This is a genomic window from Moorena sp. SIO3E8, from assembly GCF_010692445.1.
GTDB lineage: Bacteria > Cyanobacteriota > Cyanobacteriia > Cyanobacteriales > Coleofasciculaceae > Moorena > Moorena bouillonii.
In genome coordinates, this window is record NZ_JAAHHM010000020.1 from 115,343 (window position 1) to 173,013 (window position 57,671).

The window sequence follows — 57,671 nt, forward strand, 5'->3', positions numbered from 1 at the left end:
GTTGCTCCTGTGGATCGTCTGCCATGCCATCAAGAACCAACTTCAGAAACCCAATCATGCCATTGAGAGGGGTGCGTAACTCATGGGAAGTATTAGCCAGAAAATCACTTTTGTGGCGAGAGGCCTCTTCAGCCCTTTCACTAGCTATTTCTAACTCCTTGTAAAGAGTGCCATGAGCGATCGCTGTGCCGACTTGTTCAGCCAATTCCCCCACTAACTTGATTTCTGCGGCACTCCATTGACGGCGATGATCACACTGCTGTAGGCAAATCAAACCATTAGGTTCATCTTTATAGGAGGTTGAAACCACCAACACAGACAACTGTTCCCATTCACCAGGAACAATGTGTTCTACCAGCAGTGGCTCCTGACTAGTGAGGGCTTGTTCCAGGTAAGGCTCAGAATCTAAGGGTAGCAGTTGTTTGGCCATTGACCGCAACGGCTGTTGGCAATATTCTGCCTGCACCTTGGTTACCCGTGCGTCTGGTTTGTAATAGCACACGAGGCAACGGCTGACCTGGAGTGCCTCCCCTAGACTTTGGGCAGTTTGTTGCCAAATGGTATCTAGATCGAGGGTACGACGAATTTGCCGGGAAATTTTGGTGAGTAATTGTTGATGGGGGTCTACACTTAGGCTTGTAGGAGATTCCCGCCATTCCAATATTGATGATTCCGGCAAAAAGCGACCCATAACTAGAACAGTGGTTGCTTCGCCATCCGCTGGCAAAATGGGGCTAATGACCAACTCAAAGGCAAAGGATTTGTCCTGGTAACAAAACGATTGAACACAACGTTCAGGGGTTCGCTGGCTCAAAATTCTCTGAAGCCTATCTTGGTAGGCTTCGGCTTCAGTCGGGCAGAATGCATCTTCTAGGGGAAGTCCCACCACTTGTGTCAAACTCAGACCATATTGCTCAGCAGCTTGCCAGTGAAAAGAAAGGCATTTGCCCGATGCCTCTTGAGTATAAACCAGCTCACACCCTAAACCCTGCAAAAAGTTAGAATCACCTTGTGCACTAGCGGATTGCCTATTTATATATCCAGTTTGAAAACATTTAAAATTCACAGGTGCAGCCATTAAAAGAAACCTGGAAACTACAAGCAACACCGGGAGCCTCAGTTCCCGTTTCAACACGTAAATGCAACCAACCAAGCCCTTAGCAGGAGCCAATGGCAACCTCTCAAAGTAGATGCCTTTACCTCTTGTCTATCAATCGTTCCACTCACCTCGGGGCGGTAGGGGTGGATTTCGGTCAAAGGTACGGGCTAATTCCTGATCTGCTCCCCTTTCACCCCTGAGCCATTGACGAATTGCCGTTTCTATTACTTTACTCGGATCATTAGTCAAGTGTTTGATTTGATCCAAGAGTTCGGTATCCAAATGAATAGAAATTTCTTCTTTGTCAGCTGAACGTGATAGATCTACGTTAGTAGCTTTGGTAGACTCAAGGTGGTTTTCAAGCAAACCCTCTTGATGCAAGGCATGATCATTCATAATCAATGGGCTAATAACACTACTAATATAACTTTACGATAACTGACAATTAGCCTGGCTCACTTATAACCATTCCAGGGATAGTACCCTTACCTCTGACGGAAAACATTAAAATACATTAAGTTGATCATGAACTCAATAGACCAGTTATTGACTGGGTTTATACCAATAGCTTATGACTGATGCCCCTGTCTCTCATATTCGTAATTTTTCGATTATCGCCCACATTGATCATGGGAAATCGACCTTAGCTGATCGCCTACTGCAAGCTACTGGTACCGTAAGCGACCGCCAGATGAAAGAACAGTTCCTGGACAATATGGATTTGGAACGGGAGCGGGGAATTACGATTAAGCTCCAAGCGGCTCGGATGAACTATACTGCTAGCGATGGTCACGAGTACGTTCTCAATTTAATTGACACTCCCGGTCATGTGGATTTCTCCTATGAAGTGTCGCGCTCACTAGTGGCTTGTGAAGGAGCACTGTTGGTAGTCGATGCATCCCAGGGTGTAGAGGCTCAAACTCTAGCAAATGTTTACCTAGCCCTTGAACACGATCTAGAAATTATTCCCGTTCTAAATAAAATAGACTTGCCTGGAGCTGAACCGGAAAGGGTGAGTACCGAAATCGAAGATATCATTGGTCTTGATTGTAGCCAAGCAATTCGAGCATCAGCCAAGGAAGGTATCGGTATCGACGAAATCCTGGAATCCATTGTACATCTAATTCCACCTCCAATCGATACCGTAGAGCAACCCCTAAGGGCGTTGATTTTTGACAGTTACTATGATGCTTATCGTGGCGTAATCGTTTATTTTAGAGTGGTCGATGGCACTCTAAAAAAAGGCGATCGCATTCGCTTGATGGCATCTGGCAAGGAGTACGAAATTGATGAGCTAGGGGTGCTTTCCCCTAACCAAGTCCAAGTCGATGAACTCCACGCTGGTGAAGTTGGTTACCTAGCTGCTGCCATTAAGGCGGTAGCCGATGCCCGTGTGGGTGACACCATTACTTTAGCAAAAGCAGCAGCTATTGACCCTTTACCGGGATACACTGAAGCCAAACCGATGGTTTTTTGTGGCTTGTTTCCCACTGATGCTGACCAGTACAAGGATTTAAAGGAAGCATTAGATAAGCTCAAACTCAATGATGCTGCCCTGAACTACGAACCAGAAACTTCCTCTGCCATGGGATTTGGCTTCCGCTGTGGTTTCTTAGGCTTGCTGCACATGGAAATTGTTCAAGAGCGCCTGGAAAGGGAATATGATTTGGAGCTAATCACCACCGCCCCTTCAGTGGTCTATCAAGTGACCACCAATCAGGGAGAAGTCCTTGAAATTGATAATCCGAGTACTCTGCCATCCCCCCAAGAACGGGAAAAAATTGCCGAACCCTATGTCCGGGTAGAAATGATTACTCCAGAAACCTATGTTGGGACTCTGATGGAACTCTGTCAAAGCCGCCGTGGGGATTTTAAGGATATGACTTATCTTGCCCAAGGACGGACTACTTTAATTTATGAATTACCCCTAGCAGAAGTGGTTACTGACTTTTTTGATCAAATGAAGTCTCGCTCTCGGGGTTATGCCAGTATGGAGTACCAGCTCATTGGTTACCGAGATAATCCCTTAGTCAAGCTGGATCTACTGATTAATGCGGAACCTGTGGACTCGCTGGCCGTAATTGTTCACCGAGACAAAGCTTACTATGTGGGTCGTACCTTGGTGGAGAAACTTAAGGAACTTATTCCCCGCCACCAATTTAAAATTCCTCTTCAAGCGGCTATTGGTAGTCGAGTCATTGCTAGTGAACATATTCCGGCTTTGAGAAAAGATGTATTGGCTAAATGCTACGGTGGTGACATTTCCCGGAAGAAAAAACTTCTCCAAAAGCAGGCAAAAGGGAAAAAGCGGATGAAGGCTGTAGGCACTGTTGATGTTCCCCAGGAAGCGTTTATGGCAGTATTACGTCTTGACCAAGGTTAGAGGGGTGATTGAGTCATTAAACGTCCAGAGCTGAAAGCCGAGTACTAATCTCGTAATGCTTAGTACCAACCTAGTAATACGAACTAGCGTAATTTTCAACCAGTCAGCCAAGAAAATTTGATGATAACCTTCGGTAATTACTGAATCGGTTTTCAAGGTAGGTGAACAACTATATGGGGAGATATATATCCGGAATTTTTGCCATCAATTAAAAAAAAAATTGTCTAACTGGACACAGTTAAACTCAGAGGTTAGTTTAGGATTGATTTCACATGATAAAAGTTCAGTGGCATGAGAATCCTAGTTACTGGTGGGGCTGGTTTTATCGGCTCCCATCTAATTGATCGTTTGATGGCAGAAGGTCATGAAGTTATTTGTCTGGATAACTTCTATACTGGCCACAAACGGAATATCCTCAAATGGCTGTCACACCCCTACTTTGAGTTGGTCCGTCACGACATCACTGAACCGATTCGGTTAGAAGTTGATCAAATATACCACCTTGCTTGTCCAGCATCCCCAGTTCACTACCAGTACAATCCCGTCAAGACTATCAAAACCAATGTCATGGGTACCCTATACATGCTAGGGTTAGCCAAACGGGTGAAGGCGAGATTCTTATTAGCGTCCACGTCTGAGGTATATGGGGATCCTGACGTCCATCCCCAGTCAGAAGATTATCGGGGTAATGTCAATCCCATTGGGATCCGCAGTTGTTACGATGAAGGGAAGCGAGTGGCAGAAACCCTCGCATTTGACTACCATCGACAAAATGGTGTAGACATTCGTGTAGCTCGCATTTTTAACACCTACGGTCCTCGAATGCTGGAAAATGATGGGCGAGTCGTTAGCAATTTTGTGGTGCAAGCTCTGAAGGGGGAACCCTTAACGGTTTATGGGGATGGTTCACAGACCCGAAGTTTCTGCTATGTCTCCGACTTAGTAGAAGGACTAATTCGACTTATGAATAATGACCATACCGGACCGATTAATCTCGGAAATCCTGGAGAATACACTATATTAGAACTCGCTCAGGCAATTCAGAAAATGGTGAATCCTGATACAGAAATTATCTTTAAGCCTCTACCTCAGGATGACCCCCGACGTCGTCAACCAGACATTAGTAAAGCTAAAACTTTACTAGGTTGGGAACCTACTATTCCTTTGTCAGAAGGGTTAGATTTGACAGTATCCGATTTCCGTAAGCGTTTAACTCCTCAAGAGTAAAACAATCAGATTTAATTAAATCAATCAACCTCGGGTCAGGGGGCCAATACTATCTTTGGCTCCAACCGTGAGACTTCCCTAACCTTTACTAACCATTGAAGTTTATATTAATTGAGGCATAGGTCCATGCGCGTTTGTGTGATTGGTACAGGATATGTGGGCTTAGTAACTGGCGCTTGCTTAGCCCATATCGGTCATAATGTAATCTGTGTAGACAACAACGAAGAAAAAGTTAAGCTGATGAAATCTGGACAGTCTCCCATCTATGAACCGGGACTGTCGGAAATAATGCAGGAGTCAGCTAATGCAGGTAGACTTGAGTTTACCACAGATTTGGCGGCTGGGGTAGAGCATGGGGAAATTTTATTCATTGCAGTGGGAACTCCCCCCCTACCTACCGGAGAAAGTGACACTCGTTATGTGGAAGCGGTTGCCAGAGGGATTGGCTCCCATCTCAAGGATGGTTACAAAGTAATTGTTAACAAATCAACGGTACCCATTGGTTCTGGAGATTGGGTACGCATGATTGTCCTAGATGGGGTAGCTGAACGCCAGAAATCTTTGGTAACTGCAGGAGGGCAAGCTGAAACTGAAGCAGCAGAAGACATTACAGCGGATTTTGATGTGGTCAGTAATCCAGAGTTTCTCCGAGAAGGGTCAGCAGTTTACGATACCTTTAATCCAGACCGTATTGTCCTAGGAGGCAATAGCGAACAAGCGATCGCAATGATGAAGGAACTGTATCAACCAATTGTCGAACGCCAGTTTGCCGAAGACAAATCCCTTCCCCCAGTTTCTGTACTAGCTACAGACCTCAGCTCAGCTGAAATGATTAAATATGCGGCTAATGCCTTTTTGGCTACTAAAATTAGCTTTATTAATGAAATTGCCAATATTTGCGATCGCGTCGGTGCTGATGTTACCCAAGTTGCTCAAGGAATTGGTTTAGATTCCCGCATTGGCAACAAGTTTTTACAAGCAGGAATTGGCTGGGGTGGTTCTTGCTTCCCCAAAGATGTCTTAGCACTACTCCATACCGCTGAAGATTACGGTTATGAAGCAGATTTGCTTAAAGCCACTGTCAGTGTCAACAAACGCCAACGTCTACTTGCGGTTGAAAAACTCCAGAAAGAGCTTAAAATCCTCAAAGGTAAAACAGTGGGCCTGTTGGGTTTGACCTTTAAGCCCAATACTGATGATATGCGGGATGCTCCTGCTCTAAATCTGGTGGAAGAACTAAACCGACTCGGAGCCAAGGTCAAAGCCTATGACCCAATTATTTCCCAAACTGGCATGCGTCATGGTCTATCTAACGTGATTGTCGAAACCGATCCAGAACGGTTGGCTGATAGCTGTGATGCTTTAGTGTTAGTTACAGATTGGGATCAGTTCCAGAAGCTGGACTATGGTAAAATGGCCCAGCTGATGAACCATCCGGTGATCATTGATGGCCGCAACTTCCTAGATCGGAACCAGCTAGAACGTGCTGGTTTCTCGTATTTGGGAATTGGTCGTTGAACTCTATCTCCTCCTCATGGAGCGAGGATTGACAATCAAGTTGTGTTGTTACTTCCTCCTCCAGGGATCAGCACTTTCCTGGAGCCCTTTGATCAAGAAATTACCGGCATCTTTTAGGTGTGCGCCCGTTCGCGCCCCGCGTCGGCGAAAGCCGATAGGTGCGACCCAAGGGCAATTTACTAGCCCTAGGAGGCGCGCACCTCTTTGGTGCGCGCCTGAAGCGAATTTAATTTTTAATGGGTCAAGCGCACCTTTAGAATTTTTGTGGTAGTCGGTTTAGCATACTACTTACATGTAAATTGCCATAAGTGAAATCCTGTACTAGAATAACTGAGGGGTCTGACCCCTCAGTTATTTTTGTCAATACTAGCTAAATACCCAAACCCCATCCCCAAAGGTAAAAATCGTAGTTGTTGGGATTTGCAAACAACTTTGTGTTAAGACTATTGTTGGTGTTGAACAAGAACAAAACCCCAATCAGCACCCAGCAAGGTTGGTACGGGGGCATCAAGCATCTAAATTGAGTTAACTGACCAGTAATTGCCATTAACATTGGCTAGGTGATCGGCAAGTGTTAAAGTCCTACCAAGAAATCGGCACTACCCCAACAGGGTAGGTCAGGTAACTGATTTGCTGGTCAACTATGGGGGGATTAAATATCTGTGTTAATGGTTTAATGGCTTCATGGATGCCAACAACCATTGACTATCAGCAAACCTGATCAGTAACCTAAGCGTGATCTAGTTGGCGACAAATCGAGCTAAGCACTAAACTCTAGTAATGGTAATTTTGGTGATAGTTTTGGCTTAGATCACTAACAGTCCAAGTAAATCCTAGGGATCTGAGCTAATTTTGGTTCAGTTTTCAACAAATCTGAGCCAAAATAATCTAGAACTGGGTGTGCCCTAAAATTGTGACCATAACTGGTCGTCAGGCAAGATCAATGAGAGTGGAGGTAGTATGAGTCGCCAAAAACCAAGCCCTTTCCTAGAGCGGCGACAGGGTTTACAGAAAGGATTGATTAGGCAAAAAACCCCGACAATCCATCAAACAACTAGTCAATGTCTGAGATGGATAGTCAAGAATGTCCTTCTATGGATGCAACTGCTTAGTACTGGGTCATTCGTCGTAGTGTGGATGCTGTCCTTCAGTGCCATTGAACCAGCCCAGGCAACTACCCTATCTAAACATACTAAGTTTTTAGAGCAGCTCCGGACAAATCAGAGCAAGGATTCAGAGCAATCCATTAGTGAAGAAAGTGAACAAGTAACCCAAACCAAAATCTTAGCACTAGGAAAGCTTGAAAGTCAACAGGAGACAATCCCTGAGCCAATTAAGACCCAAAGATCTTCTGCCCTAAGGAGCAACTCCACCAGGAAACTGACTTCAGCTGTGCCGCCGCACGTCTTACCCCAGACTGAACAATCAGCTAAACCAGCAGCTAAGCGTAAGTTAGGCTCACCCCAGTCAAGGGCTACCCCTGAGGCTCTCCCTGCATTGCTGAAAACCAAGGAATCTGCTCAGCCCAGTTCTTCTGTTACCAGGAGGAAGTTACCATTATCTCGGTTGCAGCAGCAGCAAAAATTAGCCAAACGGGAGTCTACAGCTAAAGCTGTTTCTGCACCGCTGAAAACCCAAAGCTCAGCTACCTCAAGGACTGCCTCCCAAAAAACCGTCCAAAAAACTGTAGCTGCTCCAATCCAGCCGACGGCTAAGGCCCAGCCAGAGCAGATAGCCAAAGTTATTCCAGCACGGCCCAAAGGCAAAAAGTCGGCTTTACTAAGCAGTAACGGTAGAGAAAACGGTAGAGAAAACAGAACTACCCTAGCCCAGCCGACAGGTAACCACCAGCAAAGACAATCAACTAAACCCAAGTTCAGATCACCCTATGCCAGGTCTAGAGCTAGGGCAATGCCACCCTTTGGAAAAGCCAAAACGTCGGCTTCCCTAAACATCACCACTAGCCAACCTAACCTCACCACTAGCAAAAAGGTGGGTTCGGAAATCCCTGAGTTATCTCAACAGCCTCAAAAACCAGGGAAACTGGAGCTAAAACCAGGACACAGGGATGGGTTACCAAAGTCATCCCGGCTCAATAAAACTACTAAAGTCTCTCATCGACCTAACCCTGAGGCTACCTCGAAACTAGGCTCACCAGTCCCAGAGTCGTCGGAACTAAAACACAGCAAAGCAGCTAACTCTAAGCTAGTCACCCAGAAGAAATCTGCTGACACTAAAGCTGACACTAAAGTAGACCAGTTAGCGTTAACGCCATCACATCAAAAGCCTCTAGTGTCATCATCGACGCTAAACCTAGAGCAAATAGACTTAACGTTCACGGAGTTCAAGCTAAGCCAACTGTTGCCCTATGGCAGCAGTTCGAGTGTAGATTTGGAAGGAGTACTCCCAGCTAACTGGAGCAACTGTCAAACAAACACAGCCTGTAATCAGCTCCTGCCATCCCTAATTCCGAAGTTAGTTCCGAATAGTCCCAACTCTAGCTCCAACCAGCAGACAACCTCCCAAGCAAAAACCCAACCTTTGGCAGTACCAACAGACCCAATTCCGTCTAATGCTGGTAAACTTCCCAACAAGTTCAAGCAACTGCCTCCTTCCCCACCAAGCCTGCCGGAGCAGCTAGGCCAAGGAACGGTCACACCCCTATTTCTGAATAACTACCAAAACCAAGCGGTAGGACAACTGCCTGTCTTCCCACAAAGCAAGACACCAGCGTCATTGCCAGCACTTCCTAACTCGATGCCGTTGGGAAGCAATACTCCTAACCCAAATTGGGGCTATTTCCCTTACGTGCCACAAACGGTACTCTTGATGCCGATGATGCCAGGAGTAACTGGGACGATGCCCTTGGGTACGACTATGGGTACGAATAATGTTAATCCTGGTCAATTGCCATATTTCCCACAAACTGTACTATTGATGCCGACGGCAGGGTTCGGCATGTCTACCCCCCAGGGGATAAATAGCTATAACCCTAGCTATAACCCTGGCTTGGGTCAGCTACCTTATTTGAGAACTACACCAGCTCCTCTGCCAGCCCGAGTCAATCCCATTCCGATGGGGGGTACTACCTATAACCCTGGCTTCGGTCAGTTGCCCTACCCGAGACCCATGCCCGCTCCTCTGCCAGCCCCAGTGAATCCTATGCCCATGAGGGGTAGTCCTTACAATTCGGGTTTAGGTCAGCTGCCCTATCTGAGAACTGCCCCAGCCCCCCAGTCAGTAGTCCCGATCAATCCCATTCCGATAGGGGGCAGTAGTTATGGCTTGGGCTTAGGTCAGCTACAGTATTTAAATACCATTCCAGGGCAGGTACCAGGGCAAGTCATGGCGATCCCAGTGGTGCCAAATCCCAACATCCCTGGCTTGAGTCAGTCTCCTTTCCCGGCCACCCCCCCAGGGCAGGTACCAGGGCAAGTCACTCCCATCCCAGTGGTGCCAAATCCCAACACCCCTGGCTTTGGCCAGTCTCCTTTCCCAGCCACCCCCCCAGGGCAGGTACCAGGGCAAGTCACTCCCATCCCAGTGGTGCCAAATCCCAATACCCCTGGCTTTGGTCAAGTACCCTTCTTGCAACCAGCACTACAACCCTGGCCACCGGCTCCTAACTCAAACCTGAATCGACCAACCTCTCCCCCAACTGCCCAATCCACCGGTCGCCCCTTGCTGCCTACTACCGCTCTCACCCCAGCATCATTGCGTTTCCAGGGTAGTTTCGTGACTCAAGGGGAAAATTCAGTAGCCAGAGCTCGCTTGGACGGAAACTATGTGCTAACGCCCCAATTCCTGTTTGGAGCTACCCTAGATCTGACTAGCGAAAATGACCAATTGGTAGACTCACCTAACGAAGGGGCAACTATCAATCAGTTGTTCTTTACGGCTGCTCCTGCTAGCACCTTACCCACTCTGCGCTTTTCTGTCGGTCAGTTGGATTTAACCTCCTACTTTGATCGCAATAGTTTTGCCAAGGATGGGGTAAGCCATTTCTTTAATCCAGTTTTTCAAACTAATCCAGCCTTGAGTGCTACTGCGATCGCATCTCGTCCAGGTTTATTGGTTAACTGGGCAGTGACAGACAATATAGAAGGCAAAGTTGCTCTGTTTTCATCAGCTGAAAGTCTGGAGCGATTTGACCTCAATGGCTTGGCTGGAGAAATTGGTCTGCGCTACGATAATGTGATCGTGCGAGGAACCTATGCCTCAGGCAGGGATGGTGGTGCCAATAGTGGCTTCCGGGAAATTTTCTCCATCGAACGGGGAAGGGATGACTTTGGCATCAACAAGAATGATGATGAAGAAGCATTTGGTGTCAATGGCGAAGTGTTTATTCCTGAACTGAATATGGGCATATTTGGTCGCTATGGGATTTACCGCAACCGGGATTTGGATGAAGAGGGAAACACCTTCAGTTTCGGAATCACCTTCTTGGATTTGTTTTCTAAGAATGACCGGGTAGGATTAGCCTATGGTCGGGATCTCTCCAATGAGGAATTGCGCCAGGAAAATGGGGATGATGTACCAGATGTCTTAGAGCTATACTACGATTTCCAATTTTTACCTAATGTGCGGCTTGGTTTTAGCCTTCAGCAACGCAATAGTTTAAAAGAAACCTTTGCCGGATTTCGATTGAAAACCGATTTTGATGTAACTCCTAGAGGTAGGTTGACTCAGTAAACAACTCACCGCTAAGTCTTTCGGCGTAGCCGACGCTGCGCGAACAGACTATAGCGGGAGCTTTCAAGCTCATAGTTTACCAGTCTAGGTTCTTACAGAACTACGTTATTTCTGAGAGTTAGTGTTCATACCTGGAGATGCGTAGCTAGTCCCCAGCTCTAGAACCCGGTCGTTAAACAGACCTAGTTGAGTTAAGTCAGTGCGATCGGGAAAGTACCGAGAAATAACTTTGACTAAGCTAACTTTACCCTAGTAATAGGAGAAAACACAATTATGCGTGTATTTGTACTTAACTCAAATCGACAACCTTTAGATCCATGCAAACCGGCGAGAGCTAGAATTCTACTTTCGACAGGAAAAGCTAAAGTCTATCGTCGTTACCCATTTACTATAATTTTAACGGAGGAAATACAAGAACCAATAACCCACGGGTCACAATTCAAAATAGACCCCGGATCAAAAACAAGTGGCTTAGCAATTGTTCAAGGTAACCGAATAGTTTGGGGCGGTGAACTTACTCACAGAGGTTTTCAAATTCGAGATGCCTTAACTTCTCGTAGGCAACTAAGGTGTGCTCGCCGTAACCGCAAAACTCGGTATCGCAAGCCTAGATTTCTTAACCGGTCTAGACCAGAAGGCTGGTTAGCTCCTAGCCTAATGTCTAGAGTTCATAACATCTTGACTTGGGTTAAAAAACTAACTCGTTTATGTCCCATTGCAGGAATCTCTCAAGAGTTGGTTAGATTTGACACTCAGAAGTTGCAAAATCCCGAAATATCTGGCATTGAGTATCAGCAAGGTACGCTCTACGGTTACGAGCTTCGAGAATATCTACTCGAAAAATGGAATCGAAAATGTGCCTATTGTGGGACAACGGGTACTCAGTTAGAGATTGAGCATATTAAGCCATTATCTAAAGGTGGTTCGAATAGAGTCTCTAATTTAGCTATTGCGTGTCATTCATGCAATCAGTCTAAGTCTGCTCAAGAAATCGAACAGTTCTTATCTGGAAAACCTGACGTGTTGAAACGGGTTTTGTCTCAAGCCAAAAGACCTTTAACTGATGCGGCTGCCGTTAACACAACTCGTTGGAAGTTGTACCATGAACTGAAATCAATCGGATTACCTGTTGAAGTCGGGAGTGGTGGTTTGACTAAATTCAACCGATGTCGTCAAAACCTACCTAAAACTCATTGGCTGGATGCCGCAAATGTTGGCAAAGTTGATACTTTAATTATTGAGGGTTATCAACCTTTACTTATTGCCGCTAAAGGTCACGGTACTCGTAAAATTTGTCGAACAAACAAGTATGGGTTTCCTATCCGTTACTGTTCAAGAACTAAGATTCATAAAGGTTTTCAAACAGGAGATATTGTTCGCGCCGTTGTAACTAAAGGCAAAAAAATCGGTACTTATGTGGGAAGAGTTGCGACCCGGAAATCCGGATCTTTTAATATTTCAACTAAATCAGGACTGGTGCAGGGTATCAGTCATAAATATTGTCAATTTATTCACAGGAAAGATGGTTATGCTTATAGGCATTAAACTCTGTCCTCCCTTTCCTCTCACCGCTAAATCAAAGATTATAGCGGGAGACGACCGGGAGGCGGAAAGATGATTCTAGAGGAAGGCAAAAGGAACAAGGGAAAAGGCTTACCCCCGATAAAGAGCGGAGAATCCTCGGGTCAGAGGCAAAAGGCAAAGGGACTGGATTCACCTTGCCATCCGTGCCGCCGTGTGGTAAAATATTTACCCATTTACCTCTTACCCTTGACCGTTTACCTCTTACCCTTAACTGTTTCCCTTTTCCCTCTTGCCTTTTGCCTTGAGGCAGCTCAAGCCCAAACTATTCCGGTGCCGATTATCAAAGCCTTTAATCTGCTCAGGGAAGGACGAGTGGAGGAGGCAATTAAAGAGTTTGAGCAAGCTGTCCAGCGTTATCCCCAATCCATTGATGCGAAGATTGGCCTAGCCATCGCCTACCGCCGACAGGGATTGATTGACCAAGCCTGGGATGCCTATCAACAGGTGATCGCTGAAGACCCTACCAATGAGTTAGCCCTAAGTGCAGTAGGTCTGTTCGGGACTTATAAACAAGAATGGCAGGCTCAGGGAATTGAAGCCCTTACGGTCTTGCTCGATATTAATCCCAATGATACAGAAGCTCGTGGCAGGCGAGCTCTGCTGTATGGTTATCAGCAACGATTTGGTGAAGCGATCGCAGACTATGAAATTGTGCTGCAAACGGACCCTAGTCCAGATGTGCTAATAGGGGCAGCAGAAGTTTACACCTACAACGGTAACCCTCAAAGGGGTCTGGAACTCTTTAATCAATACCTCGCGACAGGGAATGTGATTAGTGGCTATGCTGTCCTGGCTTATGCCCAATCCTTAAGGCAAACTGGCAATGCGGCTCAGGCGGTGCAGGTTCTGGAAAACGAGTTAGTGGGATTCGCCCTAATCGATCAGCTGGATGACCTAGGCATCCAAACCCGAGCCGCCCTCTCCCAAGCCTATAGCGAAAATGGACAAATCTCTGAAGCCTTGGCAGTATTAGAGCCTTTACAAGGTCTACCCCAAGCCACATTGCCCTTAGCGCGATCGCTAAATGAAATTCGCAATAAAAATCAAGATCCAGCCCTCGAAGCCCAAGTCTCGATGCTCTACCGTCAAGCATTGGCAGAGAATCCTAATGACCCTAACTTAATTCGGGAAATAGCTGATGTGTTCACAGGCATACCCAGCGAACGGGCAACCGCATTGCAGCTTTACCAACAACAGCTTGCGTTCGAGCCTGATAACCGTAGTCTCATGATTAAGATCGTGGGTCTAGAACGTCAGACCGGATTAATTTCTCAAGCGGAATTGAGCAACCGTCTAGCGACCATACTGATTCCCCTACCTACTGAACCCAGCGAATTGCAAGCGGTGGCAGACGCCTTGATCCCGATCGAGCCGCCGGGGCCACAATTTCTATCTATATACCAAAATATCCTGGCATCTGGGGTTAACGCCCCGTTTTTGTACTTTCGGATCGCTCAACTATATATTGAAGCCAATGACTTGATCTCAGCTAGAAATGCTTTGGCTACTTATACCGCGACACCCCAGGGAGCTAACGATCTGGCAGTACAGTTGCTAGCGGCAGATATTGAACGTCGTGAAGGTAATTGGATTGCTAGCCGTCAGCGTTACCAAGCCTTGATTGCCAGCAACCCACAACGAGATATTCTCAATGGTGCATTGCAAGGATTGTCATCTATACTTCTGCTACAAGATAGACCAGGGGAAGCTGTGGCACTTTATGACCAACTAGTGGCGCTCAATCCTAGTGATGTTAACCTACAGTTAGCACGAGCTACAATTGCCTACCAAGCGAATCTGATTCCAGAATCCCAAGCTGAGGCATTTGTATACTATTGGTTGCAGACACAACCTAATGTGCTTCCGCCCCAAGAACTCTTTGCTCTAGTTGGTGCTCTACCTGCCAATCCCACACGGGAACCCCTATACATTTCGCTCCTGCAATCTGAACCAGACAACATACCAGTAAACCGCCGTTTAATTCAGGTTATTGCTCAGCGTAGTCCAGAATTAGCCAGAGCTCAGGTGATTGAATTAGTCAATCGGGCTCCCTACTCCGTTCAGACATACTTGTTGCAGGGGCGATTGGCAGAAGCGATTGATGAGTTAGACATAGCAGAGCGCGCCTATCAGGTGATTTTGACCGCAGAACCAAGTAACACGGAGATTATTGCTGCTTTAGGTGGTGTTCGTTTCCAACAACGGCGCTTTGACTCGGCCAAGCAACTCTATTATAGGGGTCTTGCGATCCAACCCCTGGATTTTGGGGTACGTCGTGCCTTAGTTGGACTAAATCAGACTGAAGACTTCAAAGTCAAAGCCCTAGAACAGTTGGAACAGCTAAGACTGGAGGAATTCAGTCGAGGCTCTAGTACTGCTACTCTGTCCCGTCAGAGACAGCAAATCCAAGAAGGATTTCTGTTCCGCAGGGGTTTCCAACCGCCTTGGGAACGTTTTGATTAAGGATAAAGGATCAAGTCTAGATGAAGTGTGAAGTGTGAAGGATGAAGTCTAGATGAAGTATAAAGGATGAAGTGTCAAGGATGAAGGATTAAGGATTAAGGATGAAGTATAAAGGATTAAGGTATGAAAAGAGAAAATCCCAAATGGCAATGAACACTTAAAAATTGGCAATTAAAAATTGGCTATTTTATAATCACAAATCAATAATCCAGACTTTTAAAGCCGATATCAGCATTCAATAATTCTGAACTCTGATGTTTTTGGGCTAGGCTGATGTTCAGACTTCTTGCCTTAAAAGACCAGGTTGGATCAATCTAGAGGCTTGTATCCAACTATGTTTGAGGAGTAAATGTAAGAGCCGCAAATTTACGATGTCCTACAACAGCCGTCAACATTTATTTATGGGTCGCACTAAGAGCGTTTCTATCGTTACTGTCACCATTATGTTGAGTCAATTGGGTTGTGCTCCCCATCAATTGTCAAGACGATCTCCAACCCCAACACCCCCCCAGTCATCACCAACCAAAACGCCTTCAGTCTACCGTGAGTATCCTGAACCAGACCCTCCCCAGACTACTTTACCTATAGACGAAAGTAATATTATAGCAGAAAGTTGGAGTGTATACAAAGAGAAATTTATTCAAAAAGACGGGCGAGTCATCGACTACGAAGCTAGCGATCGCTCAACCTCTGAAGGGCAAGCCTATGGGATGCTGCGAGCGGTCATTGCCGATGACCCCACCACCTTTGCCCTAACCTTACAATGGTCTCAAAACAATCTCAAACGCTCAGGAACCAATGGTACTCTCGAAGATCAACTGTGGGTGTGGAAGTGGGGTCGTGATCAGAGCGGTAACTGGGGTGCGATTGACAGAAATTTTGCCAGCGATGCCGATATTGATGCAGCAACGGCATTAATTTTAGCTTACCGCCGCTGGAATCGTCCGGAATACCTAGACTTAGCTTTGACTAAGCTGGAAGATCTCTGGAACTTGTCCACCAAAGAGGTAAGGGGAAAGCGCTATCTTCTGCCAGGACCTGTAGCAGCCTTTGTCCCTTCTCCATCAACTCTATATCTCAACCCCTCATATCTTGCTCCTTTCTCCTTTCGTCTCTTTGCCCAAGTTGATTCCAACCATGACTGGTTAAGTTTGGTGGATAGTAGCTACCAGGTGTTAAAAGAATCTTCCCAGGTTTCTGCTGTAGGCTTACCCAGCGATTGGGTCGCCCTTGACACCCAAACTGGTCAATTCCAGCCATTGCCACCAGACAGTCCACTCAAAAGTTCTTATAGTTTTGATGCCTACCGAGTGTGGTGGAGGGTTGCTTGGGATGCAGCTTGGTTCAATACCCCAGAAGCATTTGCCTATCTCGGTACTGCCACCCAGCATTTGCAATCCCTGTGGCGTTCTTCTTCAAAGCTGCCCGCCAGGATTGACATCCAGGGAAAACCAACGGTGACTTACGAAGCAACTTCCCAATATGCCATGCTTTATTCTGCCCTACGTTTAATTGAACCAGCCATGGCTAGAGAATTGATAGAGCAGAAACTATTACCACAATATCAGGAAGGGATTTGGGATGATCAATCGGCCTACTATACCCAAAACTTAGCTTGGTTAGGGTTATTGCCTACCACAGCCATCGACCGCAACCTGTTAAATCCCAGTTAGGGAGGGGAATAGTTTAAACAGACCAATAACTATACCGATCAATCAGGTAATACAGGTGACAAAAATGGTCTCAATCGTTAAAGTTAAGCCTAAGCAATACAACTTTTCTTTATAAATTAAGGGTGATCTTACTATTCTCCTAGTATTCTCTATTGTTAAGATTATGAAATTCTTGTTTCGCCGCTCCCAAGCCCAAGATCGTACGACTAATCATCAACGACGTCCTTCTCTAGGTCCTAGATTATCCTTGTTGCTGCTATGTGCAAGCATGGTATTAACCCTCGGCATCGGTACTACCCTAACCAGAGCTCAAGGGGACGGTAACCTCAGAAAACAGGAAGACCAGTTCATCCAGAAGTACAGCTTACCCAAAACCCCCACTAAGGCTCCAGTCTACAAACCTAAACCTCGACCTCGGCCAGCGGCGCGACCTAGACCAAAAGCTGCTCCAGCAGCGCCACGACAAAGACGTTCTAATCCTGCGCCAGCAAGGGTTGCTCCCACCAGACCTCGACCAGCTGCCCGACCTCAGCCACGGACCAAACCCCGCTCCCAGTCCCAACCTCGTTCACAGCCCCAATCTACCCCAAATCCAATTGCTTCTACGCCGAATATCCCATTAAGTGAGTACATCTTGCAATTTAACCGCTCTCCGATTGTAGGCAATCGCCTCCGTATGCGGGGGGTTTATTCGGAAGCAAGACTGGGCTTTACCCGTCCGAGGGGTTGGAATATAAAAACCGCCAAAGCCTTAATCCGCTTCCAGCATTCACCAGCCTTGATTGCAAATCGCTCTAACCTGACCTTGCGGATTAATGGTACCAGTGTGGCCAGTGTCCCTCTCAACCGCAAGCAGTCTCAGGTGGCTAACGTCATGTTTGCTATCCCAACGACCCTGATCCAGGACTACAATGAACTTTCCCTAGTAGCCCAGCAACACAACACCACTGGCTGTACGGATGGAGGGGATGCCACGTTGTGGACTGAGGTTTTGCCGGATTCAAAATTAATCTTCCAATACCAAGTTGAACCTATTCCCCTAAACTTCAGTCGCTATCCTTATCCTTTCTTTGATCAACTCAGCTTAGATGCCAATCGCATTGCTTATATGCTGCCGCAGGGGAATGTCCAGACCCGATCCGTGGAGTCCTTAGAATCTTGGTTGACTGCTGCGCCTCGCTTACAGGCTTCCTTAGGCAGGTTGGCTGACTTCCGTCCCATTACCACCCGTTTGGTAGAGACTATCGACGAATTAGAGTGGGGCGATAGTTTAGTTGTGATGGGGACTCCTGGGGATCAACCAGTTTTGAAGTCTTTAGCACTGCCCTTTACCTTCTCCGGGAATCAGATTTTAGATGGGAATCAGATTCCCTTACCCGATGATGTCGGTGTGCTAGCACTTACCACAGTCAATGATGGCAGTAACCCGGTCTTGGTGGTGACTGGCAATGGCCCAGATGGCGTGAAAAAGGCTGCCCAGTTTTTAGTACAGCCAGATACCAGTAAACTTGGCACAGGTCAATTAATTTTCGTAGATCAGCTTCGGGATGTACCAATACCATCCCCCCGAAATTGGCCTGGTTATTTGCCAGAAGAAAATTCCTTTACTCTCGAAGACATCGCTACTCAGCCCAATGGTAAACCCTTTAAAGACGTCACGGTGCGAGGGACTTCAGCACCACCGGTAGAGTTTGATTTTCGTGCCTTACCGGATGATCGGTTTAAACGGGGCAGTTCCATGAATTTAGTATACAGCTATGGTCCCCAGGTCAATCCTCGCACCTCTGCTGTAGAAGTCTTACTAGATGATGTACTAATTGGTGGTAAACGCTTGACTAAGAGGGATGGCTCACAGCGAGAAACCCTCAAAGTGGATCTTCCTGCCAATCTGATTAAACCCACCTCTAAAATCAAAGTTGCTTTCCGGCTGAACCCCAGGGAACCAGAGGAGTGTGGTAAAATTACTGATCAACAACTAACCGGTACGGTTCATGCTGAAACCAGCTTCAAAGTTAATCGGGAGCCCTCAGTTCAACTACCTAATCTAGAACTGTTGCAAGTAGGTTACCCATTTGCAGCTCCTCAAGATTTGTCCAATACAGCGATCGTGTTGTCAGAGACACCATCTGATACCGATCTGCTCACCCTCCTTGCTATGAGTGAACGTTTAGGACGTCTGAGTAAGGCAGATTCAGTACAGCTGGATGTTTACACCATTGAACAATTGCCTGATCAGATCAGGAGGAAGCGCAATCTAGTCGGAATTGGCACCAGGGATGAATTTCCGTTTCCAGAGGTATTTGAGTCAAAAGGTTTGCGTTTGAGTAATGCTCTAGGACGTCAGTGGGGTGAAGCTAGTGTCCAAACTCTACCGGATAGTGAAGGGGTAATTAAACAAATCATGTCTCCCGATAACAATCAGCGGGTACTTTTGGCTTTGAGTGGTCAAACGGAAAATGGCTTAGACCGCGTGCGGCAGATTCTCACTAAAGATTCTTGGTTCTACCAGTTGCAGAAGGATACGGTTTTAGTTAGTAGTTATCAACAAGACCCTGCTGGTTATGACCCCGATGCCTATAAGCTAGAGTTTTTTGAACTAGCCCGTTCTAAAAAGCGCATTGAAAAAACCTCCGCCCTCAGTAAAGCAGCATTCTTCCTCCAACAAAACTGGTGGTTCCTAGCTTTAGGTATTCTGGGCGTAACCTTCCTGCTTTATGGCATTAGCCAGTTGTACCTCAAGCGTGTTACAGATCAAAAAAGTCATTAGTAATTAGTGATTAGTGATTAGTCTTTACTCTTGATTAGTATTTACTTTTGTCTGTCTATTAAATAGGATTAAATCAAAATTCCACTGTCAGCTATCAGCTGATAGCTGATAGCTGACGGCTGAATACTTACATCAATATTAGTTTCACATCTCAAATCAAAATGCTATAAATTGCTATGTCTTTTTCCTTATTCAAACAATCGAGAAATAGGCAAAATCGCCCTCGTCGCTCCCCTTTAATTACATTACTCGTTGATCGCCTACCTCGGTTTTTTGACCGAGTCCTAGCACGGCTAGGGTCGAATCACTTGTCGTGGCTGATTTTGCTGCTGGTGTTGCTATCCATACCCCTGATTACTACACCCCTAACAGTCAGGCAGCAGGGGATTGTAGCGATCGCACTAATATTGGTTGGTCAAGTGGTAGTGCGCACTGAAGCCAAACAATCTGATAAAACAGTCAGTGAGTATTTTCATCTGTTTTTAGTATGGCTGAGCCTGGTGACCACCATGCGCTACCTATACTATCGCTTTGCCTATACCCTAAATTTTGATACTTGGATCAACGGGTTTTTCTGTGTGCTGTTGTTGGGGGCGGAATTGTATGCAATTCTAACCCTAGTGCTAGCTTATTTTCAAACTCTCAAAATCAAAGACCGAGAAACCGTTGATCTGGCTAACTATCCTCAAGACCAATGGTTCAAGGTTGATATCTACATTCCAACCTACAACGAGCCTGTGGAAATTGTCCGCAATACAGCAGTAGCCGCTCTGGCTATGGACTATCCGGAGGATAAAAAACAAGTCTATGTCTTAGATGATGGCAGAAAGTATCCAGAGCGTCGCAAAAAGTTGAAGCAGATGTGCGAAGAAATCGGCTGTAAATTGTTGACTAGACCTAACAATGATCATGCCAAGGCAGGTAATATCAACACAGCGTTTAAGACTACCAAGGGCGATCTGGTATTGATTCTGGACTGCGATCACATTCCAGTGCGAAAATTGCTGATGCGCACAGTCGGGTTTTTCTACAACCCAAACGTATCCTTTGTGCAAACGCCCCACTGGTTCTTTAACCCCGACCCCTTTGAGCGAAATCTCTATACTAAGGGTGAGATTCCAGTGATGAATGAACTCTTTTATAAAGTACTGCAAAAGGGCAATGACTTCTGGAATGCTTCCTTTTTCTGTGGCTCAGCAGCGGTAATTCGCAAAACCCATGCGCTGGAGATTGGGGGAATTGCCGTTGAAACCGTTACAGAAGATTGTCACACGGCCTTCCGACTCCATTCCTTAGGTTATGAGTCAGTGTACTATGACCAGATTATGGTTGCTGGCTTAGCCCCTGAAACCTTTGCCTCCTATGTGGGTCAGCAAGTGCGTTGGGCAAGGGGAATGGCTCAGATTCTACGGCTAGAATTCCCCTTGTTGAACTGGAAGGCAAAACATCTCACCTTAGGCCAGCGGATTTGCTATTTTTCAGCCACCTCCCACTTCTTCTATGGCTTTCCCAGGCTGATTTACGCTGTCACTCCCACTCTATTCCTATTGTTTGGCATCAATCCCATTCAGGGTTTGGGGCTAGAAACCTTATTTTATGCCCTGCCCCATCTACTGATTAGCCTCAATGCTAACTATATCACCTACAAAGAAGTTCGCTTTTCCTTCTGGAACGAGGTGTTTGAATTTGTGATGTCATTCCAGACGGGGTATGTCACTCTGATGGCGGTGATTAACCCCAAGCTCGGTTCATTTAATGTAACTGACAAGGGGGTATCGGTTAGTCAGCGGAGTTTTGATTGGCAGTCAGTACAGGGTCTTTTGGTAGTAACAGCTATAGTGATTGCTGCCTTACTAGCTGTTCCGTTTTGGCTGCTGCTCCGCCCAGAAGATACAGAGGCGGTCTTGGTTAACGCCATGTGGTGCGTCTTTAACTCGGTTCTGCTGATAGCAGGTTTGCTGGTTGCCTTTGAACAACCCCAACAACGCCCCAAACACCGCCTGCTACGACGCCTTCCGGTGACAATTCACACCCCTGACCAGAGTTGGCCAGGGGAAACGGTTAATATCTCAGAAAGCGGAGTTTTAATTGCCTTAGATAGCTGGCCCAACCTACCTGATCAAGTAGACCTTGAAATTGTGGGAGATTACGGCAGACGAGCCTTTGTTGCTGGACAAATTATCCGCAAGACACCCATTAGTGACCATCAAGTTCACCTTGCGATTAATTTTATCAACCTCACTCAAGCTCAGCTAGATGATTTAGTCCTAGTAATTTATTCCGATGTCAGGGAGTGGTATTCCCAGAAGCGTGCGACCTTAGACCGACCCATGGGCTCCTTAGGTTTCTTAGCCACTGGTGTGTTCCGTGCCTTCCGAGAGTTGAACACCCAAACCAGTAGTACTAAGGTGCGGAAACAGATTAGGGCTACTGCTCAGCTTTATTGGGAAGGTAAGTTTTACAGTGGCAGGGCAACTGAAATGGGAGTGATGAGTTTACGGGTGGAATTAGACCGCAGCACTGAATTTTCTGACACCACCGAGCAAACTAGTCCATTGCTCACACCAGAAGATTTGCGGAGAATGGAGCAAGACCAACCTTTCGTTGGCTTGCTCTTGAGTCAGGAATCCACTAACCAGTTACCACAGCGATTGTTAGCTCAAATTGTAGATGTCGAAGATTTATCCGATCAAGTTGCCATTGAGTTGAAGTTCCCAGACCAATTAAAGCAGAAACAGGAGACCAAAATTAAACAGCTTTTGAAAGTACTCTAGTTTAAGGTTTAATCGGGTTGAAGGTTTAAGGTTTAATCGGGTTGAAGGTTTAAGGTTTAAGGTTTAAGGAGGTTGGAGGTTTAAGGCTTAAGGTTGAAAGCTCACCGGGTGATTGAGGAAGTAGTGCCAGCGCTTCGGGGTTCCCGTAGCGTGGCCGTAGGCCAATCGCATATCAACCTTCACTGGCCTGATGCCAACATTTGCTTCGGTTTGTAGTCAGACCCTAGCTTGTTGGCACAGAATCCTAAATGACGGCTTTGACCAGGTTCGATCAATCGTCCCCAATCCAGGGGGGTGACCACATAGTCTTTAGAGGATTGAGAGTTTTCCATGTTACGGGGTTGGAAATTACCATTCCAACTATTGTTAATCGCAGCTTGATTCATTTGGAATGTTAATTCCCAGTCTTCAACCTTAGTGCTGCCCTCATTGATAACCTGTATGCCGATGCAAAATCCTTCTTGCCAATCTGAATGCAGGTTAGGTACCACTTTTAAAGGGACACGGTTTCTAGTCTGTGACCTTGTAGAGAGATTAGGGTTAGGGAGATTAGGGCTAGTTTCAGGTGTTGGTCTTGGCTCCCTTAAAGCTTGGTTGGTATCAGGTGGCGATGAAGGTAAAGGTGCCCTGTCGCTAGGTTTGGCACTGGGGGATGGTAAAGGTAGTGGCTCCTTTAAACCTGGATTGGCAAGGGGTGACGGTAGGGGAAGGGGTGTAACTTGAGTTGGTGTGACACGCAGGTTAGGTGCAGGTAACGGTGGGATTACACCAGGGTTGGTACGCAGGTTAGGTGGGGGTAGTGGTGCAACCCTCCTGGGTGTGGGATTGGAGAGGGGTGGAGGTAGTGGTGCAACGCTTCTGGATGGCTGCCTACTTGTTGGTGTTGGTGTAGGCATTTGCCCGATTGACCTGGGTTGGGAATTCGGTAATGGCGTGGGCATTGGTTTGGTTCTGCCTGGTGGGAAACTTGGTCGCGGTATGGAAATTGAGGGGATAATCGGAGCAACTCCCACGTTCGGGGCGAAATTGTTGGCAATTAGCAGTCCCTGAAGCAGTTGTTGCTTAGGAGCCTCCACACTCTGCCAATCATCTTGCAGGATCCCGCCAGTATCCCCACTATTGGGATTCCAACTCCAGTAGGCAAAACTTAGATTGTTTCGATTAATGTAATCTACCAGCCGCCGCTTCCAAACTCCCTCTTTTGAGTTAGGGTCTACCTCCTTTCCACCGAATTCTCCGATCAAAATCGGCGCAATGCCTTGTCTAGCGATATAGTTCCAAGCAATTTCCCAGCGGTATTCCAAATTGTTAGGGAAACTCGGTTCTGAAAACCAAGAGTGATTGAACACTCCAGGGCCGTATTCATGGGGGGAATAGACCAGCTTATTCGGATTAGACAAACGTACTGGATATTCCCTAACCCCTTCCAGATTACCCCCATGCCAATGGGTCGCTAGTCGTTGACCTGGAACATTCTTTTCCACACCTTCAACAACTATCAGCCAATTGGGGTTGACTGCAAGAATGGCATTACCAGCCCTCTGTGCTGCCAGTCGCCAGTCAGTGGCTAGATCGTTTGTTCCCCAGCTGGCTCGACCATGGGGTTCATTTTTCAGGTCTGCACCAATGACATTAGGCTGATTGCGGTAACGAGTTGCCAGCATTTTCCAGGTTTCTATCCAATCAGTTTCCGTAAACCCATCCCCGTACCATAATGGAGGAATACGTTGGTCATTGAGTCGGTGACAGTCCAACAAAATTAATATGCCTTGCTGCTGGGCTTCCTTGATAATGGCATCCATGACCTCCAAGGGCGATTTACCGTAAAGCTCCCGATTGCTACCGATGTTGAAATCAATCCCACTGACCTCTGAGGCTCTTAGGGATTGGATAGAAAACGGCAGCCGAATCATGTTGTAGCCCAAGCTTTTGATCTGCGCCAACATATCCTTGTAGTCTCGTTTCCACAACCCATGAGGAGCATGCAACTCTGTCTCAATCCCAAACCAGTTCACCCCTCTGAGTAATATCGGGCGACCTAGGGAATCAAGTAGTTGTGATCCTTGGGTAGAAAGAGGTAGCTGCATGGTTCTTGCAGCATTGGCTGCATCAACAGGATGGTGAGAAGGCAAGGTTAATTCCATCAGGGATAAAAAGACTAACGCTAAGCCAAGACCAATGATTCGCCAAGGAAGTGTAAATTTGGTTCGCCGGTACTTAGGAAGCCTACTATGCCCAGGCTTGCGCCGTCGAGGCTGCCCGAAATGGCTGATGATTGTCAGCAGGATAGTTGATAGGATGCGGGCAACTCGGGATATGTGCCGGAAAAATCTAGACATCGGTTTCTACAACAAAAGAGGTAGAGTTGGTTACAACTAGAGGTGCGCGCCTGTTCGCGCCCCGCGTCGGCTTTGCCGAAAGGTGCGACCCTAGGCCGCGAGGGATTGCTCGCGGCCTTGGAGGCGCGCACCTAAGAAATTGATATTGAGCTTCCCTCACCCTGAGGTGCGACCCGTGATGGCGAGCAATCCCTTGCCATCACGGAAAGCGCACCTTGACTAACTCGAAAAACTAAATTAAGCAACTATATATATATAGGGCAATGGGTAGGTGACGATAGACAATTCCTTAATATCAATACCCAAAACTAGCGCTAATGTCAGTGTATCTCCTCAAAACCGAAACCATACAATTCCCCTGGTTAAAAATCATGTAATGCTTGATGGGTAAAGGCTAGATTCGAAATCAGCTAGGGATTTCTGGGAGGTTGTCACACAACCGTCACAAAGTATTTTGACAGATTCCAAAGACTAAGTCAGGGCAGGTATTTAAAAAACTTACCAACTTTTGGGGGGGCATACAGTCGAACGCTTATTGAACATGGGTTTTAGTTCCATAACCCTTTTTAGTTTCCCCCACATCCACCTTCAAAACCCTCGGTTTTTCAGGGAGTCTTCTGATTAATTGTAAAGTTCTCAGGTAATCACTAGGAACTGCAAGTTTCAATCTAGAAGGGGTTTATATACCTTCACTACTTATTTCTCTAAATATACCTTCACTACTTATTCATGTAAAATTCATAAACTTAGTAAATCGTTTCATGAAACTTTTATGAAACATGGGATTACTACGGATTAACTTAAAGAAAAGCCAAAGTATTAAAGGGTGCAGCTACAAAAAACTTCTGCCGCTGACCACCGATAAGGAGTGAGCGAAAGACTAAACAGATCACAACTTGATCAAAACTTGGCAAAGTCTGACGCGGCTCAGGTTAAATGGCTGATGCGGCAACTATCGAAGGAAACTACTGATTATGACATCTCCGATTAAGCAATTTGTCCTGAAACCAATTGTATTTTCAGCTGCACTCTTTACAGTCCTAACCATACCACTAGCTTGGTTTGGCTCTAGACCTTTAAATATCCAAGTACAAGAGGAGCCAGTGTTTGACGGTAAACTAATGGACGTAGCTCCACCTTACTTGGGCTTAGCAGCGCTACTAAGTCTGACTGTAGGAACTGCTACAGTGGCGATGACCGGATGGCGCTCCGCTGACCGCAACCGGTCTGATATAGAGGCACAGTTATCGGGTCTTGAGGAAAATCTCAAGAAAAAGGAGGAATTGTTAGAGACACTTCAGCTCTCAGACTCTAGGTTAGACGCTTCTGGACTGAAGGAGTTTACCTCAGAGAAAGACACTTCACTATCTTTGAACGACAACTACCAGCCCATTAGCAATGTTGAGCAAGTCACTTCTGAATCCTTGCCCAAAAACTACCATCCGATTGCCGAAACTGGGTCGGTAACTGAACCTGTAATAATTACCAATCAAACAGTGGATCATGAACCATCCACTCAATCCCCCACTAAACCCGACTTGGACGTGCGAGCAGCTACGGCTAGGTTTCCATCGGTGCAATCATTTCTAGCCTATGCTCCACCCAATGCTGCTCAGGAGCCACAGAAGAAACCAACTCCCCTTAATGGTGATGAGTTTGACCAACTCTACACTAAAGTTCAGCATCTTATGTCTCAGATGGTCACTGTAAAAAAGGCTATGAAAAGACGGTCACCGAAAACCTCACTCGAGTAGTCGTGATCAGATAGCTACCAAAAAAACTTGGTAATGGCTAATTCCTAGATATTGATAGTTAAGTCATATCAAGGGTTAGTCATTATCTTTTCTTACCAGTCAAACCGGAATCTTACCACGTAATGTTTTAATAAAAACCCTAATCACATCAGCTCGATTCTGTCTAGTCTGTTCATAATGTTCATGTGGATTGCTTCAATAATTCTATTGCTTCAATAATTCAAGGTCTAACTCCTAAAGAATCCTCGTCACAAACCATGCAAGCACTGTCAATATCAGTGCTAAATGCCTTGAATGCACCCTTACTATGGACTGACATCATATGCACTGACATCAATTCAGTTCAGAATTCGTCGAAAGCATCGCTACAATGCGGTCGAATCTTTTCCTATTTTGCCAACCTAGCCACAAGGGGAGAACTTGGGCTTCTGCTAATTCTAGTACCAAGGATTGAATTTCTTGGTCAGATGCCTGTCCATAAAGCAGTAGTACTAAGAACCCATTGAGTTGCCGTGCCATTGTTTTAGCTTGAGGTAAGGCATCTATAGCTTCAGTCCAATGGACAGGGAACATCAAATGAAGTGGCTTATCGTCTCCCATGTGGATTAGAGTCGGTTTGAGGAGATTGCAAGTGCCATGAGGTCCCTCGTACCAAGGGCGATGATTTTCTAGGTACGCAGCTTCTGACTTTACCCAAGTATTCATTTTGTACCTCTAAGTTTATTATAGCTCTTATTTTCTTTATGGTAATTGATTAAAAATGGATTCGCTCAAATTATTTGTAGTCTACAACGAACAAATGCTCTTAGGGTTAGCTTTTGAGAATTTATCCAATGGTTGATTCGTTAAAAAAAACATGGATTGGTAGTATTTACTCATTTATGCCATTTTATAATGCTTAAATTAATTTAAAAAAAATCCATAGTTTGCAATTGTTTTTTGAGTTATATATAAGTTATACTTTAGTTAACGAATAATTGAATTTATGGCCAATTTATAGTGATTTATATTCCCACACCGGTGAGGCTGGAATAACTTACTAGGAAGCGTGTTTTTTAAGTTATTGATCTGACCAATAGTCAAGATTTAGAGTGACAGTAACCTGGGATGAACGATAAAAATTTCCCTTTACCTTTATCCTTTGGTAAAACTTCATCCTTTCTTGATGCAAAGCGCTCATGGGGGTAACCACGGCAGTCGCTCATGGCCCATGGGTCTGTGTGCGGAACCTGCGTCCGCACCGCTGTTTGCCCCGTGGAACAGCAGTCGCTCATAGGGGAAACCCCCCCAGGTCGGCGCTGCCTTCCCAAGACCGCGCTGCCTCCCCAAGACCGTAATGGTGCGTTTGACCCGTAATTAAATTCGCCACGGGTCGCACCTCTGCATCGCTTTTACAATTACGAAAAAATTCGCGCGAAAATTGGCACATTTCCCGCGCCCGGGCCCCACACTTCCCACACTTCCCTTCTTTATTTACAAATATGAGATGCACCTGATAAGCAAAGGACAAGGGCTGATCGAAAAACTTGATCTCAAAAACCCTGGGTTAGGTGGTAACTTCTATTAGTTTTTATGGTTCCTTGAGGAGGAATAGTGGTTTTGCTTAACAAGTATAGCATTTTCACGTGAAATGAAAACGCTATATACGTTGAGAGCTCCTAATTTATATATAGCGCTAGATTTATGGAGTAATAAAGTGAGCAATGCGATCGCTTTTGGCGGGCTCTTCGAGCCATCGCGTATTTCCCAAGCCAGCAGTCCCTCACCAACATGAAATTCTGAAACTCTTAGGTTCAGCTACCGTTTATCAAGTTCCATAACGCAGTGATTGACAAGCTGGAGTATCAAGGAGAAACATGATCGGTTTGAAGAAGCCCAGTCTCTAGTTCCTTGGCATTACCAATGGATTGTACTACACAAGTTTCTGCCCCTGATCGTGAGCCTATGAAGTAGTTGAGACCGTGCTCAAGGAGGGTCGTCAATGGTATAACTGGCAAAATCAGCCATTTATTCCAGTGGAGTTTTCAGTTGCTGCTTACCGCTTTGGTCACAGGCAAGTCAGACACCAACACTGGGTTCACATTCAGGAAAATTTGGTATTGTCGATCCCGTAGCGTGGCCTACGGCCAATCCCATAAGCGCGGAAGCTTAGCTTCCGGAGCGTAGCGTGAGCAAAGCTCAATCTTCTTAAATTTGCTGGAGTGCCATAAAAACTATAACTTGATAGGGTGCTATAAAATTATACCAATTCACTAAAACCTTGCTATCTATTATTGCATAAGGTAAAAAAATAATGGGAAAAAGTAAAGCTAAACTATTTTACTTTTTTTTCTCAATTTTGAGTATAGTAATTTGTAGTATTCATAAGTATTAATTAAGTTAAATGGTACCCACAATTCTGGCTCTTGACTTTGACGGTGTTCTGTGTAACGGACTATTAGAATATTTTCAGACGGCGTGGCGTACATACTGTCAAATTTGGAAACCCGCCAGTGAAACACCACCCGAAAATTTAGCAGCTAGCTTCTACCCCTTACGACCTGTTATCCAAATCGGCTGGGAAATGCCAATATTGATTCACGCGCTGATTCTCGGTATTTCAGAAGACGAGATTTTGCAGAATTGGTCAACGGTTTCCCAGTCTATCGTTAATTCCGAGACCTTAGACAGAACCGATATAGCTAAGCAGTTAGACACTATTCGGGATAAATGGATTACTACCGATTTAGATGGTTGGTTGAGTCTACACCAATTTTATCCCGGTGTGATTGAGCGGTTGGATCAAATACTTTCCACAAATACCACACAGGTATATATTGTTTCTACTAAAGAAGGACGCTTCATCAAACAACTATTGCTGCAACAAGGTATTAAATTACCACAAGACAGAATTATTGGCAAGGAGTCCAAACGACCCAAACATCAAACCCTACGACAATTAATTGAAACTTTTCCAGGGGAAGCCGTAACACTATGGTTTGTGGAAGATCGGCTCAAGACCCTTAAATCTGTGCAACAGCAGCAAGACCTCAAACCGGTGAAACTCTATCTAGCTGATTGGGGCTACAACACCAAAGCTGAGCAAGAATCTGCTTGTAATGACCCGAGAATTCAGTTGTTGTCTCTTGAACAATTTTCCCAGGATTTTTCAAATTGGCTAGATTAAGCATTAAGTATTAGTCCTAATGGCAAGCGAAATTTAGGTTTTGTCAGCATTTCAGGGAACTCTATAACTATCACCTCTGAGATGGTGTTCTCAACCAGGGGTGAAAGGGATTTTGAATAACACGCTTTTCGGTTGGGGTTTCTATGGGATGCGACACCTAATTTTTAAACTCTGGAACTGGTTACTCAACCTAATTTTTCAGAGAATAATCCTGGTTCTAACGATCATGTTTTGCCTGGGAGTGGGAATTGCCCTCTCAAGCATGTCTCGTCTCTCTATGGATCTAATTGAATCCCACGCACTAGAGTATTCCGCCTTATCCACTCAAGTTATTAATGAGGCACGTAACCTCTACAGTACTGAGGTGGTTAGTCGTGCTAAAACTGTTCATGGGATTACCGTTACCCATGACTACACCACCAAAAAAGGGGCAATTCCTAATCCAGCTACCTATGTGATAGAACTGGGTTCGCGCATCAGTGCCAATGATACGGGAGCTTTAATCAGGGATACTCTTAAACCGTGATTAATCGGGGTAAACCCGGATAAATCGGTCAAGGTCAATTTATTGTTGCTTGAGTGAGGAGTGGTCAAGCAGTAACTGGAGTCGAACCTTCCACTCACTATCTAAGCGTTCCTTGCATCCCGGCAAGGAGATCCCTAAAAGCTTGAGTTCTGCTATGCTTAGAATCAAGCCATCCTAGCTTAACCGCATCAGCTAAACTCAAGTCCATACCTTCCAGGAAACGCGCGGTACGACGCAACAATACTGCTTGGACTTCTTCCCTTTTCGTATACCGGGAGATCTCGTGATCTGTACCACGACCAAGAATATTCCGTGCAGCATTGTGATCAGCCTGCAACACGACCCCATTAAATCTGGTAAAGGTGTCCCCTTTCCTGACCCCTAACAGGGTGCCAGTTACGGAGTCAACTTGCGACGTGTAGCTTGGCTGAATTTCTAAAACTACTGAACCAGTCCAGTTAGCCCATTTTTGTAAAGAGTCTCGAATAGCTCCTTTCATCCAGCTATTCAATTTTCGAGACATTGCTAATGATTGACGTTTCCCTTTGATTGGTTCGGTTAAATCTTCTGCGAAGACTTTCAATGATTCCCCATTAAAAAGTGACCTACTTGCAGCGCCTATAATGGCTATAATTCCTGCCTGGTCTTTTCTGTAGCGACGATTTTCCGTTTTTCGGCTCAGATTATTTTCTAGTATGCGAGCTGATTTGGCCGGGTCGATTTTTTTTAACTTTCGATGCAGTGCCCACAATTTTCCACGATGGCGGTTTTTCTGAGTAATTCTATCAGACTTATTACTTGCCAATTTGCCTAAGCCCAGACCATGGGCACGGCCATCTGAATCGTAAAACGCTTCTGTGTAACCCTTATCTACGCCCAGAAAACGACTTTCCTTGGCAATATTGACAGTTCCATGCTCAACCAAAAAATGGATTTCAAAACGCTGGAAATCTTGATTGTGAATTAGTCTAATCTGTCCAGTTATTTTTCGATTAGACCTTACGAGAATTCGATTCCGTTTCCCTCTACGTAATCCCGCCATTTCTAACTGATAAGTGTGTCTAGATATTCGCTTACAGGAGTAACCATTTTGTTGGTAGACTATTTGATTATTTACCCAAGAATGGCCACGCTGAAAAGTTTTCCTGACAATTCGATGTAGAAATGGATCCTCTAGAAAACTAGAACTCGATAATTGCTTGTAGCACTGAGAACGTCGTTTTTCGTTCTCTTTGCCTGGAAATTGTTTATGCAGAATTTTTCCTAATGCTTCAATACAAGCGGCTTGTTGGGCACTAATGGCTTTAGCGACATCACTAACCGTCCATTCCATTAGCTTGGATGGCAACCCTAAAGACTCTGGAGTCCTAAAAGCTCTGACTTCTGGATAAGCTTTCCTCCAATCAAGTCCCCAATGACTGACGCTGCCCAGCTTGTTATAGGACTCAGAGCGAACTACGCCTAAACGATCCATCATGGCAAAAAGCTCAGCTTCAACCGTCATTGACATCCCAATTACTGGGACTACCTGGGTTGAGAGCTTCTTAATTGTACCTGATTTTTTCTGGCGATTAGGCATCGCTCACGCTAGTTGGCATCTGTGTCCATTATACCCTAAAAAATCCGTTTTTATCCCGCTTTTTGGCTACTTAATTGCAAGGCAAATTAATCTAGCAGATTGATCTCCTGTCGGGGACAAAGGTTATGCGATGGCTCGAAGAGCCCGCCAAAGGCGATTGACCGTAGGTCACGCTACGCGATCGCAAAAGCAAAATTTTCTCAACCAGTTCTCCCCAAGCCCGCTACAGATGTTGATTTTAATCATTATCGTGGTTTAGTTTAGCATTCATAGGTTGAATTGCCTGGGTGATGACCATGATATTCGTTACAAAACTGTACATAAAATTGTATAAAAATTCAATTTTTGGAGTGATTAATTAGAGTGAGGGCAACCAATAAAGCTTAATGCTCTTGGTAGTCCTAAACCAGTAAGGATGAGTTATAGTCATGAATCAAATACCAGATAACGGGACTTTGACAAAATCTTGCAATCCAATCACCGATCAACCTAGATGGGGAGGGCGATTCACCTTGGAGGCGTATATCATTAAGTATTCACTTTCAGGCAATTGACCTTTTTCCCTTACCCAGAGAGGTTTTCATCCCAATTCTGGCCGATTACGGCTACACATCAATAGTGGCTCGGACTGAAATTTAAATGCATATTCTGCATATTGCCTTAACACAGAAAGTCCAGTGAAACAGTACCCTTTTGGGTACTGTCAGCATTACCTATTATTAAGGAATAATAGGTAAAGAAGCCGTTACTACCAACTCAACATTGCTTTACATGTAGCAGCTTGCAGCCATCGTAATGGTTCGCGGACCAAAACACTCAGCTCATGTGGCAAATGGTGAAGTATGACACTCACCTTTAAATTACTACCCAGGGAAATGCATTAACTCAGGCTTCCACTCCACTAAAAAACTAGCTATAGCGTTCAGGTGTGACAAGCAGCCTTGTCAGCCTTCAGTGGTGCTCACTTCATCGGTGCTAAGGTCCGGGCTAGTGGCTAATTCCAATCCTCTGATAATTACAGATTACATCCATTTTGCAGAAAGGGATAAACTATGGAATTTGATCTGATCATAGTTGTTTGATCAAAGCTAAATATCAAACTTTAGTGATTTTTTTGTGAAAATGCTAAATATTATATAAGTGTTATATAATATTTTTTGGAGACAAGTAAGCTATCAATAGCAAGAGTTGATTGAACTCTTAATTACTTAGATCCAAGTTCAAACTATCTGTTTTGGAACTGTCAGTTCATGGTGTTCACTGGGGAGCATGTCACCTTTGTGATTATGTATATATATCCCCCCACTACTCCCCTTAAAAACGGGGGGAATTAGATTCACAAGTCCCCCTTACGCGCGGGGGATAATGGGGGTACTCAATCAGGGATTAACAAAACTGACATGCTCCCTGTTCGCTGAAGTTTTGGGTTCTATAGCATTTATAAATAGCTCATGAACCCCAATGGTGATGTCTCATAACACCAAAAACCACTCGGATAATCTTGATGCAATAGCGAGTGGGGATGGGCTGTGTGGGTCACCTGGGTCCGCACCTTGAAAGCCCCGTGGAAATCCCAAAACCTCGCTGGATCGCTTTTTCCTACTGTTTACTGTGCCCTGATACGACGTTCCGTAATCTCAAGGGCACAGCGCTATAGCTTTTCAGGGTTTAAACTACATCTACTTTTTGGCAACCCATAGTTTTGCCGACAGAAAAAACTACCAGAAAAAACTCCAGTTGTTAATCTCGACGGAGTATAGTTCTACTTTGTTTTAACTTAATTCAATGACTTTAAATCATTAATTTATGGTCATTGCAGAAGTTTTAAATAGTGCTGTAGGCACGCTCACAAAACCAAGACAGGGCGCATCTTAAAAATCAAAATTTTGATTGTAATTAGCTCAAACTTACCCTGACCAAAAACTCTGGATGACTTGTCTATAATATCTGCACCAAGCCACCTTGGTATTGCAGACTGGATTAAGCTCAAAGATGCCCAATTTGGGGCTGTGGGAAATAGAAAACCGATTAATATGAACAACGAGCAACGTAAAGAAGCCAAAATTCCTCAAAGTCATTATTTAACAGCCTTCCAACGCAAACTGCTCCAAAAAAGCCTAGAAGAGGATTTACATGAATCCTACCGTCAGCGGATTCAAATTATGTTATTAGCAGATGAGGGCAAATCTCAAACGGAAATTTGTCAAACCTTGGGGTGTTGTGCCGCAACAGTAAGACATTGGATGCATATCGCTCGTAGTGGGATGGCTCACCAATGGCAGGATTGTCCCATTGGTCGCCCCAAGGCAGTCAATGAGGAGTATTTAGACCGTTTGAAAGAACTGATTAACCAGAGTCCCCGGGATTATGGGTATTCCTTTCGCCGCTGGACAGTGAATTGGTTGAACAAACATCTGGCCAAAGAATTCGGGATTGAACTCAGCAATCGCCACCTGCAACGATTGCTCAAAGACATGGGATTATCGACTATACCAACACGGAGAAAGGTTAACTCCCCTAGCAGACAGGAAAACGATGGTCACAGCATCTTTATTTCTGACCTGAAATCCGCTAATGGCTCCGAGTCCAATAGTTTTTGGCTATTTAATCCCAGCAACATGGCATGAGATTATGGTTCGACATACATCTACATCTAATCCTAGATCTAATCCACTGATTTCCCCTGAGCAGCTCGCTAATACTCTAGGGCATTCTCTTTCAGAATTAGAGGTATCACGCTGTCTCAAACAAATAAAATATCGCGAGCCAACGGTCGGTCAATTTTGGCAGTCAACAGATGCTGAAGCTGGCATTTATATTGTGATTTCCGGAAAGGTCAGACTGATTAATAGCGCCGGGGAGTTAATTACCAATCTAGAAGCGGGAGCTTCGTTTGGGGAGTGTACTTTCTTTCCAGAAGAGTCTTTTGAGTCCTACTCAGCCAGAGCATCCCTCAAAACCAAGCTCTGTTATCTAACTCCGGAACTGTTATTTCCCCTGATTAGCAAACATCCCCAAATCCGCGAACATTTTTATCGTCAGGCCCAAGGGCAAAATTCCCTGCTGATGCCTTCGGAAACTCCTTTGGGAGAGTCGCAGAAAGAGAGAGTGGGGGAAGTAAAAAGAGTGGGGGAAAAGAAAGATATCCCCACCTCCGGAGACGAAAAACCCAAGCAAACCATCAGCAAAGCTTACTTTCCTAGCCCTACTCAAAAAGTTGGTCATTTGTGGCAGCGAGTGATCCGGCGCTATCCGTTTTTTGCCCAACAGAGTGGTTCTGACTGCGGTGCTGCCTGTCTGGTGATGATCGGTCGCTATTGGGGGAAACGATTCAGTGTTAATCGCTTGCGAGATATCTCCAATGCTGACCGTAATGGCGCTTCATTGCGGGGACTATCAGCGGCTGCCGAAAGTATTGGCTTTTCCACTCGACCAGTGAAAGCTAGTCTGGATCGACTGGCAAAACAACAGCTACCTGCGATTGTCCACTGGGAAGGAAAACACTTTATTGTTGTTTATGAAATCACCAACAAGCATGTGGTAATTGCTGACCCTGCTCTTGGTCAGAAAAGTCTGAGCCACCAGGAATTCAAAGCGGATTGGACTGGTTATGTACTGCTACTGGAACCCACAGCAATCCTGAAGGATACCAAAGAAAGTAAGACCTCTTTCTGGCAATTTTTTGAGTTGGTAAAGCCTCACAGTGTCGTGTTGCTGGAGGTGTTTTTTGCTTCCCTGATGATCCAGATATTTGGTCTGATTACACCGATATTTACCCAGATAATTTTAGACCGAGTGGTGGTGCAACGGAGCACCCTCACCCTAACCGCTGTGGGGTTAGGATTGCTGATGTTTACTATGTTTCGGGTTGCGATTACCGGGTTGCGGCAATATTTGCTTGACCACACCGCAAATAAAGTAGACCTAGCACTAATTGTGGGGTTTATCAGCCATACATTGCGATTACCTTTAGGTTTCTTTGAGTCTCGTTTTGTGGGTGATATTACCTCCCGGATTCAGGAAAATCGTAAAATTGAGCGGTTTCTTACCGGTGAAGCGTTATCTATCCTGCTAGATTTAGTAACAGTTTTTATCTATGTGGGATTGATGTTTTGGTACAGTTGGAAGATGGCGCTGCTAATTTTAGTAATTGTACCACCCTTTTTCCTGTTGGCGTTGATTTCTACACCCTTTTTAAAACGAATTTCTCGGGAAGTATTTAATGCGATCGCAAAAGAAAGCAGTTATCTGATTGAAGTGCTTTCTGGTGTCCGCACTGTCAAGTCTACAGCAGTTGAGCAAACCGTACGCTGGCATTGGGAAGAGTTATTAAATAAAGAGGTTAAAACTAACTTTTCTGGGCAAGTGATTAGCAATCGACTCCAGATTTTCAGCAATACCATCGAGGGGTTAGCCACTACCGCACTGCTCTGGTTTGGGGCATGGTTGGTGATTCAAAATCAGCTCACCATTGGGCAATTGGTGGCTTTTAATATGTTGCTGGGTAATGTGATTACCCCTTTCCAGCGGATCACGGTACTGTGGAATGAATTTCAGGAAGTGGTGATTGCTATGGAGCGCATCAATGATGTGCTGGATTACCAACCAGAAGAAGATTTGCACTATCAAGCACGGCAATCATTACCTCAATTGCGCGGTCACATTCGTTTTGATAAGGTCACCTTCCGCTATCACCCAGAAAGTGATACCAATGTCTTGGAAAATCTTAGTTTTGAGGTAAAACCAGGGCAAATGGTCGCCCTAGTGGGGCGCAGTGGTTCCGGGAAAAGCACCATTTCCAAGCTGATGTTGGGGCTGTATCTTCCCTCAGATGGGAAGGTATTGATTGATGGGCAGGATATCACCAGTCTTTCCTTAGGCTCCTTGCGCCAGCAAATTGGTGTGGTGGATCAAGATACCTTTCTGTTTGGAGGGACAATTCGAGAAAACATCAGTCTGGCTTATCCCTCAGCCACCTTAGAAGAAATTATGGCAGCAGCAAAACTGGCCGGTGCTGATGAATTTATCCAAAAATTGCCCATGGGCTATGAAACCGAGATTGGGGAGGGAGGAGGGATGTTGTCTGGGGGACAGCGACAGCGTTTAGCCATTGCTCGCGCCCTCTTGGGAAATCCCCACCTATTAATTTTCGATGAAGCCACCTCCCACCTGGATGCAGAATCCGAGCGGATTATTCAGACCAATCTCAATACTATTCTCAAAAACCGCACCACCCTAGTGATTGCTCACCGTCTTTCTACCGTACGGAAAGCTGACCTGATTTTAGTCCTCGATAGAGGGGTCTTGATAGAAAGCGGTACTCACGAAGACTTAATGGCAAAGCGAGGACATTATTTCTATCTGAATCAGCAGCAATTATAGCGCAGGGAATAGGGTGTGGGGTGTGGGGAGTAGGGTGTGGGGTGTGGGGTGTGGGGTGTGGGGTGTGGGGTGTGGGGAGTAGGGAGTAGGGAGTAGGGTGTGGGGTGTGGGGTGTGGAATATAGGTTATGAACAATATTTCTGATTTTTAATAACACCAAAAAATCCTCCCAACTCTTTGTTACTGTTCCCTGTTCCCTGTTCCCTGTTCCCTGTTCCCTGCTCCCTGTTCCCTGTTCCCTGTTCCCTGCTCCCTACTCCCTGCTCCCTGCTCCCTGCTCCCTGCTCCCTGCTCCCTGTTCCCATCAATCCTATGTTCACAACTCAAATGGAAATACTGCTATGCCTGAAAATCATACATTGAATGGACATAGTCCTACTCAAACTCTTCCAGACCAGCGTCGGTATCAGGAGTTACTCACCCAAGAAACGACTCCTCAACCTAGGAATGATCAACCGCTCCAGGGTCATGACTGGTCTTATGCTACTAAGGAACTGCTGGATACATTACCCCAGGTTTGGACAAGGGGATTACTGTATTTTTTGATAGTATTTATCGGTATTGCGTTACCTTGGGCGATCTTAGCTCAGGTGGATGAGACGGGAAAAGCCAGAGGACGATTGGAACCTACGGGGGAAACTATCAAACTTGATGCTCCAGTGGCAGGAACGGTAGCAGCAATTAAGGTGAAAGAAGGGGAATTGGTAACGGCTGGTCAAACCTTACTAGAACTGGAATCAGAGTTAGTTAGCACTGAACTTCAGCAGGAACAAAAAAAATTAGAAGGGCAACAGAATCGCCTGAATCAATTAGAGGTGCTGAAAAACCAATTGATACTAGCTCTGCGTACCCAGGAGCAACAAAACCAAGCTCAAGAGTTAGAAAAACAGGCGCAAGTCGAGCAAGCACGGCAGAATCTGGAAGCCTTTAAATTCGCCTACAGTTTACAAAAAGAAGAACTATTGGCACAAATAGAGCAGGCACGAGGGGCGATAGACTCTAGCAAGGTTGCCTATGAATTAGAAACTATTCGTTTAGAAAGTGCTGAGGAAAAAATTCCCCGTTACAAAAACGCTTATGAAGAAGGGGTTTTGTCAAAAGAACGCTTTTTAGATGTGCAACAGTCAGCCAAAGAAGCCCAGAAAAATATCATCAGAACTGAATTAGACATAAAACAAGCTCAGTCTCGCCTGAAAGAGCAACAAGGTAGTTATGAAAAGACCATTCATCAAGCCTCCGCTGATATTAAACAAGCTCGCCTGCGCTTACAAGAGCAAGAACGGAGTTATAAAACTTTAGTTCATTCTGGTAAACTAGCTTTACTAAAAAGTGAGGAACAACTCAAGAATATAGAAACCCAAATTACTACCCTCCAAGCTGAACTATCCCAGAGTAAAAGTCAGATAAAATCCTTGGAATTTCAGTTAAATCAAAGGGTGTTAGCTGCTCCGATCGAGGGAATAGTGTTTCAGTCCCCGATCAAAAGTGCCGGAGCTGTAGTGCAACCTGGAGACACTATAGTCGAGATTGCCCCAAAGGGGTCGTTCCTTTCCCTGCGAGCCCAGATCGCTATTTCAGAAAGTGGCTCCTTACGGGAAGGAATGGCAGTAAAAATGAAGTTTGATGCTTATCCTTTTCAAGACTATGGAGTAGTAGAAGGAACAGTAATCAAGATTTCTCCAACCTCCAAGGTTACGGAAACGGAGCAGGGTAAAGTGCCTACTTATGACCTAGAAATTAAACTCAATAAAACCTGTATGCCCACACCAAAAGAATGTATTGCTCTCCGCCCAGGGGACACCGCAACAGCAGAAGTCATTGTGCGGCAGCGTCGGATTATGGATTTAATTCTCGATCCATTTAAGAAGTTGCAGCAGGGGGGTTTGGAATTGTAGCAATTATCAATTGGGTGAGATACAAAGTCTTAGGTTTTATTAGGGAGTAGGGAGCAGGGAGTAGGGAGGTATGAGGAGTTGGACATATAGCGCTACGGGCAAGGCAAAAGGCAAAAGTGTACTATAACAGCTTTTCTACTTGTATCAATGTCCTCACCTTAATCGGTAGTGCTATAATCAGCGACTGCATCAAAGCAATGAGTAAAAATGCTATATGTAACAGTTTTCTATCCCATGAGGAAGGGATCCCCCTAAATCCCCCTTAATAAGGGGGACTTTGAGGCAATGAAGCGTACCTCATAAATGCGATAAACGTGCTGATATAGCACTAGGGCGTGTTTTCAAAGTTTTATGCAAGATTATGATCCCCCCCAGCCCCCCTTAATAAGGGGGGAGCCATACTCAAAGTCCCCCTTTTTTAAGGGGGATAATGGGGGATCTCCGAGTTTCAAGACACTCCCTACTCCCTACTCCCTACTCCCTGCTCCCTGTTCCCTGTTCCCTATTCCCTGTTCCCTATTCCCTACCAATTACCAATAAATAATCATGTTACCAGCTATTACGATTACCACTGAAGATATTTTTCACCAAGTCCAGCTAACCTGCCAAATCCCAGAAATTATTGAAGGGATTGTGACCCGCAAGATTATTGCGGCTACTGCTGAAAGTGCTGGCATCCGTGTAGAGATTGAAGACCTTCAAAAGGCAGCCGACCAATTCCGATTAATGAACAAACTTGAGAATTCAGAGGACACTTGGGCATGGCTGCAACAACACAGTATGTCTTTAGATGATTTTGAAGAGATAGTGTATACTAATTTGATTGCTGGTAAGGTAGTTCAAAATCTGTTTGCGGATAAGGTTGAACCCTATTTCTTTGAACATCAGCTCGATTATGCTAGTGCAGTTATTTACGAAGTCGTTTTAGATGATCAAGAGCTAGCGATGGAACTCTTTTATGCCCTGGATGAAGGGGAAACAAGTTTCTATGAAATTGCTCACGAATACATCCAGGATACTGAGTTGCGGCGCTCTGGAGGATATCGGGGAATTGTTAAGCGTCAGGAGTTTAAGCCGGAAATTTCTGCTGCTGTTTTTGCGGCTGAGCCGCCACAGTTGCTTAAGCCGATTGTTAGTTCTAAGGGAGTGCATCTGATTTTGGTTGAGGAGATTCTTAAATCGGAATTGGATGGGAAGTTGCGGTCTGAGATTATGTCTGATTTGTTTACTGGGTGGTTGAAGGAACAGATTGGGGAAGTTGAAGTTGTTAAACAGTTAGATTCTCAGATAGATTAATTATGTCTAAAGGAGTATAAATATCTTCTGAACCGGGATTGATATAAGGGCGCTCTAAGTCAATCCCCGCATTTTCAAAATGTTTGATAATGTATTTCATGCGTGCTTCTGGGGAATCGTCTTTGTTGAGATGAGCTTCCAGGAGAGCCTTGGCTAATATTTTACAACGATTCATTCCGAAACCATCCAAATATTTAAAATTTTCTTCAGGCTTTTCTGCTAAACCCAAACCAGGAGCCAGCATTTTCGTAAATAAAGGAACTTGAGGTTCAAAATGTATAGCGTTTTCTACATAAACATTTTTCAGAACTTCCCTTATGGATAGATAATCATCTTTATCGAAGCGTAACATTCCTGCGTCATATCGTCCATAATTAATAGGATTATGTAAAACATGAAATATAAAATTAATACTAAGTTCATTAAATTTAATCGTTATTTCTTTCATAAGTGCAACTGCACCTTTAGAGCTAAAATTAAAGTAAATATATACCCAATTTCTGAAATACTGAACATTATCTCCAAAAGCTGCATAGAACTGATTGACTATTTGATAGGATGGTGTAAACACTGATACCCAATCCCCTTCTACAGCCGACTGATCTTCTAGTCTAAGATGGTCTTCTGGCTTAACATGTATTGTAAGACCCTTCTTGTCTAATGCAAGACTTCCATCCGCTTCCTGTCTTATAACTCGCGCCCCAGGATTCCACCATCCTTTTCCTGGATTATTATTTTGCAGTTGTTGAAAAAATTCCCAATCAACTTCTGAAGATATATTCTTCAGCAAGACTTGATCCTTTGACTTTAAGGGAATAATTTCATTGGTTTCTATTATGAATTTATCATTATGATAAATACTGAATATTAAGTCAGTAATGAGGGAGCTTAAGTAATCATTCTGGATATTCTGAGGTAGTTGTTGAAGCTTCGCAATAGCATCATCAGAAGGTTTTAAAGGGTGATAGTTTGGATAACTGATCAAAAATTCCGTAGAGTTTATGTAAAATTGATTAACAATATCTTGTAGGTATTCTAAATTTTCCATAATTTTAAAAAAAAGTAAAGTATTTATAAGTTTAGAAAGTAATATTTTCCAGGGTAGTGGTACACAAGTAGTGATTTTAGCTCCCGTTAGCTTGACCAGACCGTAGCCAAACCACTATATCTTTACCACTACCTTTTCCAGCAGTTCTGACTCTTTGATACCAAAAACAGATCTAAATGATGTTTCTGGACTACAGAGTAGTTTTCTGGCTACCTTAAGTATGGCATGACATCGCGCATCAAAACCATAGAAAGACTGGATAATTGCGATAACTTTGTATATTAATGCTAAACCAGTAAACTGAACAACTCGCCGAAGTAAGTCAGGAACTTCTTGTATTATTTCTGGGTATTTACCAAGATAAGATCTGATAAATACTACTAGTGAAGGTTGAAGAGACTCTAAGGGGACTAAAGCTAAATGTAGAGATTGTTCCAATTTAATATCGGGATGAATAATAATGCTTTCCAACCATAATAGTAAATAGCCAGCAATTACTGTTCCCAAGTCAAACGCTGGATCGCCCCAACTACATTTCTCCCAGTTACTTAGCCTAATAATAGACTTATTAAAATTATGGGCTTGCTCTAAATTATCTAGCCAATATTGAGAGATGTAAATATTATTAAACTGAAGGTTATTATGAGTAATACATCGGTGATGATGATTAGTTACAAGCTCTTTAACTGCCATTATTAAGGTTTTAGAGCCTTGATAAGTCGCTATAAAACCATTACCTTGAAAATGAATTTCTTGTAGCCAAGCTTCGGGATAAAGTCTATCTAGTAAATAATCAGGATAAGGGAATTGATAGCACAATTCTCCTTCGATAGTTTGATTCATAAAATGGTAGCATTCCTGAGAATTGAGAGTCTCACGATGTAAATTTGCTAAAGTATTACCCATTAACTCTGATATTTTTGTTGAAAATCCTTTATTCTCTATGTAATGACTTTCTAAATTAAGATAATTTTCCGGGCATTGGTAAATTACTATCGAGTTTATTTTATCAAAATAAAGCAATTCTAAAAGCAAAGAACTGAGGTCAATCAAATTTGAGCAAGATGCTAAAAACTCATAAAAAAGTAATTCATTTTTTATTTTGTTTTTTATTACTTCAGCACTATGATGAAGCTGTTTAACAAAAATTTGGCCCAATTTAGGTATATTAACTGTTAAAGATATGAAGTTATCTCTACCTGCTGTACTACATTGAGGATAAATTTTTGCAAATACTAGCTCCTGTTGTTGTAATAGTTTAGAGGTAATTAAATAGGAAAATAAGTTATTAGAACTTAATTTTATGTACATTAGTTATTGCTCCGATAAGCCAAATAGAACTTAAGGTAAATAAATGGTAGTAGTATCTGAATCCAAATCTGGATAAGTTACTCTCCTTAGAGAAAGCTTGAACAAAACATCTCTACAAGGTTTGATGATTCTAGAAAAAGGAGGGAATTTGAACTAGATTTGGTATGATTACTCCCTTCCCGGCGTAAGATTACCTATTGATTTTTACAGTTTTTAAGGCATTTGCGCCTATTTTAATCGGTATTGTTTGCGCGATAAGGGAGTAATAAGTTAAACTAGTGCAATAAACTTTATGATGCAATAATAGAGTTTATTGCATCATTCGCCTACTGTTTCGGGGATGAGGTAGTGGGACACAAGTAGTGATTTTAGCTCCCGTTACCTTGACCAGAGCGTAGCCAAACCACTACATCTTTAGCACTACTCTACCTGCATCCGATACAGCTCCGAGCAGATGTGAAGCAAATCTCATTATTACTCTTTAGTCCTCCAAATACATTTCCAGATAGACTATCATCTAGATTCTGCATCAAACCCTCATCATCCGCAAATAAATCAGCGCCAGCGGGTTTTAAATCATTAATTTTGATGTCAGCCATTTGAGTTTTTCTCCAATAATTAATGTGTGTTCTTGACCAGGAATCAATTAGTAATTTTTGATTCCTGTTTTAATCCTATTAAAATTAATTTATTATGTCTATTATTTTTAGAGATTATTGATGCTAAAGCAAACCCATTTTTGTCATTAAATTAGATGTAGTGATCTACGGATAAACCTATTCATAGCTCATAATTAACCTATAACTTACCTTGAGCAGTACTCTTATAGTTAACCTCTCGCTAATTTACCGAATCAACTAAAACAGTTATGTCCACAAAACTCTTGAAACTGAGAAAAACCATAAAAAATAGCCCAAGACTACTCTTGGACTAAAAGACTAAGAGAAGAAGTGCTAAATTAATTAGCACTTCTTTTGAGCATGAGACTTTAGGCTCTTCTCTGAGGGCGTAACAAGTCGCCTGCAAGCTTTATGTGCTAAGGGTTTCAGTTGGTAAGTCTTTGAGAATATGGAGCCAGCGATGGCCATCCCAATTGAACTTGACCAACGAAAAAATTAGGTTTCAAGACTTGGCGTACGCAAATAGGGGCGTTAATTAACCTGTCAATCGACGGATAAATTCAGTAGTAGATTCTACCCATAACTCAAGGGTTGTCGCTATCAGGCGACCTAAGACTGGGTAGCGATTGAAAAATGCCAGCCCCCCATCTTTGAGAAGATTTTTTAAAAAAGTATTATAAATAATTCGACTTTCTTGGGGAGTCGTTTGGTTAGCAGGGGGGTGAGCTTTCCGGAATGTGTTAAATTCAAATAGTAAGGTTTCTATGCCTAAATTAACCAGTTGTTGCAGCAAGCTCCTTTCTAGGGCTGCGTAGGCTTCTTGGCTCAACAAAGTTAGAGGACTATTTGCCGATAATCCAGTGGATAATTTCCGCCGCCCTACTAGGATAAAGGGTAAATAAAAGTCTTCAAACGGTAAGGGATTTTGGGAGTCAAGTGGAGAGTTATCTTCCCCCTCTAGAGTTAGCCATGAAGCGCTGGTAGTTTCAATTAATTCTTTGAGGGTTTCTGCCCAGCTTGGTAAGGTGTAATCTTCTCTAAACTCTGCTGTTCCTAGTAAGTTACGGACTGTAGTTAAGTCTAATCCATCCCACTGAAGGCGCTGTTTAAGTTGTTGTTCTCCTCCCAGGAGTTTAGACCAGGTGTTGAGGCGTTCTTCAATCAGATCATGATATTTCTGGGGAATAACATTTTGGTAACAAGGGTTATTGATCCGCTCTGATAAAAACGTGGCGTTAATGGCTATAGTCGCGATTGGTGATAGTTCTGACCCTATTACTGGCATGGTACTAATCTCTCGAAGTGGTAATTTAGTTATAAATGATTTTAAAAAAGATTTAATTTTTGATTACTTGAATAAAGATCCTAAAATTTTGTTAGCGTCTTGTTGAACCAACCCTAATGAATGTCTGTTGTTGACTCTGTTGTAATCATACTTTTATTAATTGACTTTGTTTAGTTTGTTTCTGATTTATTGATGTCCAAAGAAAAACTTTTTTGTCATAAAGTTATATGTAGTTATCTGCTGATAAACTTAGTAATAGCTCACAAGTAACCTATACCAGTACTCTTATAGTTAACCTCTCGCTAATTTACCGAATCAACTAAAACAGTTATGTCCACAAAACTAGTGGAGCTGAGAAAAACCATAAAAAAAAGCCCAAGATTACTCTTGGACTAAGAGACTAAGATTAGGTTCTACCAGTAATTGGCTAAGGCATTTTCGTCCTTAGTTGATACAGTCAACTTTTCCCCTATTGTAACTAAATTAACAAAGTAACTGCCTCGGCTCCGACCGTATCCAGTTCGCCAGGTTCGACGGGGATTACCTCAAACCCAGCATCCAGAATTCGAGAGTAGTTTGCGATCGCTTCCAAGGCATTGGAGCAGGGAGCAGGGAGTAGGGAGTAGGGAACAGGGAAGAGAAAAGAAGGAATAGGGATGCGCTGCATCAAGACAGGGAATCAACCTCAAAAAATACTGTACCTCATAACTGAGATAAACGTTATATTTCTGTTTAATTATACGTGGATTACTTGAGTTTGTTGAGTTTTTTTAAAATTTATTAATGTCATAAGTAAACCTTTTTTGTCATAAAGTTATAGGTAGTTATAGCAAATTAGCTTAGGTTAAAAGTCGTAGGTTTTAGGGAGCAGGGAGCAGGGAGTAGGGAGTAGGGAGTAGGGAGCATGTCAACTTTGTAATTAGGTAGATAGATCCCCCCTAACCCCCCTTAAAAAAGGGGGGAATTAGATTGAAAAGTCCCCCTTATTAGATACCGTTGGCGAAATTAATATTTCTTTACACAAGAGTAGCAGATGGGTAACTTTAAGTTCATGCTCCCCCAGCGAGCAATCCCTCGCTGGGGGTTGGGGGGCTATAAAGACTGCTGTCTTCAGGCTGATATTACTAAATGTTAAATTCGCCAACAGTATCTTATTAAGGGAGATTTAGGGGGATCACTTTTTCCCTCATATGAGGTACCCTTGTCAAGCTCAAAGTCCCCCTTTTTAAGGGGGATTTAGGGGGATAACTTTTTCCCTCATATGAGGTACCCTTGTCAAGCTCAAAGTCCCCCTTTTTAAGGGGGATTTAGGGGGATCACTTTGTCCCTCATATGAGGTACGCTTATCAAGCTCAAAGTCCCCCTTTTTAAGGGGGATTTAGGGGGATAACTTTTTCCCTCATATGAGGTACCCTTGTCAAGCTCAAAGTCCCCCTTTTTAAGGGGGATTTAGGGGGATCATATTGTACCTGATGGAAAAGAGAATTGCTAGATCTCTAATTTAGGAAATAAACTAAAACAGTTATGTCCACAAAACTAGTAGAGCTGAAAAAAACGATAAAAAGCTGACGGATAAATGAATACTATTTTAGGGGCGAGTGCGCCCAGCCCTATGGTTAAAATTACTAGTTAAAAAAAAGCGATTATAGCGTTTATAGGACTCATGAGGTACACATTATTTTTTACCTCTTCCCTCTTCCCTTCCCCTCCTGGGAGGGGTTAGGGCGTGTCTTCAAACTCGGAGATCCCCCATTATCCCGCTTAAAAAAGGGGGACTTTGAGTATGGCTCCCCCCTTATTAAGGGGGGCTGGGGGGGATCATAATCTTGCGGAAAACTTTGAAAACACGCCCTAGGAGTGGGTTCCTGCTACCTGCTCCCTGCTCCCTGCTCCCTGCTCCCTAAAAACCAGAAATTTGTACCTCATGGGTATAAGACTTGCTCTAGTTTTTTATTAACCCTAAAACTTCCCAAAAAAAACTTTTTAAAAACCCTTGACAATTAAAAATATAATCATTACAATAATCATTATAAATCGAAATTCACTTCTTATTTATGTCAACAAAATTCAGTCAAAACTTCAAGAAACAACCTGCTCATCACACTCTCAAAGGTTCTCGTGAATCAGTCATCTATAGTATGCAGATGCTTTACTCCCTAGGCTATGCAGAAATTGCTGAATGGACTCCTCTGGAACCCACTGATGTTCCAGGAGAAGTTATCACTACAATAACCAAGTATTGGTTGTTGCCATAACACCTTAAATCTTTGGGGGGGTTTCCCCCCCGGCCTTGGTTTTGGTCTGGTTTTGTAGCGCGGCCTTTGGCCAATCAGATCAGAGCAGGTTAGGTTTGCTAATTTTGTGACATAAAAAATTGGAATAGCCGTGGATAGTATTTCTACGGCTATTTTTTTTTAACTTATATAAAAATGGAATCGGGAATCGAAAATCGGGAATCGGGAATTGGGAATCGGGAATCGGGAATCGGGAATCGGGAATCGGGAATTGGGAATCGGGAATCGAAAATTGGGAATCGGTAATCGGGAATCGGGAATCGGGAATCGGGAATCGGGAATCGGGAATCGGGAATCGGGAATCGGGAATCGGGAATCGGGAATCGGGAATCGGGAATTGGGAACAGGGAACAGGGAACAGGGAAAAAATCCTGTGTACCTGATCGCTAAAAAAAAGCCCAAGATTAATCTTGGACTAAAAGACTAAAATGATTGAATTATTTTAGGCGTGAGGCTCAACTACTTATATCTCAACACTTATAACTATCTTCATACTTCCCATTCAAGAGAAAATTGCCCCTTCAAGTAAAACAACGAGGAATGATATTATTAGAGTTACCATAGTAATCCAAAATTTCGTGAGTCCGTCGAACCATACACTCCAGCAGAATTGCCAGATTCTTCTTAACCACTACTTGTTCTTGTGGTGACACATAAGCGACTTCTGCCAGGAGAATCGAAGTGATTTGGTCATGTGCCCCTTCTTCATTGATACCGGCATGGAGCAGGATGGGTTTATAAAATTCCGGTGGTAACTCCAAGGCTTGGCACTGCTGCTTAAACAACTGGTGGAATACCTTGTCATCTTCCTCAAACAACAACAGTGCAGCCTTAAAGCTCAGAGGATGTTGCTTGGCAAAAACGGCCAGGGTCGAACAGACTGCGAAAGTCATGGGTAGGGGCTGCATCCGTTGCAGTTGATCACTTTCGATGCCCACACTCTTCAAGGAATTCTCAATCAAACGGTCATGGTGCAACTCAGACACAAAAAATTCCTGGAGAAGTTTTTGTGTCTGAGGGGATTCATAATTAGCTAAGGATGGCGCTAACAGTCTAGGACACAGATGGGTAACGTGATAGGATTCCAAAGCATAACCAATCAACTGGTTTCTGGTAATGGTCTCATCAGCCATCTTTTCTGAGAAAGGAGAAAGGGGAAATTGCCCCTTCATGCGGTTAAGAAATCGGCACAACTCTCGATAGAACTGCTGCCCACTCACCCCACGAGATTCCACTTCTTGATGGGTTTCTATCAGTAGACCCCGGCGATCCAGCTCAGCGAGGAGTTCGGGAATATCCTCTTGGATTCCTGGACAGGCCAGACCCAATTGCTCTGGGGACATACCCCCCGCTTGCAAAAGTCTTAGCAGTTGGACAGTTTCCTTCTCGTATTCCGGCTCAACCGCGATCGCACATCCTTGATCGCCATAATGAATTTCAACTTCTGTGTCCTTGAATTCAAAAAATACCCGATTTTTGAACAGTGGTTGTTGGAATAAAACCTTTGTTAATGACATATAGTAAAGGGAATAGGGAGTAGGGAGTAGGGAATAGGGAATAGGGAGTAGGGAGTAGGGAGTAGGGAGTAGGGAGTAGGGAGTAGGGAGTTAAATTGCCGAAACTCGCCGCAGTAAATGACTGGCAGACGAGTAATGATTCCAGATAGCTGTGTAGAAATTGTTGTAGATTTCAACAAACAGGTAAGTTTGTCCTCTAAATCGCTGCTTTGTTTGGCGATCAATGTGAGGAATTTCTTGAAAGATGCGACGGCTTAAGTTTTCTGGTTCGAGTTTTAGCTTGCTGTTTGCCAATTGTCTAATCGGGTTGATAAAGCCAGAATCTAGTTCAACACGCTCACAGGCTTTACTATAAAATTCAAAATTCTTACGGGTCTGACCTGCCAAAAATCCCAGAGTACTCAAGAAAAAGAGTGGCTCAAAGTTTGCCCAATAGGTCAAAGCATTGCACATCCCCATGGTTTCTGGGAGTGGCATGGTATCGGCGAGTTGCTCACGGCTAATGCCAATAGCATTAAGTGCTGCCATTACCAGTTCCTGGTCTTGGCGGTATTCTTGAGTGTAGCGTTCGTTGAGCAATTGTCTAACTTTTGTAGAACTTTGGAAGCTAAGTCCAGGAGAATCAAAACAGCACTGTTGAGTAATAAAGTGGTAATGCTCTATTAGAAAACCATATATAACGTTGATTGGCAGTTGGGATGTCTCTGACTTGATGGATTTCAGGAAGAGATTTTCATCAACCTGCTGATTGAGCAATTCAGTGGTCAAATCTTCCAATTCCAGCAACGTGTCGATGCCTGAATTAACCCTAACCTGAGCAACGTCATCCAGCAAGTTATGTTCGTCCAGGTGACGCACAATAGTATTGATAAACTCAGAGTTATTAGCCGAGAACATTTGTTGCAGTTCAGTCATACTCTTAGTTCCGTCCATCAGAGAGATGAACTTCTTTAAGATTTTTCCTGATTGACTGTTAACCTGAAACGCGAAATCTCGACCATCCTGAGAAAAAATCAGCTGATCTTGATAGTAGTTAACCTTACAGGCTAATTTGGGACGAAGCACTGAAGGCTGTTGTGGTTTTTTCTCCTGAAATTTCCCCTGGGATAACTCTGGTTCTAAAACTGAGGTGACTGTAGAATCTTCCTGGAGAGGGGGAAGGGTATACTTAGACATCGACTGACTCCCTGATCAGAACGTTAGGTAATAGTTATACTGATTTGATTGCTCAAACCTTCACTCCTAAAGTTACTATTCAGCAGTGAAGGTATTTGGTCAAAAGAGTTTACAGGATTACAGGGCTACATGGGTAGGTTTTGAAAATGATAGTTTTAGTTCCTCCAGTAGTGGGAAAGCAATTACAGCTCTTTTGTACTGAAAATACTGGCCCAATAATACGTCCTCCCATAGCCTGTTCAAGCTCATCATTACTCAGTTCGTTCATAAAACTTTCAGAATCGTTGAACAAGTCAGCGCCAGTGGGTTTGATGTCCTTAACTTTAATCTTGGCCATTTTAATTTTACTCCAATAAACGGTTGTGGTTGATTAGAAATCAATTAGCCATGTTTGATTCCTGCTTTTTATCCTACTTATATCAATTTAAATTTTCTACTTTTTATCCAGTTTATTGATGCTAAATTAAAAACACTTTTGTCATTAAATTAGATGTAGTTACCTTCCGCTAAACCTATTCATAGCTCACAAGTAACCTCTTATAGTTAACCTCTCGCTAATTTACCGAATCAACTAAAACATTTATGTCCACAAAACTAGTGGAGCTGAGAAAAACCATAAAAAAAAGCCCAAGACTACTCTTGGACTAAAAGACTAAGATTAGTTTCTACCAGTAATTGGCTAAGGCACTTTCGTCCTAGGTTGATACAGTCAACATTTCCCCTCTTGTGATTAAATTAACAAAGGAACTGCCTCGGCTCCGACCGTATCCAGTTCGCCAGGTTCGACGGGGATTAACTCAAACCCAGCATCCAGAATTCCAGAGTAGTTTGCGATCGCCTCCAAGGCATTGGAGCAGGGAGCAGGGAACAAAATAAATTCTGATAATTTTTTATCTCTGTTTGAATCATACTTGGATTACTTGAGTTTGTTGAGTTTTTGCCTAATTTATTAATGTCATAAGCAAACCTTTTTTGTCATAAAGTTATATGTAGTTAGAGCAAATTGGCTTAGGTAAAAAGTCGTAAGTTTTAGGGAGTAGGGAGCAGGGAGTAGGGAGTCGGGAGTCGGGAGTAGGGAGTCGGGAGTCGGGAGTAGGGAAAAAAGTCTGTGTACCTCATAGTTATGAACAACCCTTTATGTCTAATTTAGTAAATAAACTAAAACAGTTATGTCCACAAAACTAGTCGAGCTGATAAAAACGATAAAAAATAGTCCAATACTACTCTTGTAATACAAGATTAAACTTATTTAATCCCAGTTCGACGAAGGAAAAAATAGTTTATAGTAAAATCACCGAAAAATCTAAATTTCGATATAAGGCATAAGTGTAATTTTTATGTCATACTTTAATAGTTTTATTTTTTTTTTAAAATGATAGCTTATTAGTAGAGTTTTAATGTCAGTTTAAAACTCTAGTCACAATACCAAAAGACACAGAATAAAATGGCTAACATTCACATCAACCAACTTCAATCCAGTGAATCAAACCTGGTCGGTTTTCCCGAAATCGAAGATTTAATCGGTAGTGCAGTAGAAGGGGCGATCGCCCGGCGTCAAGCAGGATTTGATCAGGATACCTTAGCTAGTTTATCTGACGAGCAATCGAAACAACTAATCGGTGGCTGCGATCTATCAACCTGCGGTATGGTTCAGTGTGAGCCCGACGATGATATATTGATCATCAAGTTTTGAGGATTGAATTCATCCCTTGATTGAGCAAGGCTCTGATACTTTTATCTAGACTTATAGCGGTTCCCACCCAAGTAGAGTACACGGGATTTTCCTATTTTAGTTGTTATTATCAAATAGCACCTGAGTAGATCAGGAACCGCTATAGCCTGAGTAATTGATTTCAATGTCCAAGTGATATGCTTCAGAAATGTAATTTAACATACTGATTTCTGTGGCCAACTGATAAAAAAATTGTGACCATGAATAGCTCCAGTCACACTAAACATTGTCCCAGTGCTAGACCTGAGTCAGAAAATAGCCATGTATTTGGGATTGTAAATGGTACCAAAGAGAAGCCCCAGGTTACCTATTTAAAGCAAGCGCAACCTATTACTGAACAACTTGTGAGTTTAGCTGCTCCAGTTACACCCACAGAGGTGTTTCGTATATCTGCTCCCTGTGCAGAGAAAAGTTGTCAGCATTTCGATGGCACAAACTGCCGTTTAGCTACGCAAATTGTGGAGAACTTACCAGCAGTGGAGGAAAACTTGCCAGCTTGTGCGATACGGAAGGATTGTAGATGGTGGAATCAGGAAGGCAAAGCAGCGTGTTTTCGCTGTCCGCAAGTTGTCACAGACAATTGTAATCCTTCTGAACTCATGCGGGAAGTATCAACGCCAAAATAAGCAATTAACTAAAGGCTGTATTCTTGCTTTTTTTATAAGAGCGATCGCATTAATTTTAGGATGCGATCGCTTGTTTTTTTTAGATTAATTACCGTGAATACTATTCAAATCCAGACATGATGAAAATTTCCAGGTTTCAATTGGCTGCAAGCGATCGCACTTCTCTCCTCGGGGCGATCGCTTTTTTGATGAAATTACTTGGAGTATTAGTTTTTTTGAGACATAACTGTAATCTTTATGTCTCACTTTAATCTTTTTAATTTTAGTTTTTTGTTGTTTAAATTTAAAGCTTTAAATACATTGCAAATTTCTTCAATAAAATCAAACTTAAATATACTAGTTTAATTATAAGGTATCAAACCATATGTGTAACTTTTAAGTCATGTTTTAAGGTTGTTATCTTGATTTGCATAGGATATTCTTAAGTTGGAGATTGAAACTTATATTCAACCTCTATTTACAACAACAAAGGAGCAATAATCAAATGGCGAATATTCAAATCAACCAACTTCAACTAAGTGAATCTGAACTTATTGATGTAAATTCATCAAAAATTTTTGGAGGATGCACAGTCACCGCTAATGGCACTACAATTGAATTACCTGATGCTAAATGCGAGGCAATCATCAGAGAACTTGTAGGACTTAAGTAAAAATAAATGATTTGATTCTTCAGGGAGAAATACTTTCTTAGGAATCACGTTCAATAGGAGGAGCCTGAGCAAATTTTATTTTTCAGGCTCCTTTGAACAGTAATTTATTAAAAATAACAACCTAAGTTAAGCTAGTAACCTAAAAGCTGTCAAAATTATAATTGCATAGGGTGAGTTGTAAATAGCTTGCCTTAAGAGGGTGTGTTGCTGCTGAGCCACCACAGTAAAAAAAAGCCCAAGACTACTCTTGGACTAAGAGACTAAGATTAGGTTCTAGCACTTTTCAATTGGCTAAGGCACTTTCGTCCTAGGTTGCTCCAGTCAACATTTCCCCTCTTGTAACTAAATTCACAAAAGAATTGGATTACCTCCCACCGTATCCAGTTCACGAGGTTCGACGGGGATTAACTCAAACCCAGCATCCACAATTCCAGAGTAGTTTGCGATCGCCTCCAAGCCATTGATATTTTCTGACGCAGTTCCAAAGGTTTCCATCACCTTGAAGCTGGTATCCTAAACATCGACTGACTCCCTAATCAGAAGCTTAGGCAATATTTATACCTAAGCATTCAGCTATCAACCGTCAGCTAATCAACGGGAGGTAGTAAACAAGCACCGGGGGTGCTGGTACGGCTGGTTGAAAATCCCTGCTCGTTTTACTCATCCGACCCCGTGCAGTTAAAGCGCCTGCTAGCACCTCAAGTAGCGTGCGTGGCACAGGCTTCGACGCTGGGATGCGCTAATCGCTGATAGCTGATAGCTGATAGCTGACGGCTGAATGCTTACGTGCTATATATCCAAACACTGATAAATATCTTCAGAATTGGCATTCAGATAAACACGCTCCAAGTCAATCCCCAGCCTAGAAAATTGCCCAAGGATAGCCTTCATCCTTGCTTCAGTGGAATCATCCCCTTGATGCCAAGCTTCTAACAACCCATTGGCCACAATCTGACAGCGATTCATGCCAAAGCTTTCCTGTTCAGCAAATTTTTGGTCTGGTTCTTCTGCTAACCCCAAACCTGGTGCTAGCTCCATGGTAAATAGGGGCAAGTCTGGCTGAAAATGGGATTGGTGTTCTGTATAAACAGTCTTTAAAACTCGCTCAACAGCGTCATAGTGACACTTATCAAAGTAGAGTACCCCAGAATCGTGCCGTTCGTAGTCTTTGGGATTGTACAAAACTTTAAAGTGGAACGGAATTTCGATTTCGTTCAGCTGTTGGGTTAAGCTACCCATTACGGCAACTGCACCGTCAGGAGTCAAGTTGAAGTAAATTCGCACAGTCACTGACTGGTCTGTTTGCGGACGATGTGCTTCTAGATTGCCAACGGCCATATAAAAGCCATTTTGCACCAAATTCTTAGGCATACGGATTGCTACTGAATCCCCGACCGTGGCAGATTGCTGGGATGCTGGCAGATGCTGCTCCCGTTCAATATGCAGCCTCAATCCTCCCTTAGTGACAGCCAAAGTGCCATCACTTTCTTCTCTGAGAACAGACCAACCAGGGTCAAAGTAGCCTTTGCCACTATTGCTGTCGTGCAGTCGCTGATAAAATCCCACATCTACTCCCAGGATGGTATTGTTCTCCAGGTCTACTGGCGCAGCTTCCGTATCTGCTTCCGGTGCGAGAGTATCTCGCATTGAGCCGTTGTAATAAATACCATATAGAAAACTCCGCAGTTGCAGACTGATATATTTTTGCTGCATATCCTCGGGCATCCGTTGAAAACGTTCCACAGCTTCGGCTGGAATTTCCAACGGTTTGTAATCTGAATGGTGAATAGAGAAGTCTGATTGGATTTTTACTTTGTTAACAATATCGTCTAGAACGTCTAGTAATTGCTGATTGGTGATGGGGGATGGTTGAATTGCTGTAGAATCAAGTAGTTGGATCATGCTTTGGTAGGGAGTAGGGAGTAGGGAGTAGGGAGTAGGGAGTCGGGAGTCGGGAGTAGGGAGTAGGGAGTAGGGAGTAGTAGGAAAGACCTTTGATATCATGTCCGGTTGAATAGTTATACTAAGCGCAAAAGCAAGGCAGAAGGCAGAAGGCAGAAGGCAGAAGTAAAGGAGTAAGGTTTGAAGGGATAAAGTTTTTTATAACTAATGATCCGGACATGATATGAAGAGTTTTTGATGTTATGAGAAATCAGCAAGATTGTTCATGACCTATTTGGAAATGCTATAGCGTTTATTGCATTTATGAGGTACGATTATCAACCTCAAAGTCCCCCTTATTAAGGGGGATTTAGGGGGATCTCTTTGTAGCTCATGGGATAGAGAATTGCTATGTCTTAAACAGCGGAAGGACGGAGTTGGATTAATTCAGCAATAGCAGGGCCAAAAATCGTGGGCATGGATTTTTCTGGACGACACAACAAGGTCTTGGCAACCTGGAGCATGGCAATCCCGGCATTACCAAAGGATTTTTGGTACTCAATCATCGCCCGAATTCGTTGAATCAAACCAAAACCGGTAAATTGCACTACTGTCCGCAAGAAATCAGGTCGGTGTTCTAAAATTTCTGGAAAGGTTTCAAAATACCCTTTGGTTAGGGCAGCAATGGAAGGCTGGAGCTGTTCCAAGGGGGTCATGGCTAAACCTAGGGATTCTTCAATACTTAAAGATTTACTGATAACTAGGCTACTCAGCCAGATTTGGACATAGCTGCTGATCAGTGTTCCTAAATCAAACGCCGGGTCTCCCCAACTACAGCGCTCCCAATCAATTAGCCTGACCATGCTGGTACTTTCATGCTCCCAATCTTGGTGCAGAAGGATATTATTTAGCTTTAGGTCATTGTGGGTCAGACAGCAGGGGGCAAAACCATTCCCTAGTTGTGCGATCGCTTGCCCTAAACTATCGTATCGTTGATAAAGGGCAAAGAATTTCAGCCCGTCAGCAGGTACCGCACCAAATATTTCTGGACCAATTCGTTCTAAACTATTAACTAATCTAGGCACTTGGTCAGTGGTGGGATTATCGGTTTCGGTACAGAAAAAATCTTGATAGTCTTTACGATTAAATGTATGATGATGGATTTTTCCTAAAAGGGTGCCGATGGTGGTAGCAACCTCTGGAGGAAAGATATTTTCTTTGGCGTAGAAATCCATTAAATCCCGATAGTCATCGAGATAGCGGAAAACCATAATGGAATTCTCACCATCAAAATGCAGCACCTCTGGTATCAAAGAGCGGAGGTTAGCAAGTTCTGGAAATTTCTGTAAGAATTCTTGAATTCGCCATTCATTCAAAAACTCACCAGCGGCTTTCCCTTCTTGGTTATGTCGCTCCTGCTTTACGAGCAGCTTATTACCATCTGGAAAGGTCAGCAATAAGTTAAAGTTCTTGGCTTCCAGTGGCTCAATTTTACTGAGAGCTTGCTCGGAGGGATTGCATAAACCACGATCAGCTAGATAGTCAAACACATTATGAGAATTTAATATGAATGTCATAATTAGGGCATTGGGAACAGGGAACAGGGAATCGGGAATCGGGAATCGGGAATCGGGAATCGGGAATCGGGAATCGGGAATCGGGAATCGTAAAAAATCGGTGTTTACAACCTCATTAATAGTAAAAATACTATATTCAGTAGTATAGGTAAAAGGAAAGTTATTCTGCCAATAATTTCTGCTTAAAAACAGACGCAACTAAAACTTTTATGTCCCTAAATTAGTCAGGGTAAGTGTGGGAAGTGTGGGAAGTATGGGACGTGTGGGACGTGTGGGACGTGTGAAAAGTGAGATGATCAAGTGGCGTGGAAACCCCCAAGACCTCTCTGCATCGATGCTCCGAAGTCCCGACTCCCGACTCCCGACTCCCGACTCCCGACTCCCGACTCCCGACTCCCGACTCCCGACTCCCTGTGCCCTTTCCTATATAACTAAACTAGTTATGTCATAAAAATATTCAAAAATCATAGAAAATTATAGACGGCTGGGCTTGATGATATATTTGCAAATTCTATAGACTACAGTGGCTGGATAAAATGACCTTGGTAATTGAAACTTAAGGATAATTTTCACTTTATTCTGGTAAATCTATGCTTTGAGTATCCCAGGCTGATATATGCGATCGCGTAGCGTGACTGTATGTCAATCGCATTCGTTTTATGACTCTAATGTATGCGTAAGGGTTTATTGATGACCTTTGTTGATGATCAGGTTATAGTTACCTGAGATTATGACAGTTGATGGCAGTATTCAATACTGGTTTGAGCTCAGGACCAGTGGGATAAGGCACTAACTCCACAATTCCATCCTGATTGATGATCCATCCTTGAGCTTCAATAATTGGTGGCTTTTTCGCGGTCGCTTGGGGTTGTTGATCGGGTTTTTTGCCGCGATTGCGAGCAGCCCGATACAATTGACGCCTGGTGGCCGAGAAATCTCGCCAATCGTACCAAATGGTTTCACCTTTGAGGGGGTCAGTGGGGTCAGTGGGTAAGCCCCCTCGTCCAGTCAGAGCAAATGAATTCTGCTGATCATCGGTGCTACAACCTGTGGCAATCAGTAGACCAGTATCGACTATAGTTGCTGGTAATGGGACTAATCCTAGGTTTTGAGTTGGGTCTGGGTTGCTAATGTTGACTACACCATCGACACCAAATTCAGAACTGGCAGTAATCTGGCTATCTGGAGACAGAAACAGACCTTGAGTAGTGATAAGAATATTACCTCCAGGACCAAATATGGCGTTGGCGGTGATGTTACTGTTTTCTACAACCACTACAAAATCACTATTAATCTTAATATCACCCCCACCACCAGTACTGTCATTAACGCTGGTACTAATGGCGCTCTGGTTTGAAAGGAATAGTAAGTCACTGGTAATGTCAATATCACCGCCGCCGCTAAGCTCAGAAGTGGCAGTGATTGTGCTTCGATCAGTTTTAATTTGATTAGCGGAAATAGTAATATTGCCTCCTCCAGCTGAGAAATTGGATGCGGTAATACCACCACCATTGGGAGTGTCCGCTCCGCTGTTGGAAAGCTCGATGGAGTTTGCCACAATCTCAATATCCCCAGCTTCCCCAAGTCCTGGATCTAGGCGGTCATTGCTTTGGAAGTTACTGACACTGATCGTTGCTGTAACAATGGAATTGTTCGGTAGAGTATTATCTCGAACAATTTGAGCTGAGCAGAGCAAGGGCATCTGAGCCACTAGGTAACAGGCAATGGGCAAGGTCAGGAGTTGGTTTAAGGGTTTATTCTGATCCGACCTAGATAGCAATGTCAATAAATCTGTGGTGACCATGAGGCTTTCCTAGAGACTGAACCATGTCGTG

The 57,671-nt window shown here is 43.7% G+C and carries 47 protein-coding genes (1 of these 47 cut by a window edge); 25 read left to right on the forward strand and 22 right to left on the reverse strand.

Features of this window, described 5'->3' with window-relative positions:
* Window positions 1-1,078, reverse strand: the 5' portion of a protein-coding gene (locus tag F6K46_RS11095) for an ATP-binding protein (RefSeq protein ID WP_293056217.1). 644 nt of this gene lie to the left of the window's left edge; 1,078 of the gene's 1,722 nt are visible here — the first part of the coding sequence; the start codon lies at window positions 1,076-1,078; the stop codon falls past the left edge of the window.
* A 132-nt stretch (window positions 1,079-1,210) separates the two neighbouring features.
* The gene (locus tag F6K46_RS11100) at window positions 1,211-1,465 is read right to left on the reverse strand and encodes a type II toxin-antitoxin system CcdA family antitoxin (RefSeq protein ID WP_070396646.1); all 255 of its coding nucleotides are present in this window, start codon (window positions 1,463-1,465) and stop codon (window positions 1,211-1,213) included.
* 205 nt (window positions 1,466-1,670) lie between these two features.
* Here F6K46_RS11100 and lepA point away from each other — a divergent pair, with 205 nt between their 5' ends.
* The 9 genes from lepA to F6K46_RS11145 all read left to right on the forward strand — a co-directional run bounded on the left by lepA (window position 1,671) and on the right by F6K46_RS11145 (window position 22,180).
* A complete protein-coding gene (gene lepA / locus F6K46_RS11105) occupies window positions 1,671-3,482 on the forward strand; it encodes a translation elongation factor 4 (protein WP_293056251.1) in 1,812 nt (603 codons plus the stop codon).
* A gap of 291 nt (window positions 3,483-3,773) precedes the next feature.
* The gene (locus F6K46_RS11110; RefSeq protein WP_070392770.1) at window positions 3,774-4,709 is read left to right on the forward strand and encodes a UDP-glucuronic acid decarboxylase family protein; all 936 of its coding nucleotides are present in this window, start codon (window positions 3,774-3,776) and stop codon (window positions 4,707-4,709) included.
* Between the two features lie 126 nt (window positions 4,710-4,835).
* Window positions 4,836-6,227 (forward strand): UDP-glucose/GDP-mannose dehydrogenase family protein, encoded by a 1,392-nt coding sequence (locus F6K46_RS11115; protein WP_293056269.1) that lies wholly within the window; start codon window positions 4,836-4,838, stop codon window positions 6,225-6,227.
* 960 nt (window positions 6,228-7,187) lie between these two features.
* Window positions 7,188-10,919 (forward strand): hypothetical protein, encoded by a 3,732-nt coding sequence (locus tag F6K46_RS11120; RefSeq protein ID WP_293056275.1) that lies wholly within the window; start codon window positions 7,188-7,190, stop codon window positions 10,917-10,919.
* A 273-nt stretch (window positions 10,920-11,192) separates the two neighbouring features.
* On the forward strand, window positions 11,193-12,464 hold the full coding sequence (iscB, locus tag F6K46_RS11125; RefSeq protein ID WP_293056278.1) for an RNA-guided endonuclease IscB: 1,272 nt from the start codon (window positions 11,193-11,195) through the stop codon (window positions 12,462-12,464).
* A gap of 69 nt (window positions 12,465-12,533) precedes the next feature.
* Window positions 12,534-14,966: a tetratricopeptide repeat protein gene (locus tag F6K46_RS11130; RefSeq protein WP_293056281.1), complete on the forward strand. Its 2,433-nt coding sequence runs from the start codon at window positions 12,534-12,536 to the stop codon at window positions 14,964-14,966.
* Between the two features lie 371 nt (window positions 14,967-15,337).
* Window positions 15,338-16,639, forward strand: coding sequence for a glycosyl hydrolase family 8 (locus tag F6K46_RS11135; protein WP_229415287.1), 1,302 nt, complete (start codon window positions 15,338-15,340; stop codon window positions 16,637-16,639).
* 163 nt (window positions 16,640-16,802) lie between these two features.
* Window positions 16,803-19,406 carry a cellulose biosynthesis cyclic di-GMP-binding regulatory protein BcsB gene (locus tag F6K46_RS11140; RefSeq protein ID WP_293056292.1) on the forward strand — a complete coding sequence of 868 codons (2,604 nt, stop codon included), beginning with the start codon at window positions 16,803-16,805 and terminating at the stop codon, window positions 19,404-19,406.
* A 176-nt stretch (window positions 19,407-19,582) separates the two neighbouring features.
* Window positions 19,583-22,180, forward strand: a complete 2,598-nt coding sequence (locus F6K46_RS11145) for a glycosyltransferase family 2 protein (RefSeq protein WP_293056303.1) — start codon at window positions 19,583-19,585, stop codon at window positions 22,178-22,180.
* Between the two features lie 179 nt (window positions 22,181-22,359).
* Here F6K46_RS11145 and F6K46_RS11150 read toward each other — a convergent pair whose 3' ends face one another.
* Window positions 22,360-24,519: a cellulase family glycosylhydrolase gene (locus F6K46_RS11150; protein WP_293056314.1), complete on the reverse strand. Its 2,160-nt coding sequence runs from the start codon at window positions 24,517-24,519 to the stop codon at window positions 22,360-22,362.
* Window positions 24,520-25,493: 974 nt separating this feature from the next.
* Between F6K46_RS11150 and F6K46_RS11155 the strand changes: the two genes are divergently transcribed.
* The gene (locus F6K46_RS11155; RefSeq protein ID WP_075899251.1) at window positions 25,494-26,273 is read left to right on the forward strand and encodes a hypothetical protein; all 780 of its coding nucleotides are present in this window, start codon (window positions 25,494-25,496) and stop codon (window positions 26,271-26,273) included.
* 333 nt (window positions 26,274-26,606) lie between these two features.
* Here F6K46_RS11155 and F6K46_RS11160 read toward each other — a convergent pair whose 3' ends face one another.
* A complete protein-coding gene (locus tag F6K46_RS11160) occupies window positions 26,607-26,978 on the reverse strand; it encodes a hypothetical protein (protein WP_075899249.1) in 372 nt (123 codons plus the stop codon).
* Between the two features lie 925 nt (window positions 26,979-27,903).
* Here F6K46_RS11160 and F6K46_RS11165 point away from each other — a divergent pair.
* From F6K46_RS11165 to F6K46_RS11180, 4 genes are all read left to right on the forward strand, one after another.
* Window positions 27,904-28,047, forward strand: coding sequence for a hypothetical protein (locus F6K46_RS11165; RefSeq protein WP_158069559.1), 144 nt, complete (start codon window positions 27,904-27,906; stop codon window positions 28,045-28,047).
* 187 nt (window positions 28,048-28,234) lie between these two features.
* Window positions 28,235-28,387, forward strand: a complete 153-nt coding sequence (locus tag F6K46_RS11170) for a hypothetical protein (RefSeq protein WP_293117012.1) — start codon at window positions 28,235-28,237, stop codon at window positions 28,385-28,387.
* A 269-nt stretch (window positions 28,388-28,656) separates the two neighbouring features.
* Window positions 28,657-29,439, forward strand: coding sequence for an HAD family hydrolase (locus tag F6K46_RS11175; RefSeq protein ID WP_075899248.1), 783 nt, complete (start codon window positions 28,657-28,659; stop codon window positions 29,437-29,439).
* 226 nt (window positions 29,440-29,665) lie between these two features.
* Window positions 29,666-29,965 (forward strand): hypothetical protein, encoded by a 300-nt coding sequence (locus F6K46_RS11180; RefSeq protein ID WP_293056324.1) that lies wholly within the window; start codon window positions 29,666-29,668, stop codon window positions 29,963-29,965.
* A gap of 97 nt (window positions 29,966-30,062) precedes the next feature.
* Here F6K46_RS11180 and F6K46_RS11185 read toward each other — a convergent pair whose 3' ends face one another.
* Entirely contained in the window at window positions 30,063-31,544 is a 1,482-nt protein-coding gene (locus tag F6K46_RS11185) for a zinc ribbon domain-containing protein (protein ID WP_293056330.1), read from the reverse strand.
* A gap of 130 nt (window positions 31,545-31,674) precedes the next feature.
* Between F6K46_RS11185 and F6K46_RS11190 the strand changes: the two genes are divergently transcribed.
* The 3 genes from F6K46_RS11190 to F6K46_RS11200 all read left to right on the forward strand — a co-directional run bounded on the left by F6K46_RS11190 (window position 31,675) and on the right by F6K46_RS11200 (window position 36,926).
* Window positions 31,675-31,803: a hypothetical protein gene (locus F6K46_RS11190; protein WP_293056335.1), complete on the forward strand. Its 129-nt coding sequence runs from the start codon at window positions 31,675-31,677 to the stop codon at window positions 31,801-31,803.
* Window positions 31,804-33,478: 1,675 nt separating this feature from the next.
* Complete coding sequence (locus tag F6K46_RS11195) at window positions 33,479-34,171, forward strand: helix-turn-helix domain-containing protein (RefSeq protein WP_293056338.1); 693 nt, start codon at window positions 33,479-33,481, stop codon at window positions 34,169-34,171.
* 4 nt (window positions 34,172-34,175) lie between these two features.
* Window positions 34,176-36,926 (forward strand): peptidase domain-containing ABC transporter, encoded by a 2,751-nt coding sequence (locus F6K46_RS11200; RefSeq protein WP_293056343.1) that lies wholly within the window; start codon window positions 34,176-34,178, stop codon window positions 36,924-36,926.
* Here F6K46_RS11200 and F6K46_RS11205 read toward each other — a convergent pair.
* Window positions 36,921-37,061 (reverse strand): hypothetical protein, encoded by a 141-nt coding sequence (locus tag F6K46_RS11205; RefSeq protein ID WP_293056348.1) that lies wholly within the window; start codon window positions 37,059-37,061, stop codon window positions 36,921-36,923. The two genes, F6K46_RS11200 and F6K46_RS11205, sit on opposite strands and share 6 nt — an antisense overlap.
* 42 nt (window positions 37,062-37,103) lie before the next feature.
* On the opposite strand from F6K46_RS11205, the gene F6K46_RS11210 reads away from it, so the two are divergent.
* The 3 genes from F6K46_RS11210 (at window position 37,104) to F6K46_RS11220 (ending at window position 40,117) form a co-directional block, all read left to right on the forward strand.
* Window positions 37,104-37,289, forward strand: coding sequence for a hypothetical protein (locus tag F6K46_RS11210; RefSeq protein ID WP_293056350.1), 186 nt, complete (start codon window positions 37,104-37,106; stop codon window positions 37,287-37,289).
* Window positions 37,268-38,821 (forward strand): HlyD family efflux transporter periplasmic adaptor subunit, encoded by a 1,554-nt coding sequence (locus F6K46_RS11215; protein ID WP_293056355.1) that lies wholly within the window; start codon window positions 37,268-37,270, stop codon window positions 38,819-38,821. Before F6K46_RS11210 ends, F6K46_RS11215 begins: the two co-directional genes overlap by 22 nt.
* 546 nt (window positions 38,822-39,367) lie before the next feature.
* On the forward strand, window positions 39,368-40,117 hold the full coding sequence (locus F6K46_RS11220) for a peptidylprolyl isomerase (protein WP_293056362.1): 750 nt from the start codon (window positions 39,368-39,370) through the stop codon (window positions 40,115-40,117).
* Here the strand turns inward: F6K46_RS11220 and F6K46_RS11225 are convergent.
* From F6K46_RS11225 to F6K46_RS11245, 5 genes are all read right to left on the reverse strand, one after another.
* Window positions 40,089-41,165, reverse strand: coding sequence for a T3SS effector HopA1 family protein (locus F6K46_RS11225; protein ID WP_293056364.1), 1,077 nt, complete (start codon window positions 41,163-41,165; stop codon window positions 40,089-40,091). The two genes, F6K46_RS11220 and F6K46_RS11225, sit on opposite strands and share 29 nt — an antisense overlap.
* A gap of 114 nt (window positions 41,166-41,279) precedes the next feature.
* Window positions 41,280-42,476, reverse strand: a complete 1,197-nt coding sequence (locus F6K46_RS11230; RefSeq protein ID WP_293117015.1) for an aminoglycoside phosphotransferase family protein — start codon at window positions 42,474-42,476, stop codon at window positions 41,280-41,282.
* A 425-nt stretch (window positions 42,477-42,901) separates the two neighbouring features.
* The gene (locus F6K46_RS11235; protein ID WP_293068370.1) at window positions 42,902-43,075 is read right to left on the reverse strand and encodes a hypothetical protein; all 174 of its coding nucleotides are present in this window, start codon (window positions 43,073-43,075) and stop codon (window positions 42,902-42,904) included.
* Between the two features lie 556 nt (window positions 43,076-43,631).
* Window positions 43,632-44,381, reverse strand: coding sequence for a hypothetical protein (locus F6K46_RS11240; protein WP_293068372.1), 750 nt, complete (start codon window positions 44,379-44,381; stop codon window positions 43,632-43,634).
* A 478-nt stretch (window positions 44,382-44,859) separates the two neighbouring features.
* A complete protein-coding gene (locus F6K46_RS11245; RefSeq protein ID WP_293068375.1) occupies window positions 44,860-45,048 on the reverse strand; it encodes a hypothetical protein in 189 nt (62 codons plus the stop codon).
* A gap of 1,387 nt (window positions 45,049-46,435) precedes the next feature.
* On the opposite strand from F6K46_RS11245, the gene F6K46_RS11250 reads away from it, so the two are divergent.
* A complete protein-coding gene (locus F6K46_RS11250) occupies window positions 46,436-46,636 on the forward strand; it encodes a hypothetical protein (protein WP_075899238.1) in 201 nt (66 codons plus the stop codon).
* A 159-nt stretch (window positions 46,637-46,795) separates the two neighbouring features.
* Here the strand turns inward: F6K46_RS11250 and F6K46_RS11255 are convergent, their stop codons facing one another.
* The 6 genes from F6K46_RS11255 to F6K46_RS11280 all read right to left on the reverse strand — a co-directional run bounded on the left by F6K46_RS11255 (window position 46,796) and on the right by F6K46_RS11280 (window position 50,239).
* Window positions 46,796-47,077 carry a hypothetical protein gene (locus F6K46_RS11255; RefSeq protein ID WP_293117018.1) on the reverse strand — a complete coding sequence of 94 codons (282 nt, stop codon included), beginning with the start codon at window positions 47,075-47,077 and terminating at the stop codon, window positions 46,796-46,798.
* A gap of 119 nt (window positions 47,078-47,196) precedes the next feature.
* Window positions 47,197-48,192, reverse strand: a complete 996-nt coding sequence (locus F6K46_RS11260) for an iron-containing redox enzyme family protein (protein ID WP_293062029.1) — start codon at window positions 48,190-48,192, stop codon at window positions 47,197-47,199.
* Window positions 48,183-48,368: a hypothetical protein gene (locus tag F6K46_RS11265; protein WP_293062027.1), complete on the reverse strand. Its 186-nt coding sequence runs from the start codon at window positions 48,366-48,368 to the stop codon at window positions 48,183-48,185. Before F6K46_RS11265 ends, F6K46_RS11260 begins: the two co-directional genes overlap by 10 nt.
* The gene (locus tag F6K46_RS11270; RefSeq protein WP_293062025.1) at window positions 48,283-49,368 is read right to left on the reverse strand and encodes a hypothetical protein; all 1,086 of its coding nucleotides are present in this window, start codon (window positions 49,366-49,368) and stop codon (window positions 48,283-48,285) included. Before F6K46_RS11270 ends, F6K46_RS11265 begins: the two co-directional genes overlap by 86 nt.
* 109 nt (window positions 49,369-49,477) lie before the next feature.
* Window positions 49,478-49,705, reverse strand: a complete 228-nt coding sequence (locus F6K46_RS11275; RefSeq protein ID WP_293062023.1) for a hypothetical protein — start codon at window positions 49,703-49,705, stop codon at window positions 49,478-49,480.
* Window positions 49,706-50,098: 393 nt separating this feature from the next.
* Window positions 50,099-50,239, reverse strand: a complete 141-nt coding sequence (locus F6K46_RS11280; RefSeq protein WP_293062021.1) for a hypothetical protein — start codon at window positions 50,237-50,239, stop codon at window positions 50,099-50,101.
* Window positions 50,240-50,812: 573 nt separating this feature from the next.
* On the opposite strand from F6K46_RS11280, the gene F6K46_RS11285 reads away from it, so the two are divergent.
* Together F6K46_RS11285 and F6K46_RS11290 are read left to right on the forward strand one after the other, a co-directional pair.
* Window positions 50,813-51,061 (forward strand): hypothetical protein, encoded by a 249-nt coding sequence (locus tag F6K46_RS11285; protein WP_293062019.1) that lies wholly within the window; start codon window positions 50,813-50,815, stop codon window positions 51,059-51,061.
* 239 nt (window positions 51,062-51,300) lie between these two features.
* Window positions 51,301-51,726, forward strand: coding sequence for a nitrogen fixation protein (locus tag F6K46_RS11290; RefSeq protein WP_293062017.1), 426 nt, complete (start codon window positions 51,301-51,303; stop codon window positions 51,724-51,726).
* 84 nt (window positions 51,727-51,810) lie between these two features.
* Here F6K46_RS11290 and F6K46_RS11295 read toward each other — a convergent pair whose 3' ends face one another.
* Window positions 51,811-51,972, reverse strand: a complete 162-nt coding sequence (locus F6K46_RS11295; protein WP_293062015.1) for a hypothetical protein — start codon at window positions 51,970-51,972, stop codon at window positions 51,811-51,813.
* A 238-nt stretch (window positions 51,973-52,210) separates the two neighbouring features.
* Between F6K46_RS11295 and F6K46_RS11300 the strand changes: the two genes are divergently transcribed.
* The gene (locus tag F6K46_RS11300) at window positions 52,211-52,378 is read left to right on the forward strand and encodes a hypothetical protein (protein WP_293062013.1); all 168 of its coding nucleotides are present in this window, start codon (window positions 52,211-52,213) and stop codon (window positions 52,376-52,378) included.
* A 348-nt stretch (window positions 52,379-52,726) separates the two neighbouring features.
* On the opposite strand, the gene F6K46_RS11305 is transcribed toward F6K46_RS11300, so the two are convergent.
* The 3 genes from F6K46_RS11305 to F6K46_RS11315 form a co-directional block, all read right to left on the reverse strand.
* Window positions 52,727-52,873, reverse strand: coding sequence for a hypothetical protein (locus F6K46_RS11305; RefSeq protein WP_293062011.1), 147 nt, complete (start codon window positions 52,871-52,873; stop codon window positions 52,727-52,729).
* A 294-nt stretch (window positions 52,874-53,167) separates the two neighbouring features.
* Window positions 53,168-54,280: a T3SS effector HopA1 family protein gene (locus tag F6K46_RS11310; RefSeq protein ID WP_293062033.1), complete on the reverse strand. Its 1,113-nt coding sequence runs from the start codon at window positions 54,278-54,280 to the stop codon at window positions 53,168-53,170.
* 395 nt (window positions 54,281-54,675) lie between these two features.
* On the reverse strand, window positions 54,676-55,836 hold the full coding sequence (locus tag F6K46_RS11315; RefSeq protein WP_293062031.1) for a phosphotransferase: 1,161 nt from the start codon (window positions 55,834-55,836) through the stop codon (window positions 54,676-54,678).
* 253 nt (window positions 55,837-56,089) lie between these two features.
* Here F6K46_RS11315 and F6K46_RS11320 point away from each other — a divergent pair, with 253 nt between their 5' ends.
* On the forward strand, window positions 56,090-56,287 hold the full coding sequence (locus tag F6K46_RS11320) for a hypothetical protein (protein WP_293062009.1): 198 nt from the start codon (window positions 56,090-56,092) through the stop codon (window positions 56,285-56,287).
* A gap of 267 nt (window positions 56,288-56,554) precedes the next feature.
* Here F6K46_RS11320 and F6K46_RS11325 read toward each other — a convergent pair whose 3' ends face one another.
* Window positions 56,555-57,640: an S-layer family protein gene (locus F6K46_RS11325; protein WP_293062007.1), complete on the reverse strand. Its 1,086-nt coding sequence runs from the start codon at window positions 57,638-57,640 to the stop codon at window positions 56,555-56,557.
* Between the last annotated feature and the right edge of the window lie 31 nt (window positions 57,641-57,671).

Coding starts and splice junctions, on each gene's coding strand:
- lepA (WP_293056251.1), top strand. CDS start 1,671: ATGACTGATGCCCCTGTCTCTCATATTCGTAATTTTTCGATTATCGCC.
- F6K46_RS11110 (WP_070392770.1), top strand. CDS start 3,774: ATGAGAATCCTAGTTACTGGTGGGGCTGGTTTTATCGGCTCCCATCTA.
- F6K46_RS11115 (WP_293056269.1), top strand. CDS start 4,836: ATGCGCGTTTGTGTGATTGGTACAGGATATGTGGGCTTAGTAACTGGC.
- F6K46_RS11120 (WP_293056275.1), top strand. CDS start 7,188: ATGAGTCGCCAAAAACCAAGCCCTTTCCTAGAGCGGCGACAGGGTTTA.
- iscB (WP_293056278.1), top strand. CDS start 11,193: ATGCGTGTATTTGTACTTAACTCAAATCGACAACCTTTAGATCCATGC.
- F6K46_RS11130 (WP_293056281.1), top strand. CDS start 12,534: ATGATTCTAGAGGAAGGCAAAAGGAACAAGGGAAAAGGCTTACCCCCG.
- F6K46_RS11135 (WP_229415287.1), top strand. CDS start 15,338: ATGTCCTACAACAGCCGTCAACATTTATTTATGGGTCGCACTAAGAGC.
- F6K46_RS11140 (WP_293056292.1), top strand. CDS start 16,803: ATGAAATTCTTGTTTCGCCGCTCCCAAGCCCAAGATCGTACGACTAAT.
- F6K46_RS11145 (WP_293056303.1), top strand. CDS start 19,583: ATGTCTTTTTCCTTATTCAAACAATCGAGAAATAGGCAAAATCGCCCT.
- F6K46_RS11150 (WP_293056314.1), bottom strand. CDS start 24,519: ATGTCTAGATTTTTCCGGCACATATCCCGAGTTGCCCGCATCCTATCA.
- F6K46_RS11155 (WP_075899251.1), top strand. CDS start 25,494: ATGACATCTCCGATTAAGCAATTTGTCCTGAAACCAATTGTATTTTCA.
- F6K46_RS11160 (WP_075899249.1), bottom strand. CDS start 26,978: ATGAATACTTGGGTAAAGTCAGAAGCTGCGTACCTAGAAAATCATCGC.
- F6K46_RS11165 (WP_158069559.1), top strand. CDS start 27,904: ATGAAAACGCTATATACGTTGAGAGCTCCTAATTTATATATAGCGCTA.
- F6K46_RS11175 (WP_075899248.1), top strand. CDS start 28,657: ATGGTACCCACAATTCTGGCTCTTGACTTTGACGGTGTTCTGTGTAAC.
- F6K46_RS11180 (WP_293056324.1), top strand. CDS start 29,666: ATGTTTTGCCTGGGAGTGGGAATTGCCCTCTCAAGCATGTCTCGTCTC.
- F6K46_RS11185 (WP_293056330.1), bottom strand. CDS start 31,544: ATGCCTAATCGCCAGAAAAAATCAGGTACAATTAAGAAGCTCTCAACC.
- F6K46_RS11190 (WP_293056335.1), top strand. CDS start 31,675: ATGGCTCGAAGAGCCCGCCAAAGGCGATTGACCGTAGGTCACGCTACG.
- F6K46_RS11200 (WP_293056343.1), top strand. CDS start 34,176: ATGGTTCGACATACATCTACATCTAATCCTAGATCTAATCCACTGATT.
- F6K46_RS11215 (WP_293056355.1), top strand. CDS start 37,268: ATGCCTGAAAATCATACATTGAATGGACATAGTCCTACTCAAACTCTT.
- F6K46_RS11220 (WP_293056362.1), top strand. CDS start 39,368: ATGTTACCAGCTATTACGATTACCACTGAAGATATTTTTCACCAAGTC.
- F6K46_RS11225 (WP_293056364.1), bottom strand. CDS start 41,165: ATGGAAAATTTAGAATACCTACAAGATATTGTTAATCAATTTTACATA.
- F6K46_RS11230 (WP_293117015.1), bottom strand. CDS start 42,476: ATGTACATAAAATTAAGTTCTAATAACTTATTTTCCTATTTAATTACC.
- F6K46_RS11235 (WP_293068370.1), bottom strand. CDS start 43,075: ATGGCTGACATCAAAATTAATGATTTAAAACCCGCTGGCGCTGATTTA.
- F6K46_RS11240 (WP_293068372.1), bottom strand. CDS start 44,381: ATGCCAGTAATAGGGTCAGAACTATCACCAATCGCGACTATAGCCATT.
- F6K46_RS11245 (WP_293068375.1), bottom strand. CDS start 45,048: ATGCAGCGCATCCCTATTCCTTCTTTTCTCTTCCCTGTTCCCTACTCC.
- F6K46_RS11250 (WP_075899238.1), top strand. CDS start 46,436: ATGTCAACAAAATTCAGTCAAAACTTCAAGAAACAACCTGCTCATCAC.
- F6K46_RS11260 (WP_293062029.1), bottom strand. CDS start 48,192: ATGTCATTAACAAAGGTTTTATTCCAACAACCACTGTTCAAAAATCGG.
- F6K46_RS11270 (WP_293062025.1), bottom strand. CDS start 49,368: ATGTCTAAGTATACCCTTCCCCCTCTCCAGGAAGATTCTACAGTCACC.
- F6K46_RS11275 (WP_293062023.1), bottom strand. CDS start 49,705: ATGGCCAAGATTAAAGTTAAGGACATCAAACCCACTGGCGCTGACTTG.
- F6K46_RS11285 (WP_293062019.1), top strand. CDS start 50,813: ATGGCTAACATTCACATCAACCAACTTCAATCCAGTGAATCAAACCTG.
- F6K46_RS11290 (WP_293062017.1), top strand. CDS start 51,301: ATGAATAGCTCCAGTCACACTAAACATTGTCCCAGTGCTAGACCTGAG.
- F6K46_RS11300 (WP_293062013.1), top strand. CDS start 52,211: ATGGCGAATATTCAAATCAACCAACTTCAACTAAGTGAATCTGAACTT.
- F6K46_RS11305 (WP_293062011.1), bottom strand. CDS start 52,873: ATGGAAACCTTTGGAACTGCGTCAGAAAATATCAATGGCTTGGAGGCG.
- F6K46_RS11310 (WP_293062033.1), bottom strand. CDS start 54,280: ATGATCCAACTACTTGATTCTACAGCAATTCAACCATCCCCCATCACC.
- F6K46_RS11315 (WP_293062031.1), bottom strand. CDS start 55,836: ATGACATTCATATTAAATTCTCATAATGTGTTTGACTATCTAGCTGAT.
- F6K46_RS11320 (WP_293062009.1), top strand. CDS start 56,090: ATGGGACGTGTGGGACGTGTGGGACGTGTGAAAAGTGAGATGATCAAG.
- F6K46_RS11325 (WP_293062007.1), bottom strand. CDS start 57,640: ATGGTCACCACAGATTTATTGACATTGCTATCTAGGTCGGATCAGAAT.